The sequence below is a fragment of the Streptomyces sp. ACA25 genome (genome assembly GCF_028200735.1).
Taxonomy (GTDB): Bacteria; Actinomycetota; Actinomycetes; order Streptomycetales; family Streptomycetaceae; genus Streptomyces.
On record NZ_JAQKPV010000020.1, the window covers coordinates 1 to 49,782 of the forward strand.

The 49,782-nt window shown below is 68.5% G+C and carries 33 protein-coding genes and 1 pseudogene; 14 read left to right on the forward strand and 20 right to left on the reverse strand.

The features are described 5' to 3' along the window. Positions 1-323: 323 nt before the first annotated feature. The 4 genes from PJ985_RS22190 to PJ985_RS22205 are packed head-to-tail and all read right to left on the reverse strand — an operon-like array spanning position 324 to position 4,790. Entirely contained in the window at positions 324-1,307 is a 984-nt protein-coding gene (locus PJ985_RS22190) for an NAD-dependent epimerase/dehydratase family protein (RefSeq protein WP_271685668.1), read from the reverse strand. After that, positions 1,304-2,878, reverse strand: coding sequence for an AMP-binding protein (locus PJ985_RS22195; protein WP_271685669.1), 1,575 nt, complete (start codon positions 2,876-2,878; stop codon positions 1,304-1,306). The genes PJ985_RS22190 and PJ985_RS22195 overlap by 4 nt, the downstream gene beginning before the upstream one ends. Further along, on the reverse strand, positions 2,875-3,822 hold the full coding sequence (locus PJ985_RS22200; protein ID WP_271685670.1) for an alpha/beta fold hydrolase: 948 nt from the start codon (positions 3,820-3,822) through the stop codon (positions 2,875-2,877). Before PJ985_RS22200 ends, PJ985_RS22195 begins: the two co-directional genes overlap by 4 nt. A 5-nt stretch (positions 3,823-3,827) precedes the next feature. Beyond that, positions 3,828-4,790 carry a 3-oxoacyl-ACP synthase III family protein gene (locus PJ985_RS22205; protein ID WP_271685671.1) on the reverse strand — a complete coding sequence of 321 codons (963 nt, stop codon included), beginning with the start codon at positions 4,788-4,790 and terminating at the stop codon, positions 3,828-3,830. Between the two features lie 218 nt (positions 4,791-5,008). On the opposite strand from PJ985_RS22205, the gene PJ985_RS22210 reads away from it, so the two are divergent. Next, positions 5,009-12,406 carry a type I polyketide synthase gene (locus PJ985_RS22210; protein WP_271685672.1) on the forward strand — a complete coding sequence of 2,466 codons (7,398 nt, stop codon included), beginning with the start codon at positions 5,009-5,011 and terminating at the stop codon, positions 12,404-12,406. A gap of 1,059 nt (positions 12,407-13,465) precedes the next feature. On the opposite strand, the gene PJ985_RS22215 is transcribed toward PJ985_RS22210, so the two are convergent. The 3 genes from PJ985_RS22215 to PJ985_RS22225 form a co-directional block, all read right to left on the reverse strand. Further along, positions 13,466-14,701, reverse strand: a complete 1,236-nt coding sequence (locus tag PJ985_RS22215; protein WP_271685673.1) for a hypothetical protein — start codon at positions 14,699-14,701, stop codon at positions 13,466-13,468. Positions 14,702-14,987: 286 nt separating this feature from the next. Then, a complete protein-coding gene (locus tag PJ985_RS22220) occupies positions 14,988-15,152 on the reverse strand; it encodes a hypothetical protein (RefSeq protein WP_271685674.1) in 165 nt (54 codons plus the stop codon). A 178-nt stretch (positions 15,153-15,330) separates the two neighbouring features. Continuing rightward, complete coding sequence (locus tag PJ985_RS22225) at positions 15,331-16,254, reverse strand: ScbA/BarX family gamma-butyrolactone biosynthesis protein (RefSeq protein ID WP_271685675.1); 924 nt, start codon at positions 16,252-16,254, stop codon at positions 15,331-15,333. Between the two features lie 102 nt (positions 16,255-16,356). Here PJ985_RS22225 and PJ985_RS22230 point away from each other — a divergent pair, with 102 nt between their 5' ends. From PJ985_RS22230 to PJ985_RS22240, 3 genes are read left to right on the forward strand one after another with little or no spacing between them, the layout of a single operon-like run. Further along, on the forward strand, positions 16,357-16,980 hold the full coding sequence (locus PJ985_RS22230; RefSeq protein ID WP_271685677.1) for a ScbR family autoregulator-binding transcription factor: 624 nt from the start codon (positions 16,357-16,359) through the stop codon (positions 16,978-16,980). Further along, positions 16,981-17,883 carry an NAD(P)H-binding protein gene (locus PJ985_RS22235; RefSeq protein WP_271685678.1) on the forward strand — a complete coding sequence of 301 codons (903 nt, stop codon included), beginning with the start codon at positions 16,981-16,983 and terminating at the stop codon, positions 17,881-17,883. It abuts the gene before it with no gap. Positions 17,884-17,895: 12 nt separating this feature from the next. Next, positions 17,896-18,666 (forward strand): SDR family NAD(P)-dependent oxidoreductase, encoded by a 771-nt coding sequence (locus PJ985_RS22240; protein ID WP_271685679.1) that lies wholly within the window; start codon positions 17,896-17,898, stop codon positions 18,664-18,666. A gap of 95 nt (positions 18,667-18,761) precedes the next feature. Here PJ985_RS22240 and PJ985_RS22245 read toward each other — a convergent pair whose 3' ends face one another. After that, positions 18,762-19,352, reverse strand: coding sequence for a TetR/AcrR family transcriptional regulator (locus tag PJ985_RS22245; RefSeq protein WP_333909886.1), 591 nt, complete (start codon positions 19,350-19,352; stop codon positions 18,762-18,764). A 628-nt stretch (positions 19,353-19,980) separates the two neighbouring features. Here PJ985_RS22245 and PJ985_RS22250 point away from each other — a divergent pair. The 4 genes and pseudogenes from PJ985_RS22250 (at position 19,981) to PJ985_RS22255 (ending at position 23,831) form a co-directional block, all read left to right on the forward strand. Beyond that, positions 19,981-20,958, forward strand: a complete 978-nt coding sequence (locus PJ985_RS22250; RefSeq protein WP_271685681.1) for a ParB/RepB/Spo0J family partition protein — start codon at positions 19,981-19,983, stop codon at positions 20,956-20,958. Between the two features lie 304 nt (positions 20,959-21,262). Further along, positions 21,263-21,928, forward strand: a complete 666-nt coding sequence (locus PJ985_RS23500; RefSeq protein WP_443033566.1) for a helix-turn-helix domain-containing protein — start codon at positions 21,263-21,265, stop codon at positions 21,926-21,928. Beyond that, a pseudogene (locus PJ985_RS23505) lies at positions 21,927-22,286 on the forward strand (DDE-type integrase/transposase/recombinase); the annotation flags it as partial. The gene PJ985_RS23500 and the pseudogene PJ985_RS23505, both read left to right, overlap by 2 nt. A 552-nt stretch (positions 22,287-22,838) precedes the next feature. Continuing rightward, the gene (locus PJ985_RS22255; RefSeq protein ID WP_271685682.1) at positions 22,839-23,831 is read left to right on the forward strand and encodes a transcriptional regulator; all 993 of its coding nucleotides are present in this window, start codon (positions 22,839-22,841) and stop codon (positions 23,829-23,831) included. Here PJ985_RS22255 and PJ985_RS22260 read toward each other — a convergent pair. Together PJ985_RS22260 and PJ985_RS22265 are read right to left on the reverse strand one after the other, a co-directional pair. After that, positions 23,828-24,565, reverse strand: a complete 738-nt coding sequence (locus tag PJ985_RS22260; RefSeq protein ID WP_271685683.1) for a 4'-phosphopantetheinyl transferase family protein — start codon at positions 24,563-24,565, stop codon at positions 23,828-23,830. The two genes, PJ985_RS22255 and PJ985_RS22260, sit on opposite strands and share 4 nt — an antisense overlap. After that, positions 24,562-25,881, reverse strand: a complete 1,320-nt coding sequence (locus PJ985_RS22265; protein WP_271685684.1) for a cation:proton antiporter — start codon at positions 25,879-25,881, stop codon at positions 24,562-24,564. The genes PJ985_RS22260 and PJ985_RS22265 overlap by 4 nt, the downstream gene beginning before the upstream one ends. Positions 25,882-26,257: 376 nt before the next feature. Between PJ985_RS22265 and PJ985_RS22270 the strand changes: the two genes are divergently transcribed. After that, the gene (locus PJ985_RS22270; protein ID WP_271685685.1) at positions 26,258-27,469 is read left to right on the forward strand and encodes a Cmx/CmrA family chloramphenicol efflux MFS transporter; all 1,212 of its coding nucleotides are present in this window, start codon (positions 26,258-26,260) and stop codon (positions 27,467-27,469) included. An 82-nt stretch (positions 27,470-27,551) separates the two neighbouring features. Here PJ985_RS22270 and PJ985_RS22275 read toward each other — a convergent pair whose 3' ends face one another. From PJ985_RS22275 to PJ985_RS22310, 8 genes are all read right to left on the reverse strand, one after another. Beyond that, complete coding sequence (locus PJ985_RS22275; RefSeq protein WP_271685686.1) at positions 27,552-28,730, reverse strand: 3-deoxy-7-phosphoheptulonate synthase; 1,179 nt, start codon at positions 28,728-28,730, stop codon at positions 27,552-27,554. A 79-nt stretch (positions 28,731-28,809) separates the two neighbouring features. Next, positions 28,810-29,121, reverse strand: a complete 312-nt coding sequence (gene cmlD, locus PJ985_RS22280) for a 4-amino-4-deoxychorismate mutase CmlD (RefSeq protein ID WP_271685687.1) — start codon at positions 29,119-29,121, stop codon at positions 28,810-28,812. Beyond that, positions 29,118-30,068: a prephenate dehydrogenase dimerization domain-containing protein gene (locus PJ985_RS22285; protein WP_271685688.1), complete on the reverse strand. Its 951-nt coding sequence runs from the start codon at positions 30,066-30,068 to the stop codon at positions 29,118-29,120. The genes cmlD and PJ985_RS22285 overlap by 4 nt, the downstream gene beginning before the upstream one ends. Next, a complete protein-coding gene (gene pabB, locus PJ985_RS22290; RefSeq protein WP_271685700.1) occupies positions 30,065-32,125 on the reverse strand; it encodes an aminodeoxychorismate synthase component I in 2,061 nt (686 codons plus the stop codon). Before pabB ends, PJ985_RS22285 begins: the two co-directional genes overlap by 4 nt. A gap of 152 nt (positions 32,126-32,277) precedes the next feature. Beyond that, a complete protein-coding gene (locus PJ985_RS22295; RefSeq protein ID WP_271685689.1) occupies positions 32,278-33,873 on the reverse strand; it encodes an MBL fold metallo-hydrolase in 1,596 nt (531 codons plus the stop codon). Between the two features lie 22 nt (positions 33,874-33,895). After that, the gene (locus PJ985_RS22300) at positions 33,896-36,760 is read right to left on the reverse strand and encodes an AMP-binding protein (RefSeq protein WP_271685690.1); all 2,865 of its coding nucleotides are present in this window, start codon (positions 36,758-36,760) and stop codon (positions 33,896-33,898) included. Continuing rightward, positions 36,753-37,943 carry a hypothetical protein gene (locus PJ985_RS22305; protein ID WP_271685691.1) on the reverse strand — a complete coding sequence of 397 codons (1,191 nt, stop codon included), beginning with the start codon at positions 37,941-37,943 and terminating at the stop codon, positions 36,753-36,755. The genes PJ985_RS22300 and PJ985_RS22305 overlap by 8 nt, the downstream gene beginning before the upstream one ends. Then, complete coding sequence (locus PJ985_RS22310) at positions 37,940-38,956, reverse strand: AurF N-oxygenase family protein (RefSeq protein WP_271685692.1); 1,017 nt, start codon at positions 38,954-38,956, stop codon at positions 37,940-37,942. The genes PJ985_RS22305 and PJ985_RS22310 overlap by 4 nt, the downstream gene beginning before the upstream one ends. A 303-nt stretch (positions 38,957-39,259) precedes the next feature. On the opposite strand from PJ985_RS22310, the gene PJ985_RS22315 reads away from it, so the two are divergent. The 5 genes from PJ985_RS22315 (at position 39,260) to PJ985_RS22335 (ending at position 44,653) form a co-directional block, all read left to right on the forward strand. Continuing rightward, entirely contained in the window at positions 39,260-39,565 is a 306-nt protein-coding gene (locus PJ985_RS22315; protein WP_271685693.1) for a hypothetical protein, read from the forward strand. Positions 39,566-39,582: 17 nt separating this feature from the next. Further along, complete coding sequence (locus tag PJ985_RS22320) at positions 39,583-40,281, forward strand: SDR family NAD(P)-dependent oxidoreductase (RefSeq protein ID WP_271685694.1); 699 nt, start codon at positions 39,583-39,585, stop codon at positions 40,279-40,281. Then, positions 40,282-41,727, forward strand: coding sequence for a class I adenylate-forming enzyme family protein (locus PJ985_RS22325; protein WP_271685695.1), 1,446 nt, complete (start codon positions 40,282-40,284; stop codon positions 41,725-41,727). It begins immediately after the preceding gene. A 114-nt stretch (positions 41,728-41,841) separates the two neighbouring features. Continuing rightward, entirely contained in the window at positions 41,842-43,557 is a 1,716-nt protein-coding gene (gene cmlS / locus PJ985_RS22330) for a chloramphenicol-biosynthetic FADH2-dependent halogenase CmlS (RefSeq protein WP_271685696.1), read from the forward strand. A 115-nt stretch (positions 43,558-43,672) separates the two neighbouring features. Next, positions 43,673-44,653 (forward strand): aldo/keto reductase, encoded by a 981-nt coding sequence (locus tag PJ985_RS22335; RefSeq protein ID WP_271685697.1) that lies wholly within the window; start codon positions 43,673-43,675, stop codon positions 44,651-44,653. Positions 44,654-45,301: 648 nt separating this feature from the next. Here the strand turns inward: PJ985_RS22335 and PJ985_RS22340 are convergent. Then, the gene (locus PJ985_RS22340; protein ID WP_271685698.1) at positions 45,302-48,361 is read right to left on the reverse strand and encodes a hypothetical protein; all 3,060 of its coding nucleotides are present in this window, start codon (positions 48,359-48,361) and stop codon (positions 45,302-45,304) included. Positions 48,362-49,322: 961 nt separating this feature from the next. Beyond that, the coding region (locus PJ985_RS22345) for a tetratricopeptide repeat protein (protein WP_271685699.1) at positions 49,323-49,782 on the reverse strand (460 nt) is incomplete at its 5' end.

A 49,782-nucleotide genomic window follows, 5' to 3' on the forward strand; every position in this document is an offset into this window, starting at 1 on the left:
AGAGCCCACCCAGCAGCCAGTTGGGCGACGCTACCCCCAAGCCCGGTCCTTCAGGGCCGGGTCAAGTTGACGCAAGCATCATCGGTGACCGGCAGACCCCTGATGCCCGCGATGTGAGCCGCTGCCAAGGCAGCGCGCACGGGTACATGACCGCCTCCGGCGGTGCGGCGTCCGGTGTGCTGTCGCGAGGTTGCGGGCACACTCTCCGGAACAGAACCGTAAGGGCCGTTCTCGCCTGCTTTTCGATGCTTGCACGAGGTCAGCGATGCTGCCCCCTCTCTGTCCCGAGCACAGAGAGGAAGCCGTTCACTCAACGGACCAGTTCAGTCCGCTGTCCGCGTCAGCTCTCTCACCCCGGCATCGAAGCTGATCGGCGGTTCGAACGTCAGGTCGCGGCGGGCGGCCTCGAGACAGAACCAGTGCGGGTGCAGGAGCTCAGCGACCAGGAAGCGGCTGAGGGCATGGGTGCGGGCGGCCCGGGCCAGGCTGAGGGCGACCTCGCTGGCGGCCGCCGTGGCGTAGGAGAGGCGGGGCGGCAGGGTGTGCCAGCGAGCGCGTACGCGGGCGGCTCGGAGGAAATGGGAAGTGATCTCACGAAGAGGGCGGGGGTCGTCCTGCGCGATGAAGTAGACGCGCCCGCCTATGGATGGGCACCGATGAAGACGATCAAGGGCAAGGAGGTGGGCGTGGGCGGCGGTACGGAGATGGGTGGTGTCGATGAGGTTGGTGCCGTCACCGGGCATCAGGAGGCGGCCTCCGCGGGTGGCCCGGACCAGAGCAGGCACGAAGTGCGGATCACCGGGACCCCAGATGATGTGCGGGCGCAGGGAGACAGTGGCCAGCGCAGGGCTGTTGGCGGCCAGGACGAGGGCTTCAGCCTGGGCTTTGGTCCAGGGGTAGGCGGCCAGATGGCGGTCGGGATACGGCAGATGCTCGTCAACACCCTCCAGGCCGCCGGGGCGGAAGACGACGCTGGCGGTCGAGGTGTGGATCAGGGTGCGCACTTTGTGGGCGCGGCACTGAGCGATGACGTTGCGGGTGCCGTCGACGTTGGTGATCCGGTAGGGGCGTAGAGGGCCGCTGACGCCGGCCAGGGCTGCGCTGTGCACCACGGCGTCGCAGCCGGTGACGGCGCGGGAGACGGCGGTAGGGTCGGCGATGTCGCCCCGGTACTGGTGGACCCCGAGCCGGGCCAGGGCAGGGCTGGGGCGGCGGCTGAGAGAACAGGTGGTGATGGCGCGGGCGACGAGTTGGCGGCAGATCTCGCGGCCGAGGAATCCGCTGCCTCCGGTGACCAGGACCTTCACCGTTCGATCCTCCGTAGACGCCTGGCGGCCCATGCCGAGAGCCGGATGCGGTCGATTTTCGAGTTGTGACGGTGGTCGGTGGGAAACCGGGGATGCACCACTATGTGCTGCACGCGATGGCCTTGAGGGTGGTGGTCAAGGGCGGCGCGCGCGGACGCCACGGTGATGTCAGGTCCGGTGTGGGACCGGGTTTCGACGCAGAGCACAGGCTGCTGCCGTCCGGCAGGGCCGATGCCGACCAGTGCGGTGCGCCGGACGCCGGGGGCGGCGTCGGCAGCCTTTTCGACGTCCTCCGTGGTCAGGCTGAAGCCGTCGCCGGTCACGAGGTCGGCCTTGCGGCCGAGATACCACAGGCGGCCTTGGCCGTCGAGGCGGCCGAGGTCGCCCGTGCGGTGCAGTAGTCCGCAGTCCGCGAAGGACTTGGCAGCTGCGTTGCTGTCCGGGCGGGCATGGTAGGCAGGGCTGACGACGGGGCCGGCGACGGCGATCTCACCCAGTCCGGTGGGGTCGGCGTCCAGGATGCGTGCCCTGAGCCCGGCCAGGGGACGGCCCAGGCAGGTGCCGGCGTGGCCGGCGGGCGGAAGGGCCCGCAGGTCACGTGCGCTGATGACGGAGACGGGCAGGCATTCGGTGGCGCCGTAGACGCTGAGAATCTCGGCGTTGGGCTGCAGCACGTCGGCCAGGGCGTCGGCGAGACCGGGGCGCAGGGGTGCGCCGAAGGACAGGACGCGGTTGACGGAGGGCAGAGTCAGGCGGTGGCGGGCACAGTGGCGGGTGATGACTGCCAGAACGGCGGGTGAGGCGAGGATCGCGGTGGCCTGGTGTTGTTGTACGGGTGTGACAAGGTGCTCGGGTGGTGTGCGGGCCGGGGCGAGGTGGTTGATGGCCGGGGCGATGGTGGTCAGGCCGAGGAGAGGGCCGATAAGGGTGATAGGCAGGAATCCGGACAGCAGGATGTCGCCCGGCTGGGGTTTCAGGACGGTGGCCAGGGCGGTGAGTTGCCCGGCCAGGGTGGAGTAGCGGTACTCCACACCCTTGGGCCGCCCGGTGGAGCCGGAGGTAAAGGCGATCATCGCTAGGTCACCGGGCGCGGGCTCCTTGATGTCCGGGGGCGGGCCGCTTCCGTCCGGAACCGGCAGGGCCAGGCCCCGTCCGAGGAGGAGGCCTCGGCCGGGGAAGGCACGGCCGGTGACCAGGGGGACGCGGACGTGGCCGCGACCCCAGCCCAGAATGCGGCGCCCCAGGTGGGCCAAGGGCTCGCCGATGAACACCTCGGGGGCGACCTCGTCCAAGCAGCGCCGCACGTCGGCGCGCGGCTCGCTGAGGACGGGGACGGCTCCCAGGGTATGCAGGGCGTACACGGCGGCGACGAACTCGTAGGGATCACGGGTCATGACCACGGCCTTGTGACCGCGGCGCACGCCGGCGTCGTGCAGAGCCTCTGCAGTGCGGCGACAGCCGTCCAGCAGCTGGGCGGCGCTGACGGCCTGTGCGGAAGAGCCGCTGCAGGGGATGAGGACGGTCGCGGTGGGCTGCTGGACCAGCCGGGCGGAGATATTGAGGGAGGTCATCGTGAGCCTCGCAGGAAGTCCCGGATGTGGACGGCGAGCTCGGGGGCGGCGTCCTCCATCACGAAATGGCCGGAGCCCGGGTAACGCCGAATGCGGGCGTGGGGGTATCGACGGTCCCACTCGGACAGCACGAGTGGGGTGAAGACCGGATCACGCATACCCCACCCGATGAACATTGGCAGGTTCCTCGGGTCGGGGGCGTCCTGCGAGGGCTCGAGCAGCTGCCACGCCTCGTCGGTTGCGTGCCGGGGAATGGCGCGGACGAACTCCGTGACCGCGCGACGGCCGTTCCGATGGGCGGAGGGCCACAGATGGGCGCGCCGCTCCGCGGCGCTGAGCGGGGTTGTGACTCCGGCACGCACCACGGCCCGGGCGAAGATGTTGGTGGCCTGGACGGTGGCAGCCACGGGCCGGTAGTCCCTGATCCAGCGCAGGTAGAACGGCAGCCGGTAGCCCTGGGGCCAGGGGAAGGCGATGGTGTTGAGGATGACCAGCCGCGCTACGACGCCCGGGTTGCGCAGGGCCCAGGCAATACCGAGCGGGCCGCCCCAGTCGTGCACCACGAGGGTCCAGCCACGGGCGGGAACCTGCTCCTCGTGGACGAGATGACGGTGGAGCGCCTCCAGATGGTCCAGCTGCATCTGGTAGCGGGCCGCGGGGTCGGGCGGCAGCACCTCGGGGCCCGGGGACATGCCGAGGCCGGGCAGGTCCGGGGCCAGGCATCGGACCTGCGGGGCCAGCACGGGCAGCACCTTGCGCCAGGCATAGCTCCACGAGGGGTTGCCGTGCAGGAACAACACCGGATCGCCGGCACCGAGGTCGAGGTAGTGCTGGCCGGTGGCCGGGACGCGCCGCCAGTGCTCGGTGCCGGGATAGCCGGGCAGCAGGTGGTCCAGAAGCCGGGACCGTTGAGTGAAGGACTCGGGGGGCGTGGGTTCGCTCATGGCAGTCACCACCGGATCAGAGCAAGGCCGAAACTCATGCCGCTGGCCACGCCGAGCATCGCCACGGTGTCCCCGGGCTCGATGCGGTCAGCCGCCTGAGCCTTGACCAGTTGCAGGGGGAGGGAGGCGGCGGCGCAGTTGCCGTGCTCGGCCACGGCGGGCATGCACCGGTCCGCAGGCAGCATGAGCTTGTCGAGCATCTCGTGGTACTGCGGCATCGCGATCTGATGGAAGGCGATGAAGGCGCTGGTGCGGACCCTTTCCAGCTCACCTCCGGCCGCCTTCAGGATGAACGGCAGGCTGTCGACCGCAGTGGTTCGCAACAGGTCACCGTTCAGGCGCAGCGTGCACAGCTCGTCGTCGAGGGAGTGCGGGTTCATGGCCCCGCCACCGGCCACCGTGCACGCGTCCCAGGAGGTGGAGTCGGCGGCGAACCGCAGAGTCAGCACCCCCGGATCGCTGTCTCCGGCGGGACCGGTGGTGAGCACCATGGCGGCGCCGGCGTCGGAAACGGTGTAGCCGGGCATGGCCCGCATCAGGGCCTCCTGATCGGGGACACGCCAGCGGGTGACCAGGGACCCCACTTCTCCGCAGGCGATCAGCACGGTGCGGTAGCGACGGGTGGCGATGAACGAACAGGCCACCTCCAGGGCGTTGAGGACACTGTTGCAGGCGTTCTTGACGTCGAATGCCGGACAGTCGGCCCCGATCTTGGCGGCCACGATGTGCGAGGTGGAAGGTTCGAGCATGTCCTGGGTGGTTGCGGCGAACAGCAGCAGATCCACGTCGTCGATGCCGATGCCGGCACGGTCCAGGGCTTTGCGTGAGGCTGCCACAGCGAGGTCGGAAGCACACGTGCCCTCCTCGCGCACATGGACGCCGCGCACGCCGGTCAGGTCCTCCAGTAGCCCGGGTGGCGGTGCGTAGGCCCCCCCGGAAGAGACGATCCTGTCCCTGATGTCGGACATGGTCCGATACCGGGGCGGGAGGTGGACGGCGGTGGCTATCAGACGAGCACGCGGAGTCTCAAGCACCGAGCCACCGTAGCGACCTGACAACCGACCATCGCACGGTATGACCGAATCATCATCCTAATGAGTGAACTACCCGGAGGTCACCTTGTGGATTTCCCCTTCGGTTCGCCTGAATGGAGCAATCCGGTGTGCTCTGAGGGGGAGTGGTGGACATGGGGCAGTTCCAGCAGTCGGTAGCGGTGGTGGGCGTCGGTTGCCGGCTACCGGGCGGAATCACGGACCTGGACGGGCTGTGGACGGCGCTGCAGGGCGGGCGCGACCTGGTCGGCGAGATGCCGCCCGACCGCTTCCTCAAGGACCGGTTCGTCGACCCCCATGGGCCGCGTCCCGGGCGCAGCTACACCGCCGCGGGGGGCTTCCTGACAGACGTGGCGTCCTTTGACGCCGCCTACTTCGGGATCTCGCCCAAGGAGGCCAAACACCTGGATCCGCAGCAACGACTGCTGCTGGAAATGACGGCCGAGGCGCTGGACGACGCGGCCATCCCGGCCGAGGAGCTGGCGGGGTCGAACACATGCGTGTACGTGGGTGTGTCCGATCCCTCCTACGGCGTCATCCTGGCGACGATGGAGAACCACACCAGCCCCTACACCATGCCCGGCTCCACCTTGTCCATCGGGGCGAACCGGCTGTCCTACGCCTTCGACCTGCGCGGGCCCAGCATGGTGATCGACACAGCCTGCTCATCCGCGCTCGTGGCCCTCGACCGCGCCTGCCGCACCCTGCAGGAGGGCACCAGCCGCGTCGCGCTGGCCGGCGGTGTCAACGTGCTCATCAACGCGTACTCCTTCGCCGGATTCTCCTACGCGGGGATGCTGTCGCGGCGCGGGCGGTGCGCGGCGTTCTCCGCCGACGCCGACGGCTTCGTGCGGGCCGAGGGCGGGGCGGTCCTCGTCCTCAAACGTCTGACGGACGCAGTGGCCGACGGTGACCGGGTCCACGCCGTGCTCGCAGCCACGGGCAGCAACACCGACGGCCGCACCACCGGGATGACGCTGCCCAGCTCCGAGGCACAGGAGGCCCTGCTGCGCACCATCTACCAGGAGGCCGGAATCGGCCCCGACGAGCTGGTGTACTTTGAGGCCCACGGCACCGGCACCCCGGTGGGGGACCCTGCCGAGGCCCACGCCATCGGCCGGGCCCTGGGCCAGCGCCGCAGCAGCCCGCTGCCGATCGGTTCGGTGAAATCCAACCTGGGTCACCTTGAGCCCGCCTCGGGCATGGCCGGCCTGCTCAAGGCCATCCTCGTGCTGCGCCACCGCATCGCACCGGCGTCCCTGCACGCCCTGCCCCTCAATCCGGCCATCGACTTCGACGGGCTCGGCCTGGCACCCACCGTCGAACCGGTCCAACTGCCCTCCCGCGGCCCGGCCGCGGTAGGGGTGAACTCATTCGGCTTCGGCGGGGCCAACGCCCACACCATCGTCATCCCGCCACCCACCCCCAGCCGGCCGCAGCCGAAGACGGCACCGGAACAAGGTGACGGAGCGATGCCGGTGGTGGTCTCCGCCCGGTCTCCCCGGGCCCTGAAGCAACTGGCCGGACGCATGGCGAACCGGCTGCGCGAAGCCGACCCCCGCGAGTACTACGACCTGGCCTACACCAGCACCGTGCGCCGCAGCGCCCACCCGCACCGCGCCGCGGTGCTGGCCACCGATCCCCAGCAGGCGGCCGAGGAACTGGACCGGTTGTTCGCGGGCGAACCCGCCCGCGGCGCAGTCACGCACAAGAACGAGCGGGGCGCGGTGGCGTTCGTCTACTCCGGCAACGGTTCCCAGTGGCCCGGAATGGCCGCCGACCTCCTCGCGAGCGAGCCGGTCTTCCACAGCGCGGTCGAGGCCGCCGACGCGGCGCTGACCCCGCTCCTGGGCTGGTCGGTGGCCATGGAGCTCGAGCAGCCCGCCCCGGAGCGGTGGCGGCGTGCCGAAACCGCCCAACCGGCCCTGTTCACCGTGCAGGTGGGCCTGACCGCGTTATTGGCCTCTCACGGGCTGCGTCCCAGAACGGTGCTGGGGCACAGCGTCGGCGAGGTCGCCGCCGCACACGCGGCCGGTGCACTGACCCTGGAGCAGGCGGCGCTGGTGATCGCCGAACGCAGCCGCACCCAGGAAGTCACCGCAGGCCAGGGCCGCATGGCAGCGGTCGGACTGCCCGAACAGGACGCCCGCCAAGCACTGCTCCGCTACAAGGGCGCGCTGGAGATCGCCGGGATCAACAGCGACCGGGACGTGACCGTGGCCGGGGCCGCGGACGCGCTGACCGCCCTGGGCGCCGAACTGGAATCCCGAGGAGTCTTCTTTCGCGAACTGGACCTGGACTACGCTTTTCACAGCCGCGCCATGAACATCGTCCAGGAACCCCTGCGCGCCGCGCTCGCCGGCCTGCGCCCCACCGCGGGGCGGTTGCCGTTCGTCTCCACCGTCACCGGCGCCCCGCTGATCGGTGAGAAACTCGACGCCGACTACTGGTGGCGCAACGTGCGCGAACCGGTCCGCTTCGCCCAAGCCCTTGGCCATATGGCAGCCAAGGGCGTCGACATTCTGGTAGAAATCGGACCCCACCCCGTACTGCGCCCCTACTTGCGCCGTACGGAGGCCACCTGCATTCCCACCCTGCACCGGAACGGGGACGGTCCCCGGGAAGCGGCGACCGCGGTTGCGTCCCTGCTCGCCGCGTGCGCCGAGAGAAACGAGCAGGCTCACTTTCCCCGTCCGGGCCGTGTCGTGGACCTACCCGCCTACCCCTGGCAGCACGAGCGGCACTGGCACGGCACCCCGCAGGACCTGGTCATGCGCACCAGTGGCAGCGGCCTGGTGGAGCACCCCCTGCTGGGCGAGCGACTGCCCGCCCCTCACCCGCTGTGGCACGGGGCGGTCGAACCCCAACTGGTGCCGTGGCTGGGCGACCACCGCATCGGCGGGAGCGTGTTGATGCCCGCAGCCGCCTACGTGGACATGGCCCTGGCCGCAGGCAAGAGCGCACTGGACCGCCCGGTGGAAGTCCGGTATCTGGAAATCTCCCGTGCCCTCGCCCTGCCCTGGCCCGACCCCGGCCCCATCGCGCTGCAGACCGCCGTCACCCCGGCCGACGGCGCGCTGACCATCAGCACCCGCGAAGAGCACGGCGGCGACTGCCTGCCGGTCGTACGCGCCCAGCTCCGCACCCTGCTCGGAAGCGCCCCCGCCCCGCTGGACACCACCGCGATCAGCGCGCGCTGCTCGCACACCGTCAGCGGTCCGGACTACTACCAGCAATGCCACCGCCTCGGCCTCGAATGCGGCCCGGCCTTCCAGCTCCTGCACACCCTGCATGTGGGCGAGGGCGAGCTGCTGGCCACCTACCGGCTCCAGCACCCCGCCGACGACCACACGGTCCACCCGGTACTCCTGGACGCACCACTGCAGGCCACCATCGCGCTGGCCGACGAGCAGACCCCCCGTGAAGCAGCCGGTTACCTGCCGTCCGTGTTCGGCTCCGTACGCGTGTGGCGCACCCCCGCGCCCAGCGGCGTGGTGTACCTGCGCCGCCGCAGCCGCAGCACGAACGAGATCTGCTGGGACATCACCTACGCGGACACCGACGGCACCGTCACCGCCGAGATCGACGGCTGCCGTACCCGGCGCGCCCACCTGTCCGACCGCCCCCCACTGACCGTCCAGCGCACCGTCCTGCGCGCCGCTCCACATCCCGCCCTCCCGCCCCCGCCCTCCCCACTGCCCGCTCCCGCCGAGGTGACGGCCGCCGCACAGGCCACACTCGCCGCCGCACGCTCGGCCCTGGACGGCTGCGGCCACGACCGGTTCACCGCCGCTGCCGAAGCAGCCGTCGCCCACTGCTGGGCCGCAGCGTTGCGCAGCCTGCTCGCAGCCCCCGCCACCCCCTTCCGTACCGCCGACCTGGAGGCTGGTGGCCTCCAGCCCAAACACCGAAGGCTGGTGCGCCTGATGCTGCCCCTGCTGGTCCGGCACAGCCTGATCAGGGCCGCTGGGGACCGGTGGCAGCTGACCGACACCGCGCTGCTCCCCGACGCGCTGCTGCGGAGCCTGGTGGAAGACCATCCAGCCTTCGGCCCCGACACGCTCCTGCTCAACCGGCACCTGCGGCACCTTCCCGAGATGCTGCGCGGCACCACCGACCCGCGCGACCTGCTGCTTGCCGGGGAGAGCTTCGCCGAACAGCGCCAGGAGACCGCCCCGGCCCACCGCTTCACCCAGCGCGCGGTGCAGGCCCTGCTCGCCCGGATCGTGCACTGCTGGCCTTCCGACCGCCCCCTGCGCGTCCTGGAGGTGGGCGCGACCACCACGGCCCTGACAGCCGCCGTCCTGCCGCTGCTGCCGGCCGACCGCACCCGCTACACGTGTACGGCCGCTTCCCAAGCAGCCTTCGCCCGAGCCCGACACCGCTTCGCGTTGCTCGACTTCGTCGACTACCGCCCCCTGGACCTGGATGCGGACCCGGCCGCACAAGGCCTGCCGGAAGCCTGCTTCGACCTGATCGTGGCCGGTGACGCCCTGCACGCCGTCACCGACCTGGCCGCTGCCCTGGGCCGTCTGCGCGCCCTGCTGGTCCCCGGCGGCCACCTACTGGCCACCGAGCCGCACAACGCCCCGGTGGAAGGACTGCTGCGGGGTGGTTTGGAGTCCTTCTGGGAGCGCAGCGACCGTACGCTGCGGCCCGCCACCCGTCTGCTGCCCGCAGACCGGTGGAAGCCGCTACTGGAGCGGTACGGCTTCACCGGCACCGTGCAGATCGGCCCCCGGGAACGATCGGTGCTGTTGACCTCCGCCGACCGCCGCCCGGTGGACGAGCCCGCCTTGCCGGCACCGCCTGCCGACACCACCTGGCTCATCGCCACCGAAGCCGCCACCGAGACATCGACCGCACAGGCACTGTCGGCCCTGCTGGGTCCGTGCACGGTCATGCTCGCGCCCACCGACACCGCCACCTGGGCCGCCGCCCTGCCCGACCATGGTGAGGTGCGGATCGTCCTGCTGCTGGCCGAAACCCGCCCGCCCCAGGTCGGCACTCGAACCATCCGTCGCGCCGCAGTGCTACGGGCCCTGGCCACCGCCAGTGAGGCGCTCCGGGCAGGCATCCGCCCGCAGGTGTGGCTGGTCACCCGTCCCACCGGCCTGTTCCCCGCTCCCGAGCGCCCCGCACACCCCGAGGACGCGGCCATCTGGGCCGCTGCCCGTACTCTGTCCAACGAGCGGCCCGACCTGTGCGTGCGGCGCGTCTCCTTCGACCGCACCGGTGACGTTGCCGCCGACGCCTGGCGACTGGCCGCCGAACTGCTCGCTCCGGCGAACACCACGGAGCACGGCGGAGAAAGGGGGAAAGAGGACGAGATCGTACTCACCCGCCGAGGGCGCTTCGTGCCCCGTCAGGTCCAGTACCCGGCGGACGAGGCCCCCACCGCCCCCGCCACCACGCCCTTCATCCTGGAGGCCCGCGACCCCGGGCTGGCCCGGCGCCTGGTTTGGCGGCAGATGAGCACCCCGCAGCCCGGACCGGGCGAAGTGGCAGTCGAGATGCGGGCCGTGGCGCTGAACTACCGCGACGCGATGCGCGCCAACGGCCTGCTGCCTCCCGAAGCCGTGGAGGACAGCCCGCTCAGCCGAGGACTGGGCAACGACGGCGCCGGCGTCGTCCGCGCGGTCGGGCCGGGGGTGAGGGACATCGCAATCGGCGACCGGGTCCACGGCGTCGTACCGGCAGCTCTCGCCTCCCACGCCGTCATCCCCGCCGACGGCGCGATGAGAATCCCCGACACGATGAGCTTCGAAGAGGCCGCAACATTCCCGGTCGTTTTTCTCACGGTCCACCACACGCTGCTCACACAAGCCCATGTGGACGCCGGGGAGACAGTTCTCGTGCATGGCGGCGCCGGCGCCGTGGGCCTGGCCGTCCTGCAGTGCGCCCGCGCCCGGGGAGCCCGTGTGATCGCCACCGCAGGCACCGAGACCAAGCGAGACCTGCTGCGCACTCTGGGCGCTGAGCACGTACTGGACTCACGCACCCTGCATTTTGCTGCGCAGGTACGCGAGCTGACCGGAGGGCATGGGGTCGACATCGTGGTCAACTCGCTCAGCGGCGAGGCCATGACCCAGAGCCTGGACCTGTTGCGGCCCAACGGCCGCTTCATCGAACTGGGCAAGCGCGACATCTTCCTCAACAATCCGTTACCGCTGCGTGCCTTCGACCGCAGCCTGGCCTTCATCGGCTTCAACCTCGACAGCGTGGTGCTCGACCGGACCCGTGGAGCGCGCCTGGCCGCTGATCTCACCGAGCAGGTCGACCGCGGCGGCTACCGGCCCCTGCCCCACACGGTCTATCCAGCGGCACGCGTGGAGGAGGCATTCCAGCTCCTGCAGCACTCCCGGCACACGGGTAAGGTCGTCGTCTCCTTCGATCCACTGGACGAGCCCGTTCTCGTCGAACCCGCACCCGCCACCACCGTCCTGGACGGCACGGCCACCTACCTGGTGACCGGCGGGCTGACCGGGCTCGGCGCCGCAACCGCCCATTGGCTCGCCGACCACGGTGCCCGCCACCTGGCCCTGGTCTCCCGCCGCGGCCCGGCCGCTCCCGAAGCGGCAGCGCTCCTCACAAGCCTGACCGGGCGCGGCGTACACGCCACCGCTTACGCCGCCGACGTCGCCGATGAGGCCGACCTGCACCAGGTGCTCGGCGCCGTCGACGCCTCCGGGCAGCGGCTGCGCGGCGTCGTCCACGCCGCGACGCACATGGACGACGCTCCCCTGGCCGAGCTCACCGATGACCGGTTCGCCGCTGTCCTGGCCCCCAAAGCGACGGGTGCCGCCCTGCTGGACCGCGCCACCGCAGGACGCGACCTGGACATGTTCCTCACCTATTCCTCGGTCGCCGCCGGCATCGGCAATCTCGGCCAGGCCGCGTACGCGGCGGCCAACGCCTACCTGGAAGCCCTGACCCGTGCCCGCCGGGCGGCGGGTCGGCCCGCAACCACCCTGGCCTATGGCCCGATCGGCGATACCGGGTACGCCGCCCGCCACCATATGGGTGCCGCCATGGCCGAACGCGGCTTCGAACCTCTCACCACCGCCGAGGCCCTGGCCGTCGCCGGTCGTTCGCTGGGCCTGGAAACTGATGTCGCCGGCATCGGCCGCTACCGTTGGGGCCACGCTCGCCGGTTGCTGTCAATCCTGTCCACTCCCCGCTTCGCCCACCTGGTGCCCGCCGGGGCGTCATCCTCCCCCCAAACCCGTGACGACCTGCTGCGCGAGCTGGCAGCCATGGCTCCCGACGAGGCCATGAGCGTGATCACTCAGACACTCGCCCGCTTTCTGGCAGCCGTCCTGCACACCGACGCCGCCGAACTGGACCCCGCCCGCCCCGTAACCGACTACGGCCTTGACTCCCTACTGAGCACCGAATTCCTGGTGCGTGCCCGAGAACACTTCGACATCCGCATCACACCTCCCGAGCTCATGGCCGGCGGCCGCACGCTGACCCATTTCGCCCGCCTGGTCCACAGCCGGCTCGGTATCGACTCCGCCTCCGACACCTGAACCCGCCCTGCAACTCGCTCTTCGTCCACGCCGGGCAGGTGCCCGAAGATCCGCTGGTCTGGGTCGGCCGGACAGATCACGGCCGAGGGCGCATTGAGCGGTTTGACTGCCCGCCACTGTTCGATGTTGGTGTCTTCACACTCGTCCACGATCACAACGGATAGATGCTGCTACAGGTTGCGCACCGCGGCGCTGACTTCCGGAAGGGAATCCGAGGTGTCGGCCAGCAGGTCGAAGACGTACGCGCCTTCCTCGCTACGCCCAGGCGATGGCGGAGTCCGGTTGGTCCCCTACCGCCTGGCCGGCGGACAGCAACGGCGGCGCTGCGGACCATACTGGACAACATTCGCCGACACCTCGCCACGTTCACGAGCACGCCCAGCGATCGGTAAGCCCACCCGAGAAGCTATGGGGTTCTTCTTGACGCGTGAAGGAGGGCCGCCGGGACACCACCCGAAGGCGGTGACGGCATCCACCGGCCCTTGACCCCTCACCAGCCCAGAGGGCCGAGATGCCCCTCAGAATACCGCCCGGAGGCCCGTCACCATGACCTCACGCCCCGACCCGGAGGAACTGCTGACCGTCCACCAGGCCGCTGCCATCCTCGGCATCACCCCCTCGACGCATCACCGAACGCACGGCGCAGCGGCTGCTCTCGCGTGCGTGAATGCGATGACGGCGTCCTACTCTGGTACACGGTTCCCCGCTGGCAGACGAGGTGAGTTCGGCGATCCTCAACTTCGCTCCGGTGTAACACAATCCCCACCGGGCCGACACGAGGCGTGGACTTGCGAAGCCGTAGGTCAGTTGGGCGTGGGCAAGAGCATGGATCGTCACACCATCAGCTCAGCTGTTTGGAATCGGCGTGAGAGTCAGTGGGTCCACTCGGTGCACCGGTGCCGCTGCGCGTCCTCGTTCTCGGCGAACGGGCCCGGCAGCAGCCGGACAAACGACCACCGGGCCTTAACGGAGGGTCATAGGGGCACTCCTCCTGCAGCAGGCGCCAGAGTGCGTCCCCGATGTCGAGTGGAACCTCGCGAACCTCGTGGTTGACGCGGTTCAGCACCAACCGTTGACGGGACCGTTCACCCCCGTCCACAGGTAGGCGTCACTGACCCAGGTGCCGTCGGTCAGCCGGTTCCACTGCGCGGTCGAGCCGTAACGCCCGGTGTGGGTTGTGCCGTTCTGTGAGCACGAGATGCTGACCGTCGCCCCGTCGGCCACCGATCCAAGAACTGCGTAGCCGGTGCCCGGCCCGGCACGCTTGGTCAGCGCCCCGCCGCCGTTGGCGTCGACCACCCCCTGGGTGAAGCCCAGCGCGCCGTAGTTGTACAGGGTGCCTCCGGCGTACACCTGGCGGCTGCCATGCAGAGCGGACCCCTGGTAGGCGGCGGCACCGTTCTGAAAAGTCCACTTACCCAGGTTGTGACCGGCCAGCGCGACGTACTGGTTGTTCTGACGCAGGCCGAAGTGCACGTGCCGGCCGTAGGCGGCACCGCCGCAGGTGACGTCGGTGCCCGTATAGCCGAGGTAGGCACCCATTTGCACCGCGCCGCCGTTGGTGTCGATGTTGTTCCACAGGTGGTAGTAGTCCGTGGCGTACCCGCGGTCGTGGATTACCCGAATCCAGCCCCTGCACATGGTGTAGGCCGTACCTCCGCGCGCCGCGCGCACCACTTCGTCGCCGCCCGCCATGTCGATCGAGCTCCACGGATGGGCGGTGCCTCCCCAGCCATGCGGACCACTGGTCAGGGTCATGCTGCTGCCCTGCGTCGACGGCAGCATCATGCCGGTGCGGAAGTCACCTCCAGCCGCCTCGGCCGCGATCTCGCCGTCCGCGTCCTCGGCCTTGCCGGGTTCCGGCTGCCGGCCGTCCTGCTCGGCGAAGAGAGGCTTCTCCGCCGGCTTGACGACTGGAGAGTGCTCTGCGAGGGCGGCGAACTCGTCCTCACCCTCGAAAGCGACCTGCCAGTCCGAGCCCCGCCGCTCGGCGAGGAACAGCCAGCCCTGAGGCATGCGTTCCGATCCCGGATCAGTGGCCAGAACCGCGGTACCGAATGCCCAGTTGCCCGACTTCCGGGCGATGGTGACCTGGGGCTCGTCAGTGGCTGCCGCCGGCCCTACGGCGCTGCGGCCGTGCTCCAGGAGGCGTTCGGTCACCGCCTCCGATGGACTGGAGGCAGGTGCCTTCTCACTGGCGGTCGCCGGCGCGGCCACGGTCAGTGCCCCCGCCAGCATCAGCAGGGCGCTCACCGTTCCGACCCAGCGCGTGCCGGATCTCCTTCGAGCGGACAAGTAGGCCTCCTACGTCAGGGTTCGCAGGCTCGCAACGACACCCGATTTTGATGGTGTACCGTCAAATTACGGAACAGTAGCTTCCGCAGCAAGAGGGCCTTGTTCCCACCGGGGGTGAGCTTGCCATGCCGGTATTCGGCTACCCGCCGCGGACGGCAGCCTGGTCACCTTCGTAGAGGTGCCGCGCCGACCCGAGGCGGTGGACGAGCTCTGGGAGCACGCCCGGCAGCGGCTGCCACGCTCGGTGGTGCACGGCCGCACTCAGGCCGACGGGGGCACCACCGGCTCAGCTCTTGTTGCGCCTGCATCCCCGGCGAGAACAGGCCAGGTGCCGGGCGTCTTTTTTCGCCACGGCGAGGTTCGCCCCCAGCAGCAGGACCGCGCAGTAGTCGTCCCCGTCCCGCACACCCCAGCCCATGTCCTGCCCGATCCGCTGGACCTGCTTGGCCATGCGGACAGTGCTGTCAGCGCGACGGCTTCAGTCGCTCCACCGTCCTGCGGCCGGGGAATCCCGTGTCGAGGATCAGCAGAGAGTACGCGTCCGGGGAAGTTGACGCCGTCGAACCTGTTGACCAGCACCGCTAGGTGGTACGCCGACGGCCCCCGCAGTGCGGCGCAGGTGGCGAACCTCAGACAGGCTGGCGCGGCAGGGAGGCCCGTTGCTGCCTCGTGGTCCCCACCGCTGCCTCGAAACACGTGACGTGATCCTGCTCGACGCGCACGTTGAGAAGATCGCTGCTGTCAGAGGTGAGGGTCAGCCAGACCGGCCGGTCCAGTTCCAGGTAGCGGTGGAAGCGCGTGGTCATGCTGGTGACGATGGTGCACCCGGCTGGATGGCTGGTGATGGCGGCCTGACGGGCGGCCTCCAAGAGCAGCATGCCCGGAACGTGGTCGACCGGGTGGTCGAAGAGAATCGGGTGGTCGAGGTCCACACGCAGCTGCCATGTTCGGAGGTGTCGGGTGGGGGACAGCACCACGTCCCCAGGCAGGTGGCGCGCCACCTTTTCGGGCGGAACCCCCTCGGCCGGAGGGAGCGCGTTCGCTCGAGCCGCTGCCGTGTCGTGGCGTCCGGCGCGTAGACGCCGGTAGACGCCGGGGCTATGCGCGGAGTACCGGGTGTGGGCATGGCCCAGCGCACTGCCGTCCGCCCATGCGGTCATGCGCATGCACGCTGCGGCGAGCATCCCGCGCCTGCGGACGGCCTCAACGCACGTGACGACGAGGCGCACCTCCAACGGCTGGGGGCCGACTCGCAGCGCGTCGGGCAGCACATGGAAGGACAAGTCCTTCCATACCAGCTGATGGTCGAGCGGAACGTCGAAGGCTTCGTGGGAAAGCAAGGACAGAGCCTGCCGCACCGTCTCGGCAAAGAGCAGGGGATCGTGGAACCCGCGACGAGGGTGGTAGAAGCCGTGGCCGCGCGGCCACTGGGCGGTCACGATGAAGGTGTCGTCGACCGCCAACCATCCGGTGAGGAGAACCTCGGCATGTGCGCTCTTGTGCACCAAGTGCCTGGAAACGGCCATGCCAGGCCCGGGGGATAACGCATACATGGGACTCCCTGCGTCACTGTAGCGCGAGAGTTGGGGGGTAGACGACGGTTGAGATGGGGTAGAATAAATTATATTCTTTTTTTCGTCAAAGTGGGGTAGGACTTGCCTGATCCGAAGCAGGATCGAGCGGTACAAAGTCGGCAACGCCTGCTGGTGGCGGCAGCCGAACTGTTCGATCAGTACGGCTACCAGGGGGCGAACGTCAGCGACATCGCACAGCGGGCGGGCATGACGCTGGGGGCGCTGTACTTCCACTACGGCAGCAAGCAGGGTGTGGCCGAGGCGGTGATGAACGCGCAACCTCAGGTCATCGAGCCGCTGTTGGAGTCCGACGGGCTGCAGCGCGTCATTGACATCACCCTGGTCTGGGCTGACCGCTTGCAGGTCGATCCGCTGTTGCGGGCCGGTGTCCGGCTCGCGGTCGAACAGCGGGGCCACGGTCTGAGCGACCCCAGCTCGTTCGACGGCTGGGCTGCGATCTTGACTGGGCACCTGCAGGTTGCGCACGACCGAGGGGATCTGCGCCCGGACGTTCCTCCCACGGCGGTGGCCCAGTTCATCGTCGGGGCCTGCACCGGTGTACAGCTGTATTCCCAGCTGGTCACCGATCGGGCCGACCTCATGGATCGGACCTGCCAGATGTGGCGACTGCTCCTCCCCGGAATCGCCACCGACGAAGCCCGCGCGGTCACCACCATCGATCCCGGACGAGGACGGACCGCGTAGATGCCTGCTGCTCCTGATGCCACGGCCCGGCACCGATTACGCCGTGGCCGCCTCCGCATCGTCGTCACCGGGGCCACCGGTACCGTCGGGCGCCGCGTCGCGGCCCTGCTGGCGGCCGAGACCTGTCAGAGTGTTCTGGTCAGCCGCGACCCGTCGAGTGCTGGGCTCGCCGGGCATGTAGAGCGGGCCGATCACGGGGACGTAGCGCGGTTGAGCGAGGTACTCGCGGACGCTGACGCCGTGCTGATCATCACTACTGACCCCCTCCGGCCCGAGCACGACGCCAACATCGTCACCGCGGCAGTCGCCGCAGGTGTCGGCCACCTCGTCAAGCTTTCCGCGCTGGCGGTGGCCGACCCCGGCGCCCAGGACCTCATCACCACGTGGCAACGCTCCGCCGAGGACCGGGTCCGGCAGTCCGGCATTCCTTGGACGATCCTGCGGTCCCGAGCCTTCATGACTCACGCGCTGGCGTGGGCGCCGGACATACGCCGGGACGCCACCGTCCGCGGGCTGTACACCGACTCCCGTAACGCCTGTGTCGCGCCTGAAGACATCGCGCACGTCGCGCGGCGCGTCCTGCTCGAGGACGGCCACCGCGGCCGCACCTACTCCCTCACCGGACCCGAGGCGCTGTCGGTCCGGGACCAGGTCGCACAGCTCGGCGCCACGCTCCGACGGCCGCTGTCGTGTGCGGAACTGACTTCCGCTCAGGCCCAGGAGCGCTGGCGCCTACGGTACCCCGAAGAGCTCGTGCGGGCCCTCGCGGCTAGTGCGGAGCGCCAGCGACTCGGAGCTAAGGAGGCGACCACCCACGACGTCGAGGAGTTGCTGGGGCGACCCTCCACGCCCTTCACATCCTGGGCCGCCGAGCATGCACACCTGTTCGATACCCTTACCTGACTGGAGACCCGCATGGCGAACGAACGTCTTCTGCACGGCAAGAGCGTCATGATCACCGGCGCGTCGAGCGGCATCGGTGCCGCGGCCGCACGCCTCTTTGCAGCGGAAGGCGCAGCCGTCGTGCTGACCGCACGCCGGGTCGACCGCTTACGCCAACTTGCTGATGAGATCCGAGCGGCCGGAGGGCGGGCGGTCGCAGCCCCCGGAGACGTGGTCAGCGCTCAAGACATGCGCGACGCGGTCGCGACAGCTGTCGATACCTTCGGACGGCTGGACGCGGCCTTCAACAACGCCGGATGGACCTCCGTGGGCACGGCTTTCCACGAGATCGATGACGAGGAGTACGACCGGATCGTCGACGTGAACCAGCGGGGCGTGTGGAACGCGATGCGGGCGCAGCTCACGGTGATGCTGAGTCGAGGCGCCGGCGGAGCCATCGTCAATACCGCCAGTGTCGCCGGCGTCCGGGCCACCGGCGTCGCTGCGCCGTACATCGCGGCCAAGCACGCGGTCATCGGCCTGACCAGAGCTGCAGCCGACGAGTACGGGGACCACGGCATCCGTGTCAACGCCCTCGTCGTAGGTAGCACCGAGACGGAGCTGATGCAGGAGGCGCTAGCCCGCACCCCCAGCCTCTTCCTGCCCTTCACTCAGCGGGCGATCCAGCGTCGTCTCGCCGCACCTCAGGAGGTGGCACAGGCAGCGGCATGGCTCTGCTCCGACCGCTCGTCCTTCGTCACTGCGTCAGCAATCCCCGTGGATGGGGGCTGGACGGCCCGCTGACCCGCAGCTCCCTGCCCCCGCACGGCCCGGATCAGCCAGGAACGGCGTGACAGTCCGACGACTTGTCGTCGGACTGTCACGGAGGCTTAGGTCGGCTAGTCGGTGTCCATTCGCCCACCGGGCATGGCCTGCTGCCAGGCCGCGCCGAGACGGCTCAAGGCGGTGCGGTGGTCGGCGCCGGCATGGAAGGTCCACATTTCGAAACCCTCCAGCAGGCAGTGAACGAGAAAGCCGAGGGTTTCACTCGAGCAACGTACGGGGGTGAGAGGGCTCTCACACCCCCGTACCGCCAGCCGGGCCACCTGGCCGCTCCATGCCTCGCGCCACGCGAAGTGACCCGTCAGGTCGTCGCGGCTGAGTCGGCTGCATGCGAGCACTGTCAGATCCTCATCGTCGACGAGCAGCGAGGCGAGACGTTGAGTGAGGTCGGCTAGGTTCTGCAAGGGCTCGGCGCCCTCCACTACCTCGGCTTCCACAGCCTCGCAGGTGCGCTTCATGCCATCCTGGAAGACTTCCTCGACAAGGGCCTGTTTCGTCGCGAAGTGGAAGGTAACCGCACCCATCGTCACGTGTGCCCGTGCCGCCACCTGGGCCAGTGTGGTGCCGTGGTACCCGGACCGCACTATCTCGCCCGCCGCGGCCCTCAGGATCCTCTCGCGTGTGCACACTGCTCTTCTCTGCGTCACTTCACCCTCTTGTCATTTATTGCGCAGATCGGTATGGCAGAGCGGCGCGGGCGCGAGGCACCCGGGGGCCTCGCGCACCGGGCAGGCGGCCTGACCGCGCCGAAGATCACATGGGACATACCTCTTGCCTTACAGCACCGAACACATAATGATAAAAAAAATCATATTTTTGTGACTCGTACGGCTCGGCGGGAGGGCGGCTGTGGATGGTCGGTGCGGCCCACAGGGCGTCACTCCGGGGTCCTGCGGAGAGGCTCGGCCGGGCGCGCCGGTGGCTGCTCGCGCCGGGGCCAAACCTCTGATCTGCCGTTGTGATGTGCGGTACGGCGCTCAGGGAGCACGGGAGCCGACTCCAGCCTGTACCACCGCGTGTAGCCCGAGCACTGCCTGCCGGATGTGCGATCCGGAAATCCCGAGGAGCTGTCCGGTACCGAGCTCCGCCGAAGCCTGTGCGGACACGATGTCTCGATCACGGTGACACGAAGTCCGTTCGGCATTCGGCGGCGCGTTCCCCCCGCCCGCACGTGTCCACTCTCGGAGGTCACTGATGAGCATGGAATCCTCGGTCACGCGCACACCGGTCGCCTTCCCCGCGCATCACTCGCTCGGACAGGTCCAGGAGAGACAGGTGCCAAAGTGGCCGGATGCTCCGCTCTCCGAGGTGCAGGAGGTCCCCATCGATCTGCTCGCCCCGGCCGACTCACCTCGCAACAAGGGTGTCGACACGCGGCACGCGCGCCTGCTCGCCGCGTCGGACGCCGTTCTACCGCCCATCGTCGTTCATCGCGGCACGATGCGGATCATCGACGGGATGCACAGACACCAGGCAGCCGCGCTGAGGGGCGAGAGGCATGTGGCGGTCCGGTACTTCGAGGGGAGCGAGCAGGACGCCTTCGTGCTGGCGGTCAGGGAGAACACCACACACGGCCTGCCACTTTCCGCCGAGGAGAGGTCCGCGGCGGCCCAGCGCCTCCTTGAGTCCCACTCGCAGTGGTCCGATCGGGCGATCGCCGCGATCGCCGGCGTCTCCACCAAGACGGTTCGCTCGCTTCGCCGGGACACCGAGTCGGCGCGTGCGGTCTCCCGAGTCGGCCGCGACGGGCGCGCGCGGCCCGTCAGCACCGCCGACGGGCGACTGCGGGCAAGCGAGTTACTGGAGAAGGACCCCGAGGCGTCCTTACGCACCGTGGCCCAGAAGGTCGGCTTGTCCCCCTCGACGGTACGCGACGTCCGTGAACGTCTGCGCCGGGGGAAAGACGTCGTTCCGCAGAGACAGCGCACGCACAGCACACATCGGTTAGGGCCGCCGTCCGCGTCCGTGTCCGCGACCCCTCCCGGTCAACCGGGCGGGACGGTGCTGAACCTGACGAGGGACCCCTCCCTGCGCTTCACCGAGGACGGCCGTCTTCTGCTCCGCCTGCTGGTGATGCACCAGTTGCCGACCCAGCGCCGCGAGAAGCTCATCGCCAGTGTGCCGCCACATGCCGCGACGGCGGTGTCAGCGGCCGCCCGCGAGTGCGCACGTGCGTGGAGCGCCTTCGCCGACCAGCTGGCGGCCAGTCAGGGGGGAGTTGCTTCCGGAGAGAGACGGACCACAGCTCCCTGACTGTGCGACTGAGGTCCGGCTACAGTTGCACAGGGGAGCACGTTGTCCGGCCTTCCGGAACGCTCCGCGGTGCAGGACGAGAGGTGCCAGTTCCGCCCAGGCCGCTGCCGTCAGTGCTGCGCCGGTGATGGCAACCTGCTTCTCGGAAGACCTTGACGCTCCTCGTACACGGAAATTACTCGCCCAGCCGTCCGTTGTGGGAAAGGCTGTGCTGGTGCAGCGCTCAGCGGCTTCTCTCTTGACAGGATTTCGCGGAACCTGAACGATGATTGTGTTCGGCAAAAATGTTCTTGACCGATCACCGATGCCGTTCGTCAGTAATACGGGAACGTCGAGCAGTCTTCAGAATGCCCGAGTCATCGGATGGCTTACCGCCTGCCGGGACTTCCATGACGAAGCCGTGCGGCTGGCCTTGAGATCACGTGGCTCGATTTCGCGCATCGCTCGGGAGTTCGACGTGAACCCCGAAATACTCAGCTCATGGGTCCGTCGGTATGAGCGGATTCGAGGGCTCAGGAGCCGGATGGAAAACTCGTTCCCTGGAAAAAGCCGCTGCGTACTTCGCGAAGGATCCCCGGTAGCGAGCAGGGATTTTATCGGAACGATGCGGCTCGATACTGCGGAGAACGCGTATCTCGTCGGGTTTGTATGCAGCAGGCTCGGCGTTTTCAGATCCGGCTACGAAGGCGACAGCGGCCAGATTCAGCAACGGCACGACGCTGTGAGGAATAAAAGCTGTTGGTCCAGAAGGTCTTCACCATGTCACACGGCACCTACGGGCACTGGCGAGTCCGCGTCCAGCTCCTGCGCTGGGGACGCGCCGCGGGACAGGAGCTCGCCCGCTGTCTCATGCGTGACTGGGCTTGTGCCGTGCCAGCCCTGGCCGAAGCGGTGCTCCCTGACCCGACCACGGCCGGCTCCGTACCGGACCTGGTGCAACGCGACTTCATCGCCGAGGCCCCGGAAATAAACTTGTCGGCGAAATCACCTATATACCTGCCGGAGAGAGATGGCTCTACCTTGCGACCGTGATCGACTGCTGTACCAGAGAAGTTATCGGATACGCCATGGACGACCACCATTACACATCCCTGATATCATGCGCTATACGTAGCGCTGCCCGCAAGGGGAAGCTGGCAAAGAGGGTGGCTGAATCGTTCTTCGGCGCGTTGAAGAACGAGACAGAGTCACGCGCGACATATTCCACTCGAGACGTTATCAGATGCATCGAAATTTGGTACAACCTCAAGCGTCTTCATACGGCAGTGGGGCACCGACCCCCGCGAGAGGTCCACACTGAGTTCGGAGTACTTCTCCTCGTAGTATGAATGGACCGATCATACCGCTGTCCGGAAAAGCGAGGCCAACCTCAGATCACGTGTATCCCTGATCGCCGGATCGGACAAGGGTGCTCTCGGACAGGTGTAGAGAGGGCCAGGCCTGTCCGCGTCAGCGGACATGTTGACGCCTCATCATTCGGTGGCTTAGCGTCACATTCTGGCTACGGTTTGCGCCCGATCGGGCGTCGCTCATCCCTCGAAAGGATCGCGATCGCATGGTGCAGCCACGTGACACGCAGGGCCGGTGGGTGGCCCGATCGAGCGCCGGTCGTCCGAGGCCGGTGTCTCCACCGGACGTCACGGTCATGACGAGACCCGGCCTTCGTCGGCAAGGCAGTTGACACCTCCGTACCTCGCACGGCTCCGTATCTCTGCACCGCGCACTGACCCGCAGCCGCTTCCCTCGGCTCTGCTTTCCTGCCACCCCCACAGGTAGTTCCCGCACGCCCCTGTGTGGTCGCGCGCAGCTCTGTCATGCCCGCGGCAACGGAGGCGTCCCACCGTTCCTGTCATGGATGACCGGCATCCCTGGAGGCATTGATGTCCGCAGTATCGGATCGAGGACAGTCGTCGACCTTCGACATCGACATACGCACTCTGCTGCCAGCAGATTCACCACGCTTCGCGCTTGACCAGGCTCACGTACGGGCACTCGCGGAGAGCGAGGAGGAGTTTCCGCCGATCCTGGTGCACCGGGCGACCCTGCGCGTTGTCGACGGCATGCACCGCCTGAGGGCCACAGAGCTGCGCAACCGGCACAGCATCGGCGCGCGCTGGTTCGAGGGGGACGAGGGCGCGGCCTTCCTGCTCGCCGTGGAGTCCAACACGCGGCACGGACTTCCGCTCTCGAGTGACGAGCGTAAGCAGGCTGCGTTGCGGATATTACGCACGTACCCCCACTGGTCCGACCGCAGCATTGCCGAGAGGACCGGCTGGAACGCCACCGGCGTGGGCGCGCTGCGTCGGGACATCGCTGACCCGGACGCGCGACCGGACGCGCGTGTCGGCCTTGACGGCCGGGTCCGTCCGTCCACCACGGCGGACGGACGCCGGTTGGCCGCCGAGGTGATCAGGCAGAACCCGGCAGCCTCGCTGCGGGAGATCGCCAGGCGAGCCGGGATCTCCGTGGGGACCGCCCGTGACGTGCGATACCGGCTGGCCCAGGGGTGGCCGGCGGTTCTTGACAGCTGCCGGTCCGACGGTCCCGCGGCCACAGCCGATTCCACCGCCACCACGCCGCCCGCGCCGGACGAGGGCCGTGCGGGTCGTGGAGCCGCGCCCGATCTCGCTCGCCGCGTCACCCTCTTCGACGGGCTCCGCAACGATCCCTCGCTGCGGCTCAGCCAGAGCGGACGGCTAGTCCTGCACCGACTGCACGCGCAGCTGCGGACGGCTGAGGAATGGAAGCGTCTCGCCCCCACCATCCCCTTGCACAGACGGAGCGCGGTGGCCGACATCCTGTCCGCCTGCGCCGACGACCTCAAGGGAATGGCTCAGGACCTGCGTTTTGTCGAGGACTCCCTGACCGGTTAGCGCCAGCCGTACGCGGTGGTGGAGCCGGGACCCATGGGCGGAGGTCGGGTCCTATGGGCAGAGGCCGTGAGCCTGTGGACGACGGCGGTGACGATGAGCCGGCGGCTGACCCGCCACCGCCCGTGAAGGGTGTGGAGCGGGCGTCCCTCGTCGTCGTGTCCGGTCCGAAGGAGACGGGCGCGGAAGGTCTGCCGGTACGGGTCGAGGGCCAGCTCAGCCTCGCGGAAGTCCAGCCACGTCCCGGTCAGGGGAAACCACGCTTTGTACACGGACTCTTTCGCGCTGAAGAACAGCCGGTCCCAGTGGAACGCGGGACGGGTGTGGCGCAGCGCCGCCAGGCGGTCCCGCTCGGACGGTGACGCGATCCGGCGGAGAAGGCCAGACGGCAGCGGCGCGTGGGGCTCGGCGTCGATGCCCAAGGCGGCGACGTCGAGCCTCAGGGACACGGCGGCGGCACGGTAGCCGTCGCAGTGGGTCATCGAACCCACCACGCCTTCTGGCCAGGTTGGCGCACCCCTATCGCCCGGCACCATCGGTCCGGCCGGACGCCCGAGAGAGGTCAGGGCGAGCCGCGCGCAGTGCCGCACGGTGGCGAACTCCCGGCGTCGACGGTCCACGGCTTGGCTCAGCACGGCCGCCTCTTCCGGGAAGATCCATGCGTTCGGGACGTCGCCGAACTTCTCGGCGGTCAGGACCGCTGTCGGCACCAGCCCGGTCAGGAGCGTGGTCGTCATCGCTTCGCCTCCGACGGCTTCCCGCCTGCGGCCGGAACAGAACCGGCGCGCCGTGCCGCCGCCTCCCACTCTGCGGCCAGCTCCCGCAGATCCGCGTCGACCATCTGGCGCGGGTAGGCCCAGCGCAGCAGGGGCGCGGTCATGGCGGTGGTGACGAGGGCCATGACCACCATGAGCGAGTACAGGTCCGAGTCGAGCAGCCCCAGTTGCAGTCCCATGCCGAGGATGATGAGTTCGGTGAGACCGCGGGTGTTCATGAGAATGCCCAGCGACGTCGCCGACCGCCCGGATAGGCCCGTGGCCCGCGCTCCGAGGTAGGCGCCGCCGAACTTGCCGCCTATCGCGACGAGGAGGATCAGGCCCAGCTCGCCGAGTCCGTCCCTGTCCACCGTGCTCAGGTCCACGTTCAGTCCGGCTACCGTGAAGTACGCTGGCAGCAGCATCCAGGTGATGGTTTTGAACCGGTCGACGACCGCCGCGCGCACCTGTTTCGTGCCGTGGTGCGGCACGATCACGCCGGCGAGGAACGCGCCGATGATGAAGTGCATCCCGAACCACTCGCTCAGCGCTCCGGACACGAGCAGGAGCACTGTCAGCACAGCGAGCGGCGCGGCACCCGGGGCTCGCTCGCTGGCACCCGTTCCGCGCGGCTCCCGGGTGATCAAGAACCTGCCGAGGAGAGGCCGTACCACCGCGACCATTCCCACTGCATACGGCAGGATCAACAGCACCTGCCAGGTGCTCTGGTTCCCAGCGAAGGTGAGGACGGCTGCGAGCAGCAGCCAGGCGACGATGTCCCCAGCAGCCGCGCTCGTCATCGCCAGAGCGCCAACTCTGGTGTGCTGCATGCCCCGGTCGGTCAGGATGCGAGCCAGGACCGGGAATGCCGTGATGGACATGGCCGCGCCGATGAACAACACGAAGCCGAGCCGGTTGTCGACTGTGTGGTGGTTCCACAACCACACAGCCAGCGCTGCGCCGAGTCCGAAAGAAAAGACGATCGACCCCACGGACACCCCGACCGCAGCACGCTTGTTCCCGCGCAGCAGCCGGTGGTCGAGCTCGAGCCCGACCAGGAACATGAACAGCGCGACGCCGAGGTTGCCGAGCGTGCTGAGCATTGGCCGGACGTCTAACGGGAAGACCGCGTCCGAGAGGGTGCCGTGGAACAGTGTCGGACCGAGCAGGACGCCGGCGAGGATCTCACCGAGGACGGCCGGCTGGCCGCACCGCCGTGCGAGGCGTCCGAGCACGTGTGCGAGCGTGAGGATCAACGCCAGACCGACCATGATGATGGCCGTTTCGTGGGAGGTCATGAACGCTCCTTCTCTGCGGGGCGACGGGGCCCGCGGCGGTGATGCCGTACCGGGTCAGGGGACAGCGGAAGGTCCGGTACGTCGGAAGTGTGAATGCGTTAGACACTGGGATCGGGGAGTTGCTAGGTTGAGGGCTATGGCGAGCCCTGAGGCGGAGAGAAGCGAGCCACCGGTGATCCGGTGGCTGATCGCGTAACACTCTGACGACCTACTTCCTCCGGCCCCGTTGCCGAGTAATGGGTCGCGCATCCGCCACGGATCAACCGCATCGCGGGATCACGCCCGGAGCTCTCTCCGGCGCTTCTCCCACGCCAACGCATGACCTTCCGTCCATGCGTCGCGTTTCCCCCTTCTGCGATGTAGTTGGAGCTTCTTCATGCCATTCGCCATCTACGTTCTTGGGCTGGCCGTATTTGCCCAGGGAACGTCGGAATTCATGCTGTCCGGGCTGTTGGAGGACATGGCCGCCGACTTGGGCGTGTCCCTTCCGGCTGTCGGCTCGCTCACCTCGGCCTTTGCCGTCGGCATGGTCGTCGGCGCACCGTCGGTCGCGATGCTGAGCCTGCGATGGCCGCGCCGACGGGCGCTGCTCGCCTTCCTCATCACCTTCCTTCTCGCCCACGTCGTGGGCGCCCTCACCCACAGCTTCGAGATCCTTTTCATCACGCGGGTGATCGCAGCCCTTTCCTACGCGGGCTTCCTCGCCGTCGGCCTCGCGACCGCGGCGAGCATGGCCGGACCCCAAGCCAAGGGCCGGGCAACCTCGGTTCTCCTGAGTGGACTCACGCTTGCCTGTATCGCGGGGGTCCCCCTCGGAGCCCTGGTGAGCGAAATCTGGGGCTGGCGCGCGGCTTTCTGGGGTGTCGCGATCATCTCCACCCCCGCAGTCTTCGCGGTGCTGCGGTCCGTGCCGTCGACACCCGTAGACCCCGCGGCTCCGAGTGTCCGCTGCGAACTGGGGGCACTCCGCACCCCTCGGCTGATCATGACCCTCGTGCTCGGAGCGCTGATCAACGGAGCGACATTCTGCTCGTTCACGTACCTTGCGCCTGTCATCACCAATGTGACGGAGCTGAGCTCCGGGTGGGTGCCCATCACGCTGGCGCTGTTCGGCATCGGGTCCTTCGTCGGGGTCAACGTGGGCGGCCGACTGGCGGACCGCCGTCCCGGCCAGGTGCTGGCATTCGGCGGTATCGCGCTGCTGGCGGGCTGGCTGATCTTCGCCCTCACGGCCGCGAACCCGGTGGTGGCCCTGATCCTCATCTTCTTCCTGGGAGCATTGTCGTTCGGCGTGGGCTCCACGCTGATCGCGCAGGCCCTCTACACGGCCTCGGACGCCCCCACACTGGCCGGCGGCTTCGCCACCGGCGCCCTGAACGTCGGCGCTGCTGCCGGACCCGCCCTGGGCGGTCTCGCACTGGGAGCTGAGCTCGGCTACCGCTCGCCGCTGATGGTGAGCGCCGTACTCGTCGCCGCCGCCCTCGTCGTGGCAGGCGTGGCCCGGGCAATCGGCATTACCGGCGGCAAGGACGACACCCGCGCCACGCAGAACCGTCCGGCCGAGCGTTCGGTCGAGGCCCGTTCCTGACCGCCGCTCTCTGCGTCCGATGGCCCGTTCCCTTCGTGGGGACGGGCCACCAGCCGTGCGCGCGGAGCGCATGGGACCCCCGTCAGAGCAGGGAGAGGAAATGGGAGACCATCTCCGCCGACTGCTCGGGGTTCAGACGCGGGTCGCACGTGGACCGGTAGTCAGTAAACCGCGGCGGCTCGTCTTGCTCCGACACGCACTCGGTGACTGGGTCGGGGGTCAACTCCAGGTGGAGACCCGCGGGCCACTGCCTGTGCGTCCTCAATGCCCGAGTGAAGGACGCGATCTCGGCACGCATCGGCTCGATCAACCGGGTCTTGTGGCCGGACAGCTTCAGCCCGTTACCATGCATGGGGTCACAGAGCCAGACGACCGGTGCGCCGTGGCGGGCGACCGCTTCGACGACCGGCGGCAGGAGCCGGTCCGCCTCCTTCGCGCCGAAGCGCATGATGAACGTCAGCCGCCCCGGAACGCCATCCGGGTTCAGCGACCGGCTCAGGGCGACCGCGTCCTCCGGCGACACTGCCGGCCCCAGCTTGACGCCGATCGGATTGTGCACGGCCTGGGCGAGGGCGACGTGGGCGCCGTCCTCCCGACGTGTTCGCTCGCCGATCCACCCGAAGTGGGCGGAACCGCTGTACGTACCGTGCGAGCCCCTCCTCGCAAGCGCCCGTTCGTACGGCAGGAGAAGCAGCTCGTGGGAGGCATAGACCCGTTCCAATACGGGCCGCCCCGACCAGGAGTGCCGGATCTCGTCGAGGACGAGCCGCGAGCACGTGTACGCGGTGAGGAGCCGCCTGGGCTCCGGGGTCCTGGCCACAGGCTCGAACTCGGGCTTGTTCACGGCGTCGCCGCAGTAGCTGGGCATCTGCCGTCCCGAGCCCGAGTCCTCCGTCTCGAACGGCGACGAGCGCGGCTTTCCGTACTGCCCGGCGATACGGCCGACGGCCACCGTGGGCAGCCCGCTGCCGGCCCGCATGATCGCAGCGAGACCTTGGAGATTGTCCACCTTCTGCCGGACCAGCTCTGGAAGGGCCTCGTGGAAGCGTTCGGCGCAGTCGCCGCCCTGGACGAGGAGTGCCGAGCCACAGGCAACCAGGTCCATTCCGCTCATCAGGTCGACGACCTCGTTCTCGGTGGTGAGGACGGGCAGCCCGGCCAGCTCTCGTTCCACTTCTGCGAGGGCCCTTGGGTCCGGCCAGTAGGGCTGTTGCGCTGCCGTCCGCCCGGTCAGGGACGCGAGCGTCGTTGTCGCGTGCATCGTGGTCTCCTCCGCCCCGCACGGAAAGATGCCGTCAGGGCTGTAACGGGTGTCGTACGTGTGGTCCGAAATGTCGGGCTTAACGCCGGTCCTCGGGCGTCAGAGCCCTCCGGCTGATCACCAGGTCCTCGACGCGGCACATCTCAGTGATGATCGTGTCGTAGAGGCTCACCAGGAACGTCTCGTCGAGGCCGTGGTCGGCCGCGTAGCGGATCGCTCTCGCCTTGACCAGGTTGACCCGGCCGGGTTGCATCATCGGGACATCGTGCTGGGACTTGTACCGCGCGATGCGGACGCCGCAGTCGATGCGGCGGCGCAGCGTGTCCAGTAGCGTTCCGTCGAGAGTGTCGAGTTCCGTGCGCAGTCGGTGCAGCTCGTCCTGCTCGGTCATCGGTCCGTCTCGCCTTCGTCGTCGGTGCGGTGAATGGTGCGGAACAGCTCCCGGCAGCGGTCCTGTTGCGCCGTGAGCTCGGGTCCCATGAGCCGACGGAGCTCGTCGAAGACGCTGTCCAGGCCTTCGGTTTCCCGGTGGCCGTCACCGTCGCTGTCCTTGTTGTGGAGGTCGGGGTCGTCGCCGACGAGCGAGGCGAAGGAGTGCAGCGCGTCGGCGAGCGCCCTACGGGCGGACGCGGCCCGGGGGTTGGACCACTGGATCTCCCCGTACACCTTGGGGCTGCCGCCGAGTACGCGGGCCAGCAGGGCGAGTAGAACCTGATGGGGTGGTGGCGCAGTCTCCGTCAACGTGCGGACGTCCACGCCCAGCCGGGCGAGCGCGATCCCGAAGGAGACGATCACCGCGTGCGTCAGGGCTTGGGTGGCCGCGGTCGTCCGGTCGTGCTCCTCCGCCGAGAGCCGTACGGGTCGCCCGCCGCCGCGCTCGACGAGCCGCAGCAGGGCGGCTACGCCGGGCCCGTCCCTCGTGATCACGACGGCCATGGGCCGACCAGCCATGCCGACGACCGGGTGGAACATCGGGTTGAGTCCGACGTGCTCGACACCGGGGGCATGGGCCGTGAGTTCCGCAGCCATGCCCGTCCTGACGGAAAGCGTGTCGGCGAGCAGCGCGCCTGATCGCATGAGCCGGGTCACGGGGGCCACGGCCTTGAGGGCCACAGCCTCGTGGACGGCGAGCAGGACGAGGTCCGCGCGGCCGAGGGCGGCCGCCAGCTCGGGCCCCGGCGCGGTGATGTCGGCCACCAGACAGGTGTCCCGCTCCTCCGGAGGCGGTGCGACGTCGACGACGAGCGTCCGACTGCCAGCCTCCCGCAGCAGCCTGGTGAACATGCCGCCCACCGCTCCGCTACCGCCGACGACGACACTGCGGGCGAAGCCGCTCATCGCGTGCCCGCCACGGCGGTGCTGTCGAGGGCGGAGACCATGGCACGTGCCTTCACCACGGTTTCGGTCAGTTCCTCCTCCTGGTCGGATAGGGACACGATCGCCCCGCCGACGCCGAACTCCGCCCGGTCGGCGGCCAGCACGATGGTACGGATGACGATGCTGAGATCGGCGGCGCCGCTCAGGGAGAACCAGCCGAGCGCGCCGGAATAGACGCCCCGGGGGCCTTCTTCCAGCCGGTCGATGATCTCCATGGTGCGCTTCTTGGGCGCACCGGTCATGGAGCCACCAGGGAAGGCCGCGCGTACACAGGCAGCGGTGCTCGTGCCGGGCCGCAGCCGCCCCCGGATTGTCGACACCAACTGGTGCACGGGCGCATAGGTCTCCACCTCGAAGAGCCGGGGCACGTGGACGGAGCCGATCGCGCAAACGCTGTTGAGGTCGTTGCGGACGAGGTCGACAATCATCAGGTTCTCGGCCCGGTCCTTCTCCCGACTGGCCAGGTCGGTGCGGAGCCGTTCGTCCTCCTCGGTCGTGTCCCCTCGGGGACGGGTCCCCTTGATGGGCTTGGACTCGACGCCGCCGTCCGCGTCGATCGTGAGGAACCGCTCGGGCGAGGCGCTGAGCACCGACAGCTCCGGGAACTCGAGCAGGGCGCCGTACGGGACCGGGCTGATCGCGCGTAGCGCGGAGTAGAGCGGCATGACCGTCGCCTCCGTCGGCACCGTAACCATGTTGGTCAGACAGATCTCGTACGACTCGCCGTTGCGGATCTCCTTGAGGCATTCGTCGATGCGCTTGAGGTACGCGTCCTTGTCATGGCGTGCCCGAGCCAGGGGGCCGAAGCCCGCCGCCGCCTCGGGAGCGCCGAAGGCCATGGCGGGGGTTCGATCCGCCGGGGCGCGGACGGCCAGACCGGTGAGGGTCTCGGTCGTCTCCCGTAGCCAGGCCCGTGCCCCGTTGTCCTGACCGCGGCGGTCGAGTGCCAGCAGGTAGCAGCAGCCGTCCTGGTGGTCGAGAGCGATCGCGCGGTCGGCGAAGAGGAAGGCGGCATCGGGGTGCGGGGACCGGTGCGCGGGTTCGCCGCTCGTCTCGGCCTTCAGCTCGTAGCCGAGATAGCCGACGTAGCCGAGGTTGAACTCGAAGGGCAGCCCAGAAGCGGCGGGTACGCGCCGACGGTCGAGTTGCTCCTCCAGGTACGTGAAGAATTGCTGCGGTGTCTGCGTCGTCCTGCCGTCGGAGCTGCGGACGGAGACGACACCTTCTGCAACCCGGTAGGTGACGTACTCGGCGAGCGGGCCGCGGTCGTCGCCGAGGAAGGAGAAGCGCGAGGCGCCTTCAAGGACGGCGCTGCTGTCCAGCCAGAACGTGGCGCCTTCGCCGGACAGGCAGGTGCCGCGCACCTCCTCGGCGTCCGGAAGCACGTCGACGCGGCGCACGTGGATCTCGTACGGGGAGTCCGCAGCGCGTGGTCGCGCCCGGTGGTGGGCGAGAGCGAGGTCGCGGAAGTTGGACATGATCTCCCGGCCGAAGTCACTGCCGATCGACTCCGGATGGAACTGGACGCCCCACAGGGGCCTCTCATGGTGCCGTAGACCCATGACGACGCCATCGTCGCTCCAGGCGAGGGGCTCCAGCTCGTCAGGGAGGTCGGTGGCGGCCAGGGAGTGGTAGCGCACGGCGGTGAACGGCGAGGGGAGACCTCTGAAGACGTCCACGCCGGTGTGCCGCACCTCGGAGACCCGGCCGTGCATCGGCTCCGGGGCGAGGCCGACGGTTCCGCCGAAGAGCTGGGCGATGCCCTGGTGGCCGAGGCAGACGCCGAGGACGGGCAGACCGCTCTCGGTGATCGCTTTTCGGCTGTTCCCGAAATCCCTCGCCCGGTCCGGACTGCCGGGCCCCGGTGACACGACGATCGCGTCAAAGTCCTCGATGGGCAGCCGCGACCAGTCTGCGTCGTTGGGTACGACCACAGGGGACTGACCGGTCGCCTCACCGATGCACTGGAACAAGTTGTAGGTGAACGAGTCGTAGTTGTCGATCAGGAGCGTGCGCATCATGAGGCACCTTGTCTCGAAGGGCTCGCCGAAGGTCGCGTGGGGCGGCGCTTCGCGGGGCCGAGGGATGGGGCCGCGAAGAGGGGAAGGCCGGAGGGAGAGGGGCCAGACACGGGGAGCGGGGCCTGCGTGCCGAGACCCGCGAGCGTCGCTCAGAGGCGCAGCGTCCGTCGGAGGTGCAGCCGCTCGGCGGTCCCACCCTTGTCCTGGACGTGCCGCACCAACAGGTCGCTGTCCACGATGGCGGGATGGCTCTCGTCGTAGTCGATGGCCATCACGATGCCCATCCAGGGTTCGAGGCCCATCGCGTACACGTAGACCGCCTCGGGCTCCAGCGCGTCGACGATCTCCCTCGCCTGCGGGAAGTTGGAGCCGTTAAGCCGTCGGCTCTGGTCGGTCTTGCGGTCCAGCGGCTCACCGTAAAGCGGACCGTAGATCCAACTGGCCGCCGCGCCGATGCTTTCCATGCCGATGAAGACGGTGTCCACCGACCCGATCACCTCGGCCACCTTCGTGTACATCGTCGGCGAGATGTTCGTGGAATCGGCGGCGAACAGCATGGAACGCTCTCCGAACCGGAGCAGCCAGCCCGTCTTGCTGCGGATCCGCAGATCCCCGTGTTCCCCCAGGAAGGGCAGGGCGACGACCTCTGCGGAGCCGCAGGACAGTGTCTCTAGGTCGTCGACCTCGACGACGTCGGTGAAGCCCAGCTGGCGCAGTATGCCGCCGAGTCCGGGGTCCACCAGACTGGCGTTGGTGGACTTGGGTACCAGAACCCTGCCGACCCGGTGCCGGATCCGCAGCAGGGTCTCGAACAGCATGTGGTCCTGGTGGTTGTGGGTAATAAGCAGGTGATCGATCCGCTCCGGCAGATCGGCGAAGGTGAATCGGTTTTCCGCCCCGCCGGGGTAGCCGCCGTAGCTAAGAACCGGGTCCACCAGGAATGTTGTGCCCCGGTAGCGGGCGAACACGCAGGCATGGCCCACGTATTCGAGGACGTCGTCGCCGGCCGCGGGAGCGGCGGGTTCCGCGGCGGGCGGCGAGATGGGTTCGAAGTACGAGGCGAACTGAGCGGCCCGCTCGCCCTGCAGACTGAACCTCGTCGCCAGGTCGCTGAGTTCTGCTTCGGTCAGACCGCCGCGGAAGACCCTGTCGAGTAGCGGAGAGTTCAGGGGGACGTCGACCAGCAGCTGTTCCGGGCCGTACTCCAGCATTGGCGTCGTAAGGGCAAAGTCGCGCGCGTCCTCCGTGACGGGGCGGAAACGCACCTGCTGCCAAGACGCGTCGTAGTACTCCGACGCGTACATCAGAGGTTCGATGAATCGGTAGTCGGCCGTGCGGTTGTCTCTGCTGTAGAACACCTCCACCCGTCCGGCCAGTGCCTGCGGCAGCTCCTGGTAGACGGGATCGAGGCATTCGCCGCGGTAGCGGGGCAGGATGTCCTCCTCCAGCTGCCGGATCGCCTCGAAGAGCTCGTTCAGCCGAGCCCGCAGTGGAGCCGTATCCCGGTACCAGGCCTCGATGGCGTCGCGGTGCTCGTGGGCGTGGATCCAGGGGCCGCCGTGCATCCGGCGCTGCCGGACGGCCGCTGCGTGGACCTGCGGGTCGTCGAGGTAACTCTCGACGATGCGGGTGAACCGGTTGTGGATGAAGCGGGCGAGGGTCTGCGGCGGTAGCAGATACGACCAGCCGTACCAGCCGGCGATGGCCGGCTCGACCGCGATGTCCTGACGTAACGAGTAGTGCATGTCGGCTACGGCTTCCTTCCTGCTAGCGCGGCGACGACGCCTGCGCGGCGCTGTTCTGGGCATCTGTGATGGCCCCGGTCCTCGTCCCGTTCCCGGTCCCCGCTCCGCCCCCAGTCCGAGCGTCCGGCATCGTGCCGAGTAGACGGCCGAGGATGTCGTGGTCAACTGCGCAATGAGAGGAGGGCCAGCCCGGGCCGCTCAGTGCCGCCTGCATGGCGGCCAGGAGCGGCGGGTCGACTTCTCCGCCGTCCCGCACCCGCTCGAACCACTCGGCAGGCGCCAATACGTCCGACTCCGTGAGCCCGGTGTGGTGCAGCAGCTCCTCGAGCGCGTACGTGCGGTGGACCACGACCGCAGACCGGGAGTCCGAGCCCTGGGAATCGCCGTCGGCTGTGCCCGGGCTCGCGCCGAGGCCTCCGAGAATGGTCTTGGCCAGGGTACCGACGTCGCAGACCGGCACGTAGCCGCTGAGACGGGGCATCGCGCGCATCCGGCGCGCGGTCTCGATCAGGCCGGTGAACCAGTCGTTCTTCAGATAGCCGTGGTCCTCGGGCCGGTGCCCGTAGACTAGACCGGCCCGGTAGTGGGAGACAGCGCACCCCAGGACGGCGAGGGTGTTCACGTACTCCTCGCTGATCAGCTTCGACCGCGAGTAGGGGTCACCCACGGTCGTGAGGGTCGCGGCCGACAGGGGCAGAAAGTCGGCTCCGGCTGAGGCGGCCGAGAGGAAGGCGAAGGAGCGGGCGCCCAGGGCCGCCGCACCGCGGACGACGAGTGCCGTGTTGCGTACGCTGCTGTTCATGTGTGTGTCGAGCGGCAGCAGGTGGTTGACCTGGTAGCCGCAGTGCACCACCGCGTCGAGGACGGGTCCGCACCGCTGGTCAACCCACTGTTCCAGTTCCTCATAGGAGATCGCCCGCACCTGAGCGTAGTCGGCGACCTCCCGCCCGAACCGCGTGCGGTGCCCGTTCAGGCCCTGGTCGGGGTCGCCGGTGCTAACGACGAGGGTAGGGCGACCGACGGAGAGTAGCCGGTCGAGGACGTGCCCTCCTATGAAGCCGGACGCGCCGGTGAGTAGCACGGTCCGGTCGCCTGGCCCGGCCCAGGGCACCGGCCTGTGCCGGGTGTCACGACGGAGCACCGGCAGTTCGGCCCGCAGAGCGTCGCGCTCGCTCTCTACCCGGCGCAGCAACGTCTCGACGGCGGGCTCCGCCGGGGCGACGGCCTCTCCGCGCAAGTGACGCAGGAAGGCGGCCGGGGCGAAGTCATAGTCCATCGCGGAGAACGCGGCCTCGACGGCCTCCTCGCCGTGCGTTTCGGAAAGTTTGACCTGGATCTGGATCATGGCGAGGGAGCTGCCGCCCGCGTCGAAGATCGACGTGTCCGGACCGATCTCCTGGCCCAGAACGGCGGTCACGACGTCGAGTACCCGCCGCAGTTCCGCCGCATCCCCATCCGGGGCGCCGCCCGGGGACGTGAGCTGCTCCCGCAGAGCGCTCCGGTCCACCTTCCCGCCGGAAGTCAGCGGGAGTGCGTCGACCAGCACGACCTCGTCGGGCGCCTCCCAGGCCGGCACCAAGCCCCTGATCCGGGCCATCAGCGACTCCTTCGTGGTGCCGCCGTCCGCAGCCGTGACCAGCAGGATCGTGGCGTCCTGCCGTACCAGTGCCACCTCCCGGTCCAGGTGGTGGGAGAGCGTGGACTCGACGTGAGCGACGTTCACCCGGTGTCCGAGGCGCTTGATCTGCTCGTCGATCCGTCCGTCGTAGGCAAGTCGGCCGTCTTCGGAGATGGTTACGATGTCTCCAGTGGCGTACGCGGCGGAGCCGTCGACCGTTCCGAAAACCTTGTTCTCAGCCACGTTCCCGCCGGCGTAGCCGAGTGCCACGCCCTCGCCCACGATGGTGAGTTCGCCCGTGCCTGCCGTGGCGTGGTCACCGGTGTCGGGGTCGCGGACGAAGGCCCGGAAGCCGTCGATGGGGGTGCCAATGGTCGGCGTGAACTCCGTCATCTCGGCGAGGGAGAAGCAGACGGTGGCCTCCGTCGGGCCGTAGGCGTTGAACACCCGGCTGTACCGGGCAGCCTTGAGGTACTCGCTCTCGCCCAGGGCCTCGCCGCAGAACTGCACCTTTCGGATGCGGCGGCGCGCTGCCTCGTCGAGCCGCGCGTAGACGGATGGCGACAGCATGGCTAGGTCGCAGCCGTGGGTGGCGAGGTGCCGCGAGACGGACCCCAGCCACGAAGCTTGGTCCCGCACCGGGACGACGAGGGTCGCTCCGGCGTACAGGGTGCCGAGGATCTCACTGACGGAGGCATCGAACGAGAGCGACGCGAAGTGCAGGACCTCGTCGCCCGCCGTGATGTCGAGCAGGCGCCGAAGGGAGCGGCAGAGGTTGAGCAGACCGCCGTGCCCCACATCGACGAGCTTGGGGTTGCCGGTCGAGCCCGAGGTGAAAATGGAGTACGCGATGCGGGAACGGGTCGGCTCCTCGGGCGCGCCACCTGCCGGCACCGGGTCGTTGGGCCAGCCCACGTCACCGGTGTGCAGGGAGCGGACGCCGGCCTTCTCGGCTCGCACTAGCGCCTCGCGGTCGAAGCAGATGAGGAGCGCCGCGTCCGCGACACGGACGAACTCCTCGAACCGGTCGGTGGGAAGGCCGGGGTTCATCGGGGTGTGGACGGCGTGGCTGCGCATCGCCGCGAGGGCCCAGACCACGGCTTCCGCCGTGTGCTCCCCGCAGACCAGGACGCGGCGGCCCGCGGGGCACTCGCGGTCGATCCGGCCGGCGAGCGCGCTCGTGGTCCGGTCGAGCTCCTCGTACGTCCAGGTCCGTCCGGCGGTCCGCAGCGCGGTCCGTCCGCGATGGCGCCGGAAGAGGTCAGTCAACAGGTCCGAGAGTTCCACCACTTGCTCCAAGTCGCTGCTTGATTCGGTCGAGGACGTCGGCCGCGGTCCTGGGGGAGAGGAATCCGCGCTTGTACTGCATCCGCAACAGCGGCGGGCCCGGCCACGACCGGTCGGCGAGGAACTTGAGGTCCTCGAAGACCCGCGCGCTGCGTACCGGGACCCAGCGCCATCGGCCCGGCTCCGGACGCATGAACGTGGTGTCGGAGACGACGATGCGGGGCATCCGGCCGCTGGTGAACGCCCGTGCGAAGGCGTCGAGGTCGGACATCGTGAACCGGCCTAGTGACTCCTGGGCCTGCCGGGTCTCCGCGAAGTACTCGGGGGTGTACGTCGCGGAGGACCCGGCCTGCACGACGAGCGGCTTGATCTCGACGTAGTAACCGCCCTTCGTCGCAAACTTCCAGCGAGAGAAGGGGTACTGCAGCACCAGGCCGCCGCCGAGGGTCGGGAGCAGGGCGGTGGTGACGGCGCTGAGCAGCTCGTCGAAGGTGATGCCCTCGCGGAGCGGTAGCCAGCTCTCTGCTGACGCAGAGATCGTCGGGATCCCCTTGCGGCCCGGTGCGGGCAGGTCGCCGAGGGCCCGGGTGACCTCCGCAGGGTCAGCAGCCGGCAGGGCGGCGTACTGCTCCATGGTCCGCTCGTGGTGGCGGTAGCGGGAGCCGATCCGGCCCGGCAGGGCCTCGCCGCGCAGATAGGCCCTGATGTGCCGAAGCAGGTCGACCACGTCTGTCAGGTCGACTACGAGATGACTGAACTTGACAAAGACGACGTACTCGCCATTCGTGTGTGGCCAGTATGCGAGGTGCGCCGTCTCGTCGAGTCGTAGCGGGTGGCTGTTGTGATATGCGGTGACCAAATCCGCCAGAGTGTCGAGGCCGCCCTCGATCGGTCCCGGCTGCGGGGCGAGGGTGACGATCACATCCTCTTCCGTCACGTCGACCAGGTTCGCGAGCGCCCGGGTCAGCCCGAGCCGTTCGACGAACTCCCGCCACGCGCCGGGATCCTCGACCCGCCCGGGCTCGATGGTGCCGACGAAGGCCGTGCACGGGTTGACGTCGCAGTCCATGCCTAGGTTGGCGAGGAAGCTGTAGATATCGCGCACGGCGACCGCGGCGGGGCGCAGGCCGGTACGGGCCGCCGTCCCGTGGGTGCCGGCCGTCACCGGGTCACCGTCGTGCCCCAGCCGAACTCGACCTGGTCGAGGAGGTCCATCTCCGTCAGGAGGGTGTGGATCCCCGAGTGGTCTTGCACGAGGTGGGTGCCGCCCTGGGCCTCGCGTACCTCGGCGGCGGCTTTCTCCCAGCCCGGGACGCCTTCGAACTCGACGATCGTCTCCCAGGTCGTGAAGTCGGGGGCGATGAAGGCCTCCAGACCCGCCACGACCTTTTCCAGGAGGAAACGGCGCTGGTTGGCCGGGAGCGCCTCATACACCTGCTTCATCATCTCGCCGGAGATCGATGCATGGCAGTGCTCGTCGCGGTTGTGCAGCTTCACCGTGGTGGAGTTGACGACCTGAATCTGCTGGTCGTCGGCAAGAAGGTCGAGGTACGCGTTGATGGAGATTTCAGCGACCGTCGCGAAGCTCAGCGTGGTGAGGCTCCGCTGCCAAGACTCCTCGCACCGGTCCAAGTGCGCCTGGTAGATCGTGGTGATGTGCGAGTCTGGCAGCACGCGGTCAGAGAAGTCGCTCCGGCGCATCCGTCGCGTGATCGCACTGCCGTTGATGTGCATGAGCGTGTGGTACTGCTCGTCCACCATGGCCTGTGCGACGGCGAGCTCCAACTGTTGGCCGCCAAGACCCGGGTACGTGCCGCCGATGACCAGTTCGAAGGCCGGGTTGGCGATCCGCTGCTCGATCAACACCGTGTTCCGGTTGTAGGCCACCCAGCCCCAGCTCAGCAGACGGGAGCGGGTCTCTTCAGAGAGACGCTCCCAGATCGGGTGGGCCTGGAAGGGGACCATGTCCTCCCGGAAGTCCGGGCGACCGGGATCGAACAGGGCGTAGACGTCCGGTTCCTCGCGCTTCACGGCCGCGCGCCGGTGCCAGTTCCCGACGAGCCGGTTGATGACCGCATTCTCGGCGGGATCGTCCGCGTCGAATGCCGGTAGTCCGCCGATCCGGACGTGCCCGTCGTGCCCGGCTGCGCCGGATTTCTCGTCCGTGTGGTCGCGCATGGCCCACCCCTTCCTTTTCCCCTTTGCAGGATCAGTACTTCCCGGGTCCGGCGTATTCGAAGTCTGTGGGCACCGATCGCAGCCCGCAAGAGCGTGCAGATCACCACCCTGTGCAACTGTAGGGGTGGGACAGTTGCACACCCGTCGGTGCCGGCACTTCGTTCGGACCCACGCGATCCGCACGGCCTGAACGACCTTGCGTGAGCCAGAGGCCTATGACATAAAAATTGAGGCGTTGGCCCGGAGCATCAGTGGGCCGCCGACGTGATCTTTCTGTATTTTGTACTGGACGGAGGCATAGAGGTGACGGAGCAAATCCAGAGTGCCGTCGTGTCGGCGCTCGACGAGATCAATCTGACGCGTGCCGAAGCGATTCCCACCGATAATGTGCTCGACTTATGTCTCTACGGTGATTCCGGTGTCTTCGAGTCGATGTACTTGGTGGCCTTCCTCTCACTGGTCGAGGAGAACATCGAGGACGAGTTCGGCACCGAAATCTCACTCACCTCCGAGAAGGCGGTGTCCCGTCGGGTGAGTCCCTTCAGCAGCGTCCGCAGGCTGATCTGCTTCATCGAGGAGGAGCTCGAACTCGTCGGTGTGCGCGGTTAGCAAAGGTCGCTGCTCTCATGATTCTTTTGATCACCGGAACTCGGACCGGTATTGGCAGGGCCCTCGCGGACCACTTCCTGGAGGCCGGGCACGATGTCGTCGGGTGCAGCAGAAGACCCGCGACCATCGACCACTCGCGCTACCGGCATCACGAGGTAGATCTCGAGGACCTCAATCAGACGAAAAGAATGTTCCGAAGCATCCGGCAGGAGTACGGAAAGCTCGACGCACTAGTGAACAATGCCGGTACCTCGTCGATGAATCACTTCATGACGACCCCCGACGAGGTTTCCCGGAAGATATTCGACGTCAATTTCTTCGCCGTGTTGAACTGCTGTAGAGAAGCGGTCAAACTGCTGCGGAAGTCGACAGAACAGAGCTCCGCAATTCTGAATGTATCCACGGTCGCGGTGCCCTGGGCCATCGAAGGACAGCTCGCATATTCGGCCAGCAAGAGCGCGGTCGAACAACTCGTCCGCGTCATGAGCAAGGAGCTGTCCGCGTTCGGTATCAGGGTGAACGGGATCGGGCTTCCGCCCATCCACACCGTACTGACGAGGACCGTGCCCCGACCCAAGATCGAGACCCTGATCGCGCGCCAGGCGATATCCCGCCAGTGCACGACGGCCGACATCGTCGGACCGGTGGAGTTCCTGATCGGTCGGCAATCGGAGTTCATTACAGGCGAGACGCTCTTCCTTGGGGGTGTGCACTGAATGCGCGAAGAACTGGTACGAAGGTTCGAGGACTTCGGCACGCGGACGGCGCTTTTCGACCGCGGGGCCGCCGTCACGTACGCGGAGCTCCTGAAGCGGATCCGCGACACGCGGGAACGGCTGGTGCTCCACGAGGTGAAGCCGCGGGAGACCGTGGTCGTCCACGGCGACTATTCACTGAACTCGGTCGCGACCCTGTTCGCGCTCTTCCTGAGCAGGAACGTCGTCGTGCCGGTGGTGAGGCTCACCGACTCGACGCTCGACACCCTCGTGGAGCATTGCCGGCCGGGTCATCTGGTCAGGACGACCGAGGCCGGTGTTGAGATCCAGGACCTTGTGGAGCCGACGGACGTCTCCACCGGCCCGGTCGGCGGGGCCGATCCGGCCGCTGCCACCGGCCCGGGCGCCGCTGAGGGGTCCGGCACCGTCCACGGCCGGCTCGGTGACCCGGACGCCGCCGGACTTGTCCTGCTCAGCAGCGGCAGCACCGGCGCACCGAAGGTCATCCTTCACAGTCTCGATGTCCTCGTCGGTGAGAAGCTCGAGAAGCGACCGCGCCGCCGGCCGAACGCCCTCAACATTCTCATGGTGCTGATGTTCGATCACATCGGGGGCATCAACTCGCTGCTCAGCACCCTTCTCGTCGGGGGCACCGCGGTCCTTCCCCGCCACCGCACCCCAGACGAGGTCTGCGCGCTGATCGAACGCCACCGGATCCTTATCCTCCCCACGAGCCCGACCTACCTCAACCTGATCATGGTCGGCAACTACCATCGCAGGTACGACCTCAGCAGCCTGCGCCTGATCACGTACGGCACCGAGCCGATGTCCGACGAACTCCTCCAGAGGGTCCACCGGACATTCCCGGGGGTGCGGCTGCTCCAGACCTTCGGGACGAGCGAGACCGGTATCGCCACCACCACGAGCGAATCGTCGAGCAGTACGTACTTCAAGATTTCTGATGCCGGTGTGGAGTACCGGATCGTCGACGGCGAACTCCAGCTCAGGAGCCGGACTCAGTTCCTGGGCTATCTGAACTACGACGACGATTCGCTGACCGAGGACCGCTGGTTCAGGACCGGAGACCTGGTCGAGGAGGCAGCCGACGGCTATCTCCGGATCAAGGGTCGGGCCAAGGAGGTCATCAACGTTGGCGGAGAGAAACTCCTCCCGCTCGAACTCGAATCGGTCCTTTTGGGCAGCCCCCTCGTCGAGGACTGCGTTGTGTATGGGAGGCCGAACGCGATCACCGGCCAGTCCGTGTGCGTGGACATCAAGCCCAGGGGCGAACTCACCCGCGCTGCCCTCCGGAAGCACGTGACCGAGTTTCTCGTCGGCCGGGTCGAGCCGTTCAAGGTGCCCTCGAAGATCAACCTGGTCGACACGCTTGCGATGTCGGACCGCCTGAAGAAGCTGCGGTCCCGGCCGGGCGCGGACGAGCAGTGAAGGTCTTCCTCCCGCCCGCGCGGGTACGCCGGACCCGTCCGGCCAAGCCCCCACGCCAAGCTCGCTCCGTGCCGCACCGGTGCGGAGTCCCGTCCCTGTCCAAAGGAGTACGTGATGGCACGATCGAAGGTGGCGATCATCGGCGGAGGACCAGCCGGTAGTGTCGCGGGCCTCACCCTGCACAAGCTCGGCCACGACGTCACGATCTACGAGCGGTCCGCTTTTCCTCGGTACCGCATCGGTGAGTCCCTGCTGCCCGGCACGATGTCGATCCTCAACCGCCTCGGTCTCCAGGAGAAGATCGACGCTCAGAACTACGTCAAGAAACCCTCGGCAACCTTTCTTTGGGGCCAGGACCAGGCCCCCTGGACCTTCTCCTTCGCGGCCCCCAAGGTTACGCCCTGGGTCTTCGACCACGCTGTCCAAGTGAAGCGCGACGACTTCGACAAGCTCCTCCTCGACGAGGCTCGGAGCCGGGGGATAGCCGTCCACGAGGAGACTCCAGTCACCGACGTGGACCTGTCCGACTCGGACAGCGTGGTCCTGACCGTGCGCCAGCAAGGCGAGAGCGTCACTGTCGCGAGTGACTTCGTCATCGACGCGGGAGGCTCCGGCAGCCCCCTTGCCCGCAAGCTCGGCGTGCGGCAGTACGACGAGTTCTACCGGAACTTCGCGGTCTGGTCGTACTTCCGGCTGAAGGACCCCTTCCAGGGGGACCTGAAGGGCACCACGTACTCGATCACCTTCGAGGACGGCTGGGTATGGATGATCCCCCTGAAGGGCGACCTGTACAGCGTCGGACTGGTCGTGGACCGTTCGAAGGCGGCCGAGGTGCGCGAACAGGGTGCTGACGCCTTCTACTCGAGCACCCTCGCGAAGTGCGTCAAGGCCGTGGACATTCTCGACGGGGCGGAGCAGGTCGACGAGGTCCGGATCGTGCAGGACTGGTCTTACGACACCGAGGTGTTCTCCGCTGACCGTTTCTTCCTCTGCGGCGACGCTGCCTGCTTCACCGACCCGCTGTTCTCTCAGGGCGTACACCTGGCTTCGCAGTCGGCGGTCTCCGCGGCTGCGGCCATCGACCGCATTACCCGCCACGGGGACGAGAAGGACGCGGTGCACGCCTGGTACAACCGGACCTACCGCGAGGCCTACGAGCAATATCACCAGTTCCTCGCCTCCTTCTACACTTTCGCTTCCTTCACCGAGCCCGACTCCGAGTTCTGGCGGAAGCGGCGCATCACCGAGTCCGACGATGACCGCCTGACGAGGAAAAAGTGGTTCGAGAGTCTGGTGGGCAACGGCCCGGAGGACTCCGGCGGGACCGTGGCGTCCTTCCGTGACCGGGCATCCACGATGATCTCCATCGGCCGCCATCAGCGTCCCGAGCTCAGCGACGACTTCAGCGAGGCCGAGCTGAACGCGGCGCGGATCCGATGGATTAGCGACCTCACCAAGCGGCTGAACAGCATCAGTCGCTTCCACTGGACCGGTGGCAAGGCAGTGCTCGAGCCACATTACCGTGTCGAGCCGATCGGCTTCCGGCTGGAGCCACGGGAGGTCCTGGCCAACGGGGACGGGCTCGACATGACCCAGTACCCGATGGACGAGGACACCCGGCAGATCTTCCAGGACCTCGCCGAAAGGGAGTTCGGCTACAAGACGCTCGTCAAACGCCTCGGCGCTGTCGGCAGGCAGGAGCTGAGCACCCAGATCGTCGTCCGGCTAATGGAGGCGGGCCTCCTCACGGGCTACGACGAGCAGGGCACCAAGGTACTCGTCCAGGGCCGGCTCCACTTCGGCGGCGTCGGCGTCGAGTACGAGGTCTGACAGCTACCGCACAGCCGCCGGGCAGCATCGTCTCCTCCGCCTCCTTCCACAGAGCGGACGGGGACGTGCCCCGGCGGCACCCACACCCACCCTCGCGCCCAAAGGAGGCGGTCCGATGAGACACACCAAGCTGCGGGACCTGGAGGTCTCCCGGATCGGCCTGGGGACCATGGGCATGTCCTTTGGCTACACGGGATCAGGCACGGACGACCCGGAGTCCGTTCGCGCCATACACCGCGCCCTCGACCTCGGTGCGACTTTCCTCGACACCGCTGAGATCTACGGGCCCTACACCAACGAGCGGCTTGTCGGCCGGGCGATTGGCGGCCGTCGCGACCAGGTGGTGCTCGCCACGAAGTTCGGGCTGGTCTCCCACTCGGGAGGCGGGTTGGGAAGGCTCGACAGCAGCCCGGCGAACGTCCGTATTGCAGTGGAGGGTTCGCTGCGGCGCCTCGGGACCGACCACATCGATCTCTGTTATCAGCACCGCGTCGACCCGGCGACCCCCATCGAGGACACCGTCGGCGCCCTCGCCGACTTGGTCGTCGAGGGCAAGGTCCGCCACATTGGCCTCTCCGAGGCGGGACCCAACACGATCCGCCGCGCGAACGCCGTCCACCCGATCGCCGCGGTTCAGTCTGAGTATTCCCTGTGGACCCGCGACCCGGAGGAGGTCGTGCTGCCGGTCCTGCGGGAACTGGGCATCGGATTCGTAGCGTACTCGCCGCTCGGTCACGGCTTCCTCACTGGCACGGTCCGTTCGGCGAATAGTTTCGATGCCTCTGACCTCCGGGCGGACAATCCACGCTTCACTGCGGAGAACCTTCCGCGGAACCTGCGCATCGCCGACGAGATCGAGATCGTTGCAGCCGAGAGCGGTGCCACCCCGGCACAGGTCGCCCTCGCATGGCTGCTCTCCCGGGGGGGCGATATCGTGCCGATCCCGGGCAGCCGACGGGCCGGCCGCGTCGAGGAGAACACGGTGGCCACCGAGGTCCGGCTGAGCCCCGAGCAACTCGCCCGGCTCGACGCCCTCCCGCCCGCTGCGGGCGAGCACCACACGGAGGAGCAGATGCGGATGATCGATCGCCCGTAGTGCTCGACGTGGTCTGTCCTTCGACGGACCTCTTCCAACCGAACCTCCTGTCGGAGTTCGACGTGTGACGCTCGGAGGGACGATCTGGACGAGGTTCGTGTGGTCATCCTTGATGACCGTGACCGTGACCGTGACCGTGACCGTGACCGTGACCGTGACCGTGACCGTGGCCCCGGCTTCCGTAGCCAGCGAGCAGGAGGTACACCATGGGTGAGATCCAGGACAGCGTCGAGGCCGCTCTGCAGACCACCGTCACCCGGCCGATCCCCAAGAGCTCTGGTGCCCCAGATGCGGGCCCTGCACCGTGCCGCGCGCGGCTCCACCAAGGCGCTGGCCGCCCGGCTGGGAGTCGCACCGCGCTCCGTGCAGCGCGCTACTCTCCGGCCAGGTCAATGGCCCACCCCACGCCTGGCCGCCCGCTCTGGAGCGGGAGGTGCGGCGAGCGTGGCAGCTCCCCGAGTCCGTCAGCGCGCCATCAAGCAGGCCGCTCAGCGGGGGATCACGGTGGATACCCGCGCCGGTTCGGATTCGCCGCACCTGCCGGGTCCACTGACGACCGTATGCGTCGTGTCACCGAGCGGCTCGACCGTGCCCGGATGGGCGGGTGCGGCTCTGGCAGTCGTGGCACTCCGGCCTTTGAGCGCATCATCAGGATCCCGGCCCGTGAGGCAGGTCCTGACGAAGCTCTGCCTCCACCGGCCCAACCGCCTCCGGTGACAGCGCCTGCAACACCCCCAACACGTGCTCCCAACCTCCCCTACGCAGCACAGTCACGGCTACAACCGCCGCCCTCACCTCATTGGAGCTCGCAAGATGGGCCGCAGCAATCGCCGAGTCCGCCGGGATCAGCTGATCGGGATCGGTGATGGAGGTGGCGATGTGCTGTGCCTGGGTGAGAAGCCCTCTGGCGCGGTCGGTGCCCCCGGCCTCGGCGGCTGTTCGGGCGATGCCCGCCAGCGCGTAGGCCTGCTGGTGGGGGTGGCTGAGGGTGGTGGCGATGCGTTCGGCGTCGGTGAGGAATCCGGCCTGGGCGGTTGCCTGGGCGATGTCCGCCAGTGCGTCGGCGCGATGGTCGGGGTTGGTGATGGTGCGGGTGGTGTGCTGTGCTTGGCTGAGGAGCCGCTGGGCGCGGCCGGTCTCCCCGGCCTCAGCGGCTGCCCGGGCGATGTCCGCCAGCGCGTAGGTGTGCTCGTAGGGGTAAGTGATGGTCGTGGTGATGTGCTGTGCCTGGGTGAGGAGTTGCTTGGCGCGGTCGGTCTCCCCTGCGTGAGCTGCTGCCTGGGCAATGGCCACCAGCGCCTGCACCCGCTCGTAGGGGTCGTTAATGGAGGTGGTGGTGAGGTGCTGTGCCTGGGTGAGGAGCTGTCGAGCTCGGTCGGTCTGTCCCGCCTGAGCCGCTGCCTGGGCAATGCCCGCCAGTGCGGAGGCGTGCCACAGAGGATCGGTGATGGTGGCAGCGATGTGCTGTGCGTCGGTGTGAGACCCGATTTGGGTGGTTGCCCGGGCAATGCCTGCCAGCGCGTAGGCGTGGTCGTGGGGCTCGGTGATGGTGGTGGTGGTGAGGTGCTGTGCCTGGGTGAGGAGCTGTCGAGCTCGGTCGGTCTGTCCCGCCTGAGCCGCCGTCTGAGCGATGACAGCCAGCGCCTCGACCTGCAGTTCGGGCTCGGTGATGGTGGCAGCGGTGTGCTGAGCGTCGGTGAGGAACCCGGCCTGAGCCGTCGCCTGGGCGATGCTCGCCAGCGCCTCAGCGTGCTGGTAGGGGTCGGTGATGGTGGTGGTGAGGTGCTGTGCTTCGGTGAGGAGCTCCCGGGCGCGGCATACCTCTCCTGCCTGGGCTGCCGCCTGGGCGATGTCCGTCAGCGCGTCGGCCTGCTCGTAGGGGTCGGCCAGTGAGTGGGCGAGATTGATGGCGCGTGTTCGGTGTCCGAGCTGATACCACAGGGCCGGAACCCCGTCGGGGGTGTAGCTGTGCCGCTGGCGGATGCGGTCGAGGTGGTAGGAGAGCACGCTCAGTGCGGTCAGGTCGAGGCGTGTGGTCCGCCCGGTGTGTGCGGGTGTTGTGTCGTGGAGGGTTTGTGCGTGGCGGATGTCGGCGAGAGCGGTGGTGTCGCCGCCGGTGGCCTCCCGCAGACGGTCCTGACGCCGCCGGTCGGTGGCCAGATGAGTGAGGCGGTCGGTGTTGTGGAGGGTGTGGAGGAGCTGGTTGTAGCGGTGGAGGAGGTACCCGGGGGTCTCCGCGGGCCAGCCGCTCCCTGACCAGTCCCCGGCCCAGGCATGGATCCGGTCGCGGTAGGCGGCCAGGGTGGTACCGAACGCCTCCAGGGCGGTGTCGTTGAGGGTGTCGTGGCCGAAGATGTAGCCGGCCGGGCCGGTATCGGTGTCGCGGACGGGGGTGAAGACCCGCCCGGTGGTGGAGTGGACGATCCCCTCGACCTGGAAGGGGGCGGTGCCGGTCAGGTGCGCGAGGTCGGGGATGGTCAGTCCGCCGCCGGATCCGGTGATCAGCCCCAGAACGTCGCGCCCCAGGCCGGTGTCGTTGAGGAGGCCGTGCAGTGACCGCATCGCTTCGTCACGCAGGACCTCAGCGTGCGGTGAGTTGGCCAGGGTGCGGGTGATGGCGTCGGAGCGCAGCGGGTGACCGGCGGGGACGTCGCCGGGCACCGGTGGGTTGAGCCGGCCCGCGGTGATGACCCGCATTCCTGCTGGTGGGCGGGGTGGGAGCAGGGCGGCGATGCTGTGGCCGTTGCCGGTGATACCGGCGTCTTCGTCGATGCCGTCGACGAGGAGGACCAGGCGCCGGTGTCTCCTGGCGGAGGCTTCGGCGGCGTCGCGGTAGAGGCTGAACAGCTGTCGCCGTTGACCGTTCTCACCGGTGTTCAGGTCGTAGTCGGTGCCGGCGATGTCGGCGAGTTGGGGTATGAGGGCTTCCTGGAAGGTCTGGCGGGTGTTCTGCCCGGCGTGGCGGGCGGTGATGAAGAACGGCACCAGATCCACACCCTGAGGGGGGTGGGTGGCGAACCAGGCCATCAGCGCGGACTTCCCCGCCCACGCGTCTGCCCGCCACCACCGATAACACCCCGCCGCACCCGACCCCAGCACGGAGTCCGCGGAGCGTGGGGTGTCGGTGGTGTCCGGGCGGGTGAACGCGGTCAGCTCAGCCAGCTCCTCCTCCCGGTCCACCAACTCCTCGGGTACCAGGTGGCTGATCTGGTCCAGGTAGCCGGTACGGACCATCGCCTGAGGCCGCTCCCCGACGACGTTGTAGTAGTCACGGCCTGCGGTGTTCCCGCTCCCGTGGCCGACCACCCCGGCCGCCCCGCTCTGCGCGCGGGCGGCGTCGATCTGCCGGAGGCATTCCACAAGGGCCGCACCGAACTGGGCGTCGTCCTCGGCGGCATCCTCGAGTGCCAGCGCGACCCGCTGCCGGGTCCGGTCCGACAACCCCGAACCCTCCCCACCACCCACCGGCTCCTCGACATCCACCGGATCCCCGCCGACGGCCGCCGTGCGGGCTTCCTCCTCCAGCCGTGCCGCCGCACTCTCCCCGGACAGCCGCTGACACACCAAAGCCTCCAGGCGCTCCAACGCCTGTTCCAGCACCCGGTCGACCGCACGGTCCGCCGCCCCCGCCGCGACCCGCGCCTTCCGCACCGCCCACGTGAACATCCACCCCGCGGCGACCGCCGCAGCACCGGACTCCAACACCATGCCTGTCTCCCCTCCCCAAAGGCCCTTGCCAGCGCCTTAACCACCCGGACCCCACCCTGCCCAGTGCCGTACGGGGAAGCCGACGCCTGAACAGTATCGCCGCACATACCCCCGCACACTCGCCCAGGCGTTGGCCGCCCCCAGCAGAGGCCCTCGATGACCCTCGTGTGCGCCGTATCACCGAGCGGCTCGACCCGGCCGTCGCCGCGCGACTGCTGACCGCCTACCAGGTGAGGGCGGATGAGCAGCAGCTCGCGCTCGCGCACCGGGAGCGCACCACCGGCCGCGCCGCCCAGCGCATCAGGGGGTGTACGGCGTTTGGTAGTGCGGCTGGTTCTCGTGCTTTGGGGCCTCGGTATCGGCCGCATGTTCCGATGGCCAGGGCGGTGGGTGTCTGTGCCCGGCAACGATGAAGCAGACATCACCGACCGACAGAGGTGGACTCATGGGTAAACAGACCAAGTGCGGATCGACCCAGGGCAAGACTGGGGCACCCTGCGCGAGGCCCGCGATGATCGGCTACTCGCGCTGCCAGCTCCACCGGGGCGAGTGGAACGCGCCGCAGAAGAGGAAGACGAAGAAACGCTGACCCCAGCCGCACCCCGTGTGTGCGGCCGGCAAGTCCGGCCACCCCCGTTCTCCGCCGCCCGGTTTCCGCCCCCCCGGACTCCCGCCCGGCCGGTCTCTGAGGGCTCTGGTACTGACCGTCACCGTGGTCTGCCTCATCCACTGAAGCCGCGGAGCCAGGGCCACCGCCACCGCCGAACACGGGGCCGCCTTGGCGTGGTGCGCGCACCGGTTGGCGCGCCGGTCACCAGCTGGTGCGCGCACCGTCCCTCTTCTGGCCGCCGACTGCGTCAGCAGTGCACCACCGGCCGCACCGTCACCGCACCCTTCGTCTCCGGCGGCAGGAACCACTGGAAGGCAGTCGTTGCCCACCCGGGCGGACCCCAGGGAAGGGTTACGCGGTGGGGAAGTGCGCCCTCACCACGGTGCGCAGGTTCTCCCGGATTTCCTCCAGCCGCTGTTCGTCCGAGCCCGGCTCAAGAGGCAGAGCATCGAGTTCCTGTAGGCATTGGCGCAAAGCGCCCGGACTCCCTGTGACGGTCTCCAGGGTTCGGAGCTCTGCTGTCGCCTTCTGCCACTCGGACAGGGCGCAGTACACCAGCACCACCCCGCATCGCCAGTGCGCCTCATCCTCCCCGGCTGCTTCCGCTGCCGTGACGAGTTTGCCCAGCGCCTGCTTCCACCATCGCCGGGCCTCCTGCTCCTGCCCCATCATCCGATACGTGACGGCCACATCGTGACACCGATCCCCGTCCTCGGGCTCGAGTTCGGTGGCGCGGTGGAAGTCGGTCAGGGCGGCGGTGTGGTCGCCCAGAGTGCGGTGGGTTCGACCACGGCCGACATGGGCCCGGGCT

What these genes read in the sequence shown, in the direction of transcription:
- PJ985_RS22195 (WP_271685669.1), bottom strand. Translation starts at nt 2,878, where the DNA reads ATGACCTCCCTCAATATCTCCGCCCGGCTGGTCCAGCAGCCCACCGCG.
- PJ985_RS22200 (WP_271685670.1), bottom strand. Translation starts at nt 3,822, where the DNA reads ATGAGCGAACCCACGCCCCCCGAGTCCTTCACTCAACGGTCCCGGCTT.
- PJ985_RS22205 (WP_271685671.1), bottom strand. Translation starts at nt 4,790, where the DNA reads ATGTCCGACATCAGGGACAGGATCGTCTCTTCCGGGGGGGCCTACGCA.
- PJ985_RS22210 (WP_271685672.1), top strand. Translation starts at nt 5,009, where the DNA reads ATGGGGCAGTTCCAGCAGTCGGTAGCGGTGGTGGGCGTCGGTTGCCGG.
- PJ985_RS22220 (WP_271685674.1), bottom strand. Translation starts at nt 15,152, where the DNA reads ATGGCCAAGCAGGTCCAGCGGATCGGGCAGGACATGGGCTGGGGTGTG.
- PJ985_RS22225 (WP_271685675.1), bottom strand. Translation starts at nt 16,254, where the DNA reads ATGTATGCGTTATCCCCCGGGCCTGGCATGGCCGTTTCCAGGCACTTG.
- PJ985_RS22235 (WP_271685678.1), top strand. Translation starts at nt 16,981, where the DNA reads ATGCCTGCTGCTCCTGATGCCACGGCCCGGCACCGATTACGCCGTGGC.
- PJ985_RS22240 (WP_271685679.1), top strand. Translation starts at nt 17,896, where the DNA reads ATGGCGAACGAACGTCTTCTGCACGGCAAGAGCGTCATGATCACCGGC.
- PJ985_RS23500 (WP_443033566.1), top strand. Translation starts at nt 21,263, where the DNA reads ATGCCGTTCGTCAGTAATACGGGAACGTCGAGCAGTCTTCAGAATGCC.
- PJ985_RS22255 (WP_271685682.1), top strand. Translation starts at nt 22,839, where the DNA reads ATGTCCGCAGTATCGGATCGAGGACAGTCGTCGACCTTCGACATCGAC.
- PJ985_RS22260 (WP_271685683.1), bottom strand. Translation starts at nt 24,565, where the DNA reads ATGACGACCACGCTCCTGACCGGGCTGGTGCCGACAGCGGTCCTGACC.
- PJ985_RS22265 (WP_271685684.1), bottom strand. Translation starts at nt 25,881, where the DNA reads ATGACCTCCCACGAAACGGCCATCATCATGGTCGGTCTGGCGTTGATC.
- PJ985_RS22270 (WP_271685685.1), top strand. Translation starts at nt 26,258, where the DNA reads ATGCCATTCGCCATCTACGTTCTTGGGCTGGCCGTATTTGCCCAGGGA.
- PJ985_RS22275 (WP_271685686.1), bottom strand. Translation starts at nt 28,730, where the DNA reads ATGCACGCGACAACGACGCTCGCGTCCCTGACCGGGCGGACGGCAGCG.
- cmlD (WP_271685687.1), bottom strand. Translation starts at nt 29,121, where the DNA reads ATGACCGAGCAGGACGAGCTGCACCGACTGCGCACGGAACTCGACACT.
- PJ985_RS22285 (WP_271685688.1), bottom strand. Translation starts at nt 30,068, where the DNA reads ATGAGCGGCTTCGCCCGCAGTGTCGTCGTCGGCGGTAGCGGAGCGGTG.
- pabB (WP_271685700.1), bottom strand. Translation starts at nt 32,125, where the DNA reads ATGCGCACGCTCCTGATCGACAACTACGACTCGTTCACCTACAACTTG.
- PJ985_RS22295 (WP_271685689.1), bottom strand. Translation starts at nt 33,873, where the DNA reads ATGCACTACTCGTTACGTCAGGACATCGCGGTCGAGCCGGCCATCGCC.
- PJ985_RS22310 (WP_271685692.1), bottom strand. Translation starts at nt 38,956, where the DNA reads ATGCGCGACCACACGGACGAGAAATCCGGCGCAGCCGGGCACGACGGG.
- PJ985_RS22320 (WP_271685694.1), top strand. Translation starts at nt 39,583, where the DNA reads ATGATTCTTTTGATCACCGGAACTCGGACCGGTATTGGCAGGGCCCTC.
- PJ985_RS22325 (WP_271685695.1), top strand. Translation starts at nt 40,282, where the DNA reads ATGCGCGAAGAACTGGTACGAAGGTTCGAGGACTTCGGCACGCGGACG.
- cmlS (WP_271685696.1), top strand. Translation starts at nt 41,842, where the DNA reads ATGGCACGATCGAAGGTGGCGATCATCGGCGGAGGACCAGCCGGTAGT.
- PJ985_RS22335 (WP_271685697.1), top strand. Translation starts at nt 43,673, where the DNA reads ATGAGACACACCAAGCTGCGGGACCTGGAGGTCTCCCGGATCGGCCTG.
- PJ985_RS22340 (WP_271685698.1), bottom strand. Translation starts at nt 48,361, where the DNA reads ATGGTGTTGGAGTCCGGTGCTGCGGCGGTCGCCGCGGGGTGGATGTTC.